Source organism: Bradyrhizobium sp. OK095 (genome assembly GCF_900109945.1).
GTDB lineage: Bacteria > Pseudomonadota > Alphaproteobacteria > Rhizobiales > Xanthobacteraceae > Bradyrhizobium.
The window spans coordinates 1-56,464 of the sequence record NZ_FOBX01000018.1 but is presented as its reverse complement, the minus strand read 5'-3'; the positions used below and the strand labels follow the sequence as shown (position 1 = coordinate 56,464).

Genomic DNA, 56,464 nt, shown 5'->3' with positions numbered 1-56,464 from the left:
TGGAAGCCGGTACCGGGCGACCTCAAGGCGTTTCCGAACCTGCGCGCCATCTTCAACCTCGGCGCCGGCGTCGACGCGCTGATGGCCGACAAGAGCCTGCCCGACGTGCCGCTGGTCCGCGTCGCCGTGCCTGACCTCACCAACCGCATGACCGAATATGTCGTGCTGCACGTGCTGATGCACCATCGTCAGGAGCTGTACTTGCGGGACTCGCAGCGCGTGAAGCGCTGGGAGCCGACATATCAGTGGCCGGCGAGCGCGGTGACGGTCGGCGTCATGGGGCTGGGCACGCTTGGCGCCGATGCAGCCGACGTGCTGCGGCGGCTCGGCTTCCGTGTCACCGGCTGGAGCCGCAGCCCGCGCACCATCGCGGGCGTCGAATGTTTCCACGGCACTGCCGGGATGGATGCCTTCCTGCGCACGACCGATATCCTGGTCAGCCTGTTGCCGCTGACGCCCGACACACATGGCATCCTCAACCGCGACGTCTTCACGAAGCTCAACCGCAAGAGCCCGCTCGGCGCGCCGGTCGTGATCAATGCCGGCCGCGGCGGCTTGCAGAACGAAGCCGATATTCTCGCCTGTCTCGACGACGGCACGCTGGGCGCCGTCTCGCTCGACGTCTTCGTGCAGGAGCCGCAGCCGAAAGACAGCCGCTTCTGGACCCATCCCAAGGTGCTGCTGACGCCTCACAACGCCGCCGACACCGACGCGGACGCGATCTCGGCCTATGTCGCCGAGCAGATCGCGAGGTTTGAGGCGGGCGGCGCGCTGGAGAATGTGGTGGATCGGGGCAGGGGGTATTAGGGCTCGGCTGCCTGAGAGAGGCGCGACCGCCCTACAAACTCCGTGTCATCCCGGCCTAGCGCGCAATTACGCGCGGGGGGCCGGGACGACACCTGTGGTTTGGCCAATAGCCCACACCACAACCCCCGCTTCCCCCGTCCCCGTTCACCCTCTCTTAGCGAGAATTTGATAGTCGTTCTTAACCAACGGTAAAGAACGAGAGACACATGCGCTCGCCCCTCGGCCTCAGGATGCGGATCACGGTTGCACTGGCGGTGACGGCGGCGGCAACCGCGCTGATCGCGGTGCTGGGGGCGATGTGGATCATTGCCGGGATCATCGACCGCGCCGACCAGCGCGAGCTGCGCAGCCATTATGACGCGCTGTTGTCGCGGATCGCGGAAGAGTCCCGCCGCGCCGCCGCCATGAGCGCCGTCGTGGCCGCGATTCCGGCGACGCAGGAGGCGATGGCGAAGCAGGATCGCGAGGCGCTGATGCGCCTGTTCGGGCCGGTTTTTGCCGCGACCAAGTCGGAGTACGGGGTCGAGCAGTTCCAGTTCCACGTGCCGCCGGCAACGTCGTTCCTGCGCGTGCACCAGGCGGCGAAATTCGGCGACGACCTCTCGGGCTTCCGCAAGACCGTCATCGACGCCAACCAGGAGCACAAGGTCGTGGTCGGCCTCGAAGGCGGCATCGCCGGGCTCGGCATCCGCGGTGTGGTACCGATCGCGCAAGGGGCCAAGCATCTCGGCTCGGTGGAATTCGGCCTGACCTTCGGCCAATCCTTCCTCGACGACTTCAAGACCAACCGCCATGTCGACGTCGCCTTCCATCTCGCCGACGGCTCGGGCTTCAAGCTGTTCGGCGGCACGCTGAAGGGCAAGAGCTTCTTCGATGCGGCCGATTACGGCCGCGCCACCGGCGGCGACTTCACGGTGCGGCAGGCCAAGCTCGACACCACGCCCGTCGCGGCGCTGCTCGGACCAATCAAGGACTTTTCCGGAAAGCCGCTCGGCGCCGTCGAGCTGGTGATGGATAACGCCGATTACGTGGCTTCCTCCGACCGCGCCTGGATGCTGGCGATCGGCATTGCCGCGCTCGGGCTCGTGCTGGCGGGGATCGTCGGCTATCTCATCGCCCGCAGCATTTCGCGGCCGATCATCTCCATCACGAGCGTGATGCGTGAGCTGGCTGACGGCCGGCTCGATGTGACCGTTCCGGTCAGCAAGGCCAACGACGAAGTCGGCGCGATGGTGAAGGCCGTCGCGGTGTTCCGCGACAACGCCGTCAACTTCAGCAAGCTTCAGGTCGATCAGCTCGAGGCCAAGGCACAGTCCGAAGCGGAGAAGCGGCGCGCTTTCGCAGCCCTCGCCGACAATTTCGAGGCCAGCATCCGCGACGTCGTCACCACGGTGTCCGCCGCCGCCGTCGAGATGGAGCATACCGCGCGCTCGATGTCAGACATCGTCGAGCAATCGCGCAACCAGACTCGCGCCGTGTCCTCGGCCTCGGCGCTGGCCTCGGAGAACGTGCAGACGGTCGCGGCCGCCGCGGAGGAATTGTCCTCGTCGATGACCGAGATCAGCCGGCGTCTTGCGCACGCGACCGAAGTGGTCGGCAAGGCCGCGAGCGACGGACGGGAATCGAATGCGCGGGTGCAGAGCCTTGCCGACGCCGCGCAAAAAATCGGCGACGTCGTCTCCTTCATCAGCGGCATCGCGGGACAGACCAACCTTCTCGCGCTGAATGCGACGATCGAAGCCGCGCGCGCGGGCGAAGCTGGCCGCGGCTTTGCGGTGGTGGCTTCCGAGGTCAAGGCGCTGGCAACGCAGACCGCGAAAGCGACGGAAGAAATCGGCGCGCAGGTGACCGCCGTTCAAGGCGAGACCACCGGAGCCGTCGAAGGCATCCAGTCGATCTGCGCGACGATCCAGCAGGTCGACGAGATCTCGGCCGCGATTGCCGCTGCCGTCGGCCAGCAGGGCACGGCGACGCAGGAGATCGCGCAGAACGTCCAGCAGGCCGCGGCCCGCACCGGCGAGGTCTCGCAAAACATCTCCGGCGTCACCGCCGGCATCGCCGCGACGGGCACGGCGGCTGAGGAAGTGCTGGGCTCCGCGATCGAGCTGTCGAAACAGTCGCAGCGGCTGCGGGACGAGGTGGATCGCTTCCTGGCGCAGATTCGGGCGGCGTAGGGCGGGCACCGAACTAGGGCGGAGACGGCGTGACTGGAGGCGGCGCTTTCAGAACCTCGCGGAGACGAAGCGCAAGATCTGCCTTGCGATAGGGCTTGGTGAGAACGACCGCTCCTTCGCGATGCCGACCGTGCTTGATGAGGGTTTCCAGCGCATAGCCCGACGTCAGAAGCACCGGCAGTCCCGGTCGCATCTGCTGCGCGAGTTCGGCAAGGTTCCAGCCATTGATTCCGCCCGGCATCACGATATCGGTGAACAGGACGTCAACGCGAATATCGGTTCTGAGCTTGTCGAGGGCATCCTTGCCATCGACGGCGGCCACGACCGAATATCCGAGGCTCTGCAATCTCATGACTGCGTAGGATCGAACAAACGGATCGTCCTCGACGACCAGCACGGTTTCAGTCCCCTTCGGAAGCAAGGCCTCATCCATCTGGGTCGGCCCGGATGACGTCGGCAATTTCGCAGATACCTGCGGCAAGTATATTCGAACGGTGGTGCCAAGCCCGGGCTCGCTATAGATGGACACGTGTCCGCTGGACTGCTTGACGAAACCGTAGACCATGCTGAGACCCAATCCGCTGCCCTTGCCCACCTCCTTGGTCGTAAAGAACGGCTCGAACACCCGCTCGAGCACATTCTTCGGCATTCCCTCGCCGTCATCGGTGACGGCAACCATGATGTACTCGCCCGGCATCACTTCGGGATGAAGGGACTTATAATGATCGTCCAACGACGCGTTAGCCGTCGTGATCGTAAGACGTCCGCCGGACGCCATGGCATCCTGTGCGTTAACCGCAAGATTCAAGACTGCTGATTCGAGCTGGGCAGGGTCTGCGTAGGCAAGCGCGAGACCAGGATCGAAACTGGTATTGATCTCGATGTCTTCACGTAACGCCCGCCGCAGCATCTTTTGCATGCCATCGAGCAGCTGGTTGCTGTCGATCTCGATCGGGCGGAGGATTTGCCGGCGGCTGAATGCGAGCAGCCGCTGCGTCAGTTCTGCGCCGCGGTCGCCGGCTCGGCCGATGTCGTTGGCGAGCTGCCGTAGATCCTGCCGTGGCTTGAGCTGTTCACTGAGAAATTCGGCATTGCCGACGATGACGGTCAAGAGATTGTTGAAGTCGTGGGCGATCCCGCCCGAGAGCTGTCCAACCATTTCCATCTTCTGCGCCTGCACCAACTGTTCTTCGGTGCGCTTGCGCTCGGTCAGATCGTGGATGATGCCGACGAAGATCGATTTGCCATCCTGCTTGGCTTCGCCGACCGACAGGTCCATCGGAAATGTCGATCCATCCTTGCGCCGACCGACCACTTCGCGGCCGCTTCCGATGATCTTCTTGAGGCCGGTGCGGTGAAAATTGTCCAGATAGCGATCATGTTCGTCACGATAGGGAGCGGGCATCAATATCTTGACGTTCTGCCCGAACACCTCTTCAGCCAGATAACCGAAGAGCTTCTCGCATGCCGGATTGAACATTTGTATGAGCCCAGCCGCGTCGATCCAGATCACGCCGTCCACGGCGGTTTGGACCACCGTACTGATGCGCATTCCCGCGTCGTGGATAGCCTGCTCGGCACGGCGTCGCTCGCTGATGTCGCGGGTGATCTTGGCGTATCCGAGCAGTTGGCCCTGCTCGTTCGTGATCGCATCGACGACAACGCTCGCCCAGAACTTGCTGCCGTCCTTGCGCACGCGCCAAGCCTCGACCTCATACCTGCCCTCTCGCCGCACCGTTTCCAGGTTGCGTTCGGGCTCGCCGCTCAGACGTTCGTCTTCGGTGTAAAATTCGCGAACATGCCGGCCGAGAATTTCCGCCGCAGTGAATTGCTTGATCCGCTCGGCGCCGCTGTTCCAGCTCGTCACCCTCCCCTCGAGATCGAGCGTGTAGATTGCGTAGTCTGCGACGCCCTCAACCAATAACCGGAAGCTCCGCTCGCTGTCATGAACGGACTGCTCGGCCCGCTTACGCTCCGTCAGATCGTGAATGATGCCGACGAAGATGGACTCGCCGTCCTGCTTTGCTTCACCGACCGAGAGATTCATCGGAAACGTCGATCCGTCCTTGCGCTGGCCTACCACCTCACGGCCAATCCCGATAATTTTTCGCTCGCCGCTGTCCAGAAAATTCCTGATGTAGCCGTCGTGTTCAATTCGGTACGAGGATGGCATCAACAGCTTGACGTTTTCATGCATGACTTCGTCAACGCTGTATTGGAACAACCTTTCGCAGGCGGGATTGAACATGATGATGCGTCCCCGGGCATCGATCAGAATGACCCCGTCCACAGCGGTATCCACGACCGCCTTGAGCCGCGCAGCGCTTTCGCGCAGCGCCTGCTCGGCCCTTTCACGTTCGGTAAGATCGTGGATGATGCCGACGAAAATTGATCCGTCGTCCTGCTTTGCTTCGCCGACCGACAGGTCCATCGGAAACGTCGATCCATCCTTGCGCTGGCCGAGCACCTCACGGCCGCTGCCGATGATCTTGCGCTTGCCGGTTTTCGCAAAATTGTCGAGGTAACGGTCATGTTCCTGACGATAATGCCCAGGCATGAGCATCTTGACGTTCTGCCCGACGACCTCATCAGACCGGTATTTGAAGAGCTTCTCGCACGCCGGGTTGAACATCAGGACCCTGCCGCTCGCGTCAATCAGGATCACGCCGTCGACGGCCGTCTCGACGACGGCACGCAGCCACCGCGCGTTCGTACCCTCGGGAAGCGAAACATCGGTTTGAAAGTCGTCAGCCAACGGCTTCCGTCCTCCGGCCACCCTGCTCCAGAAAACACGCGGCGATGACGGCGAGCAGTTCTGTCGGCTTGAAGGGTTTGCGCAAACAGCGCGTGGCCCCAAGTTCAAGCGCCATGCTCAGGAAGTCCGGAGCCGGCGCTCGTCGTTCAGCGAAGACATATCCGGAGATAGCGATCAGCGGTACCGTTGGCGCGCGCTGCCGGAATAACCGGATCGATTCAAAGCCGCGCATCTGTGGCATGAAAATATCAATGACCATCAAATCAATCGGCGCCTTGTCGAGAGCATCAAGACCAGATTCGGCGCCGTAAGCGACGATAACCTCGAAGTCCCGGCTCTCCAGCCAAGCGCGAACGCTCGTACAAATCAAAGGATCATCATCGACAACAAGAATGCGTGGCATGACGGCAGCCCCAGCCCCGGGCAGGTCTTCGACCCGCACCATCGTCATTCTATCGACGAGATTGTCGCCCCGACCGAAGGTGATTCGATTCAGGAATCGTACACCCGAATGAAGGTAGACCAATAAAAATAAAGCTTCTGGTTGATTCGCTGTCGGCCCGTTAGCGTGCTTAGCTCGAAGAATTTCCCGGATATGGTGCCACGCGCTCGCCTCGGCACGAGATTACCCCGCCCCCACCATCACATCGATCGCGCCTTTCACGATCGCCTCCAGATCTTTGCGCGACACGCGGGCGCGCGAGCGGATGGCGATTGAGTGCACCGTTGCTGATGCAAGCTGCGCCAGCACGGCCGGATCGGCACTCTCCGGCAGCTCGCCCTTCTCCTTCGCCTTGCGGAAGCAATTTGCAAACGCCTTGTCGAGCTCCGACAGACCATCGAGCACCATGGCGCGAATCTCCGGGTCGCTCACCGCCTCGGACGCCGCGGTGACCACCGTGAAGCAGCCGCGCGGACCGGTTTCGCCGGAGAGATAAATGTTCAGCGCGGAGGCGAAGATGCGCTCCAGCCGCTGGCGCAGCGGCATCTCCTCGCGGAAGATCGTGAGCATCGATGCGCGGGCTTCCTCGCGGTAGCGCTGATAGCTCTTGATGTAGAGCTCGCGCTTGTCGCCGAAAGCGCCATAGAGGCTCGGCCGGTTCATGCCGGTGGCTTCGCTGAGATCGTCGAGCGAAGTTGCGGCAAAGCCCTGCCGGCGGAACAGGTCCAGCGCCTTGCCGAGGGCGATTTCGGGCTCGTAGGCGCGCGGACGACCGCGGCGCTTGGGTTCGCCGCGGCGCTCGGGTTCGCCGCGGCGCTCGGGTTCGCCGCGACGCTCGGGTTCGCCGCGACGCTTGGGTTCGTTGGCAGCAGCTGGCGGTTTCGATTTTTGTACCATTTCGCAAACAATCCTTGACCGGCATTATATTATGCAAGATAGTACAAAAATCAATCTGGCCAGGTTGAGCGAGACTCAAAGAGACACCCAGGAATTCGCCAAGGAGGCACCAGATGGATCTTTATTTTCAGCCGCTCGCCTGTTCGATGGCGACCCGCGTCGCGTTGTACGAGGCTGGCGCAGATGCAAACTTCTTCGAAGTCGATTCTCCGACCAAGACCGTGTTGAAGAACGGCTCCGACTTCCGCGCCATCAATCCGATCGGCCTGGTGCCGGCGCTCCGCACCGATGAAGGTGTGGTGCTGACGGAGAATGCCGCGATCCTGCAATATGTCGCCGATCGGTTTCCGCAATCCGGTCTCGGCACCGGACCCGGCATCGACCGCACGCGGCTGCATCAATGGCTCTGCTTCATCGGCACCGAGCTGCACAAGGGCCTGTTCATCCCCGTGCTCGACCGCAAGGCGCCGCAGGAAACCAAGGCCTATGCACTGGAGAAGAACCTGTCGCGGCTCGACTATGTCGAAAACCACCTGAAAGGCCGCGAGTTCCTGCTCGACCACTTCACCGTCGCGGACGCCTATCTCGTCACGGTCATCAACTGGACCATGGCAACGCCGCCGATCGAGCTCGCGAAATGGCCGAACGTGAAGGCCTATTACGAGCGCCTGCGCCAGCGGCCCTCGGTCGCAAGAGCGATCGCCGAGGAGTTCGAGCTCTACAAGGCCGAGCAGGCGCGGAAGAAGGCCGCATAAGCTCGAACAATCAAGCCATCGTCCCGGCCGACAAGGCCGGGACGATCTTTTTCGTCACCGCGCGTAGCTGTAAACCCCGGCCGCGTTGTCCGACGAGACGAGCCCGCTCTCGACGTCGTCCTTGACCGCCGCGCGATCACGCTCGCCCGGCGCGCCGATGCCGGCGCCGCCCGGTGTCATCACCACCAGCCGGTCATCGGCCGGAATGGTCTGAAAACCCTTGCCGCGCATCTTCTGTCCCGACTTGAGGCCGACATAGCCGGCCTCGCCGTTCCGGCCGCCATCGCGGCCGCGCGGCGGATGCTCGATACGATCGAACGCCGCCAGGATGTCGAACGGCGCATCGATGCCCGTGCCGACCTCGATGATCTGGCCGAGGCCACCGCGGGTGCGCCCTGCTCCGCCGGAATCCGGACGCAGCTCCTTGCGCCAGAAGATCAGCGGCGTCTGCGTCTCCGCGATCTCGACCGGTGTACCGCGCACACCGCTGGGATAGGCCGTCGCGGACAAGCCGTCCTTGCTGAAGCGCGCGCCGGTGCCGCCATTGCTGGTGACTGTCATCGAGAAGCCGTAATTGCCGCCGACGCCGCTGCGGGTCTGTCCGCGCACGTTGAGATTCCACAGGCACGAGGTGCCTTCCGCGGGCACGCGCTCGGGAATGATCTGACGCAAACAGCCGAACACGACGTCGGGCAGCATCTGGCCGACGATGTGGCGCGAGGCGACCGGCGCGGGCTTCGGCGCATTGAGGATTGCGCCCGCAGGCGCCGACACCGTCAGCGGCGAGAGCGAGCCGGCATTGTTCGGGATCTGCGAGGCGACGACGCAGCCGAGGCCGAACACGGTATAGGCCGTGGTGTAGGACAGCGGCACGTTGATGCCGAATTTCGATGCGGCCGAGGTGCCGTCGAAATCGACGTGGATGCCGGTATCCGAGATCGTCAGCGTCGCCGCCAGCGTCACCGGCGCGTCGTAGCCGTCGACGACCATGCTGTTACACCATGTTCCTTTGGGCAGCTTTGCGATTTCGGCGAGCACCGCCTCGCGCGAGCGGTCGCAGATGTAGTCGCCGAGCCCATCAAGCGTGTCGATGCCGAACTCGGTCATCATCTCGACCAGCCGCTCGCAGCCGACGTCGTTGCAGCCGGCGAGTGAATAGGTGTCGCCCTCGGTATCGATCGGCAGCCGCGTATTGGTGCGGATCATCGCCATCAACGTCTCGTTGACGACGCCCTGGTCGATCAGCTTCAGCATGGGGATGTAGAGCCCCTCCATGAACACGTCGGTGGCATCAGGGCCGAAGCCGATACCGCCGATGTCCATGAGATGGCTGGTGCAGGAGAACAGCGCGACGACCTTGCCGTCCTTGAAGCAAGGCGTGGTGACGACGAAATCGTTGAGATGGCCGGTGCCCATCCAGGGATCGTTGGTGATGTAGGCGTCGCCCTCCTTCATCGTCTCCAGCGGGAAGCGATGAATGAAGTGCTTGACCGATTCCGCCATCGAGTTGACGTGACCGGGCGTGCCGGTCACCGCCTGCGCCAGCATCCGCCCCCTGAGGTCGAACACGCCGGCCGAGAGGTCGCCGCATTCGCGCACGATCGGGCTGAAGGCGGTGCGCAGCAGCACCTGCGCCTGCTCCTCGACCACGGCGATCAGCCGGTGCCACATGATCTGAAGGTCGATCAGGCTCGCGCCATTTGCGTTGCTCATGATCAGGCCGCCTTCCGTTCCATGACGATGCTGCCGGCACCGTCGATATGCGCATCGAAACTGTTGGAGACGAAGGTCGAGGTCTCGTCCTCGGCGATCACCGCCGGACCCGCAATGGTCGCGCCCGGCGCCATGTCCTCGCGGCGATAGAGCGGAATCTCGATTACTTCGCCCGCCCGGCCGTCGAAGAATTTTCGGCTGCCCGAGGCTTTTGCCGCAGGCTTGCGCGTCACCGCGGCGACAACAGATGGATTACGCGCGTCCGTCGTAGCAAGCACCGACCAGCTCAACACCTCGATCGCCGCGCCCGGGATCGCGCGCTCGAACAGCGCGGAATAATCCGCCTCGAATTTTTGGCGCAGGCCGGCGAGATCGGCCGATGTCAGCGGCCGGTTTGGCAGCTCGACCGTGATTTCGTGGCCCTGGCCGACATAACGCATGAAGGCGGCGCGGCGCTCGCGTACCGGCGCGCCGGCAGCGCCAGGCTCGACCAGTGCGCGCGCTTCGGTCGCCATCTCCTGCAAGAGGCCGGACACCGCTTCGGTGTCGAAATCGTCGAGCCGGACGTGACGGCTGCGCACCAGCTCATAGGCGATGGGCGCGGCCAGAAATCCGACCGCCGAGCCGACGCCGGCATTCGACGGCACGATCACCCGGGAGACACCGATCTTCTCGGCAACGCGCGCTGCATGCAGCGGCGCTGCGCCACCGAAGGCGATCAGCGTGTGCTGGCCGACGATCTCGCCGCGCTCGACCGCATGCACGCGCGCCGCGCTCGCCATGTTCTCGCAGACGACCTCGTGCACGGCATAGGCCGCGGTTTCCGCCGACAGACCGAGCGGTTCGCCTACGGCTCGCAGCAGCGCTTGTTTCGAGAGCTCGGGGTCGAGCTTGATCGTGCCACCGGCAAAGGCGTCGGGATCGATCATGCCGAGGGCAACGTCCGCATCCGTCACGGCCGGACGCTGGCCGCCGCGACCATAGCAGGCAGGTCCCGGCTCCGACGACGCGCTCTCGGGACCGACGGTGACGCGCTTCATCGCATCGACATGCGCGATCGAGCCGCCACCGGCGCCGATCTCGACCATCTCGATCACGGGAATACGTACCGGCAGGCCGGAGCCCTTGAGGAAGCGTGCGGCACGATCGACCTCGAACACGCGCGAAGTCTCGGGCTGATAGTTTTCGATCAGGCAGATTTTTGCAGTGGTGCCGCCCATGTCGAAGGACAGCACCTTGCGCTCACCGAGCCGCGCTGCGATCTGCGCCGCGAAAATGGCGCCGCCGGCAGGCCCGGACTCGACGAGCCGCACCGGAAAGCGGCGCGCCGTCTCGATCGAGGTGACGCCGCCGCCCGAGGTGACCAGATAGATAGCGCCACGGTATTGTTCGACCTGCAACGCATCCGCCATGCGGGCGAGATAACCGTCGATCAGAGGCTGCACATAGGCGTTGGCAACCGCTGTGGAGGTGCGCTCATATTCGCGGATCTCCGGACAGACGGCCGATGACACCGTCAGCGAGATGCCGGGTATCTCCTCGGCGAGGATCGCAGCCGCACGGCGCTCATGGTCGGGATTGGCGTAGGAGTGCAGGAAGGCGATCGCGACGCTCTCGACGCCGAGCTCACGCAATTTCGGCGCGAGTGCGCGCACTGACGCTTCGTCCAGCGGGAGGCGGACAGCGCCATGCGCATCGATGCGCTCGGGCACGGTGAAGCGCAGGCTGCGCGGCGCCAGGGGTTTCGGCTTGTCGATGGTGAGATCATACTGGTCGTAACGGCTCTCGGTGCCGATATCGAGCACGTCGCGAAAGCCCTCGGTCGCAATCAGCGCCGTCTTGGCGCCGCGCCGCTCGATGATGGCGTTGGTCGCGAGCGTCGTGCCGTGAATGAAGACGTCGATATCGCTGATATGCGCATGCGCGTCGGTGAGAATGAGACGCATTCCATCCAGCACCGCCTGCTCGGGGCGCTGCGGCGTCGTCAACACCTTGCGGGTTTTGCGCACTTCGCCCACGTCCAGCACGATGTCGGTGAACGTGCCGCCGATATCAACGGCAAGCCGCACCTCGGCTCCCTCAAGCATTCCAGAATTCTCCGTGCTGATCGTCAGACTGGGGTCGAAATTGCAGCAATTTTCATACCAGCGACGGCGCAAATGGTGAAGCCGTCCGCCCCCTTTGCGTGGCACCTATGCGATAGGGGAGTGCTCGATAAGCCCGCCTGTCAGAGCAGGAATGCAAGCGCCGCTTCGCAGCGCTCCTCGACCTTGAGCGTCAGCAGATCGTCGGCGCGGGTGCGCCCGAGATTGACCGCGGCGATCGGGATTTTTCGATTCGCGGCGGCCTGGACGAAGCGGAATCCGGAATAGACCATCAGCGAGGAGCCGACGATCAGCATGGCATCGGCCTGCGACAGATGGTCCTGCGCGGTGGCGACGATTTCACGCGGCACGTTCTCGCCGAAGAACACCACGTCGGGCTTGAGGATGCCGCCACAGGCCTCGCAAGGAGGCACCTTGAACGACGAAAAATCCGCATGCTCGAGATCGGCGTCGCCATCAGGCGCATCCGCGGCATCGAGCGTCAGCCATTCCGCATTGGCGCGGCCGAGACGATCCTGGAATTCGCTCCGCGGCGTCTTCGCCCCGCAGCCCATGCAGCGGACGAGATCCAGCCGGCCATGCAAATCGATCACCTGCCGGTGGCCGGCGGATTGATGCAGCCGGTCGACATTCTGCGTCAGCAACATCTCGCAGCGCCCGCCCGCCTCGAGCCGGGCAAGCGCATGATGCGCATCGTTCGGGCGCGCCTGGCCGAACCGCCGCCAGCCGATCAGGCTGCGCGCCCAATAGCGCTGGCGCGTATGCTCCTCCGACATGAAGGCCTGGAAATTGACCGGCTGGGTCCGTTTCCAATTGCCGTCGCTGTCGCGGTAATCGGGAATGCCCGAATTGGTGCTGCAGCCGGCGCCGGTCAACACGAACAGACGCTCGTGCCGGCCGACGAAATCCTCAAGCGATCGATTTACCAACGGAGTATTTGTCATGCCGCAGATGTAGTTCGCGCCGGCCCGTTTTGCCAGATCACTCCCGCGCCGGCAGCTCGAAGCCGGCGATCAGCTTCACGAGCTCGCTCTGCCGTGCGGTGCCGGTCTTGCGGAAGACGTTGTGAAGATGGGTCTTGACGGTGGCCTGCGTCAGCCCGAGCAGGTCGGCCAGGGCCTTCACGCCGCTCACCTTCATGACGGCATCGATCACGCGGATCTCGCTGGCCGTGAGCTTGTAGAGCTTTGCCAGCGCCTCCAGCGGCGGCGGGCTTGCCGGAGAAGTCTTGCCGACGAAAACCGCGGCCATGGCGGAATGCAGTGTGCCGGTGCGCTGCCGGTCGCCGGAGGTCAGCGGCAGCACATTGGCAAACCAGCGGCCGGGCAGCGCCGCCGAGAGCGGAATCGGGCCGCCACCGCCAACCGTCGCGCTGCTGTTCTCAGCGGCCGCGAGCGCTTCGCGCAAGGCCCGCTGCGCTTCGGGGGCGGCCGCCGCCAACGCGCCGTTCCTCTCGGTCAGCAGCGAGGCCTCGTCCAGCAAAGCGCGCCCCGGCGCATTGGTAAAGACCAGGCGCCCGCTCGGGCCGACCAGGAAGACGGCGGCCGTGACGTTGTCGAGGGTCTGGGTCAGAACCGCCTGCGCCACCTTGCTCTGATCGAACAGCCGCCCGATCGAGACGGCGCGCTGGAAATGCGGAACGATCAGTGCAAACCGGCGGCGGGAGTCGACGTCGACCAGGCCGTCCTTCTCATGCATCCGGACGCTGACAATCGATGAATTGGTTGCCCCCTTCTCCAGATTCGACCCGAGCGCATCGATCATGCCCTGCGGCTTCATCCACTCTTCATAGAAGCGCGTCTGTGCCATCTCCTCGAAGGGGACGAAGTCGGTGGATGCATAGACGAGACCGGCCTCGCAGAAAGTCGCCGCGGGAAAGCACGGATTTAAGGAGAGATATTTCTCGAGATAGAGCTTGGTGTAGTTCGGCTCTTCATTGAAGAGGTGCAGCACCGCGGTTTGCTCGGTGGCCGCGTCGTGCCAGAACAGGACTCCAGAGGAGCCGCCGACGAATACGCAGGCCTGCTCCAGGGCGCGTGGCCACAGGGTGGGATCGAGTGCCGCGTCGTAAACGAGACCGATCAGCTCTGACAGCAGAGCAGCTTCAGATGTCACGGCCAACTTCCATCATTCCAAAAACATGCAAGGCATAGGCACCTTCAGTAACGACCAACCACAGGGTTCACGACGACTGCAAATTTCACGTGCACGAATGTCGAGACGCACGTTACGCGACGAAACGGCAGACGATCGCTGCGTTGAGGATGACCGGCTATTTCGCAGGCACGCCGGGCTTCGCCGGCGCCGGCTGTTTCTGCGAGACGACGGCCTTGCTCGGCACAGCTTCAGGCGCGGTCGGCGCTACCGGAGCGGACTGACCGACCGACAACGACACGCCGAACACACGCCATTGTCCTTCGACCGGCGCAAACATCAGCTCGAAATTCACCTGCGAGGGCACCGACGGGAAAAATCCTGCCATGTGCAGCAATCCGTTCGGCTCGATCTGCGGCAACAGCGACAGTTGCGGATCGATGACGGCAACGCCGGAAAGATCGAGCTTGTCGCCGCGCTGCTTGGCAAAAATCTCCGCGAGCTTTGCAGCGGTGTTGACCTGGAAGCCGGGCGCGCCGAGGTCGCGCAGCACGGTGTAATTCCCGGTCCTGTTGGCATGGTCGAGCGCGAGCAGCGTGGAGCGTATCAGCATCAGCACGCCATTGCGGTCGATGTTCGCGGGCTTGGGTGCGGCCTGCTGTTGCGGCGGCGCCTGATGGGGCTGCGGCGGCGTCTGCTGCGCTGACGTCGTGACGGCCCCCAAAATCAGGAGTCCCAGCGCCGCACCCAACCAACGCAATGGCTTCGCGAACGGGTTCTGTCTCTCACCAGATCGATATGCTTCCGCGGGTGCCATATCCAAAGACGGTGGAGCGAGATTGAGCGACGCACATCAACCATTCGGTTGAGGCCACTGCGTTCCCCGCTTCCGTCGGCTGCTTTTCGTCGGGCTGTTGCCGAGATGCATCCTGGAACGCCGGTGCCGGTTCCCCGGCTCGACAAAGTTGGCGGCAAATCTGCAACACACCGCAATAAACCAATTGTGGCCCGGCGGCATTGATCCGCCTTCAACCCAACGGTTGATGCGCCCCGATCGCGCTTTCCGCACCGTGCGCGGAATAACAAATGGGGCGTTCGAACGATGTCATTCAGGGTGCTGCGCGGACCAAACGATCCACATCATCGCAATCCCGGGAAGACGCGCCGCGCGAGTTTCATCCACCGCCTGATATCGGCGAGTTTCGTCCTCGCCGCCGCCGCGACCCCGTTGCTAGTGCCTAAAGAGGCTGCGGCGGCCGACTACGCCGCAGGTGGCGGCGTGAACAACGGTCCCCCGGGTGACGCGACAGCAGTGGGAAGCCAAGCCAACACGAACGGCAATGCTGCGTCAGCCTTCGGCGAACAAGCCACTGCGAACGGCAACGCCGCGACGGCGGTCGGTCAGGCCGCCACTGCAACCGGCATCATTGCCACGGCGATCGGCGGCAACGCGTTTGCCACCGGAAACGGTGCCAGCGCGCTCGGAAGTGGGGCCAACGCGACCGGCGACATCGCGACCGCGGTCGGCTCTGCCAGCGCTGCAAACGGCCTGCAGGCAACCGCAACGGGGTTCTTCGCGAGAGCGACCGGCGATTTCGCAACCGCGACGGGCTCTGCCAGCCAGGCGATCGGAATCAACGCGACGGCGACAGGCGCAAACAGCGTTGCCAACGGCGCGACTGCGAGTGCTTTTGGCGCCGGGGCGCAGGCGCTGGGGGCAAACTCGGTCGCGATCGGCGCAAATTCGGTGGCGAGCGCCGCCAATACAGTGTCGTTCGGCACCGCCGGCAATGAGCGCCGGCTGACCAACGTCGCCGCGGGCATCAACCCGACGGACGCCGTCAACATGAGCCAGCTGAGCGGAATGTCTTCGGGCTTCCAGTCGCAGCTCTCCGGGCTGCAGTCGCAGATCTGGGACAATCGCACCGAGGCGCGACGTGGCATCGCGGCGGCGGTCGCCACCGCAAGCGCACCAATGCCGTCGGCCCCCGGCAAGACCACCTGGCAGATGCGCGGTTCCGTCTATCACGGCGAAGGCGGCTTTGGTTTCGGCTTCGCGCATCGCCTCAACACCGCCATGCCGCTGAGCGTGGTCGGCGGCTACGGCAATGGTGGGGGCACCGAGCACACCGCCTATGTCGGCCTCGGCGGCGAGTTCTAGCTCGCCCAGTTGTCGCGAAACTCGGGGAATAGCGTCAAGCCTCCGCAGGCGTAGATGGTCTGCCCGGTGATGTAGCTCGCATCGTCGGAGGCGAGGAAGGCAAACACGGCGGCGATCTCTTCCGGCGTGCCGACGCGGCCCAATGGAATGTGGCTGGTGACGACGCCGCGCTTTTCGGGGGCGCCGGTCCAAGCCGCGTTGATCGGCGTGTCGATCGCACCGGGGCCGACCGCATTGACGCGAATGCCACGGCCGGCGAATTCGAGCGCCAGCGTGCGCGTCAGATTGGCCATGCCGCCTTTGCTGACCGAATAAGCGAGATAGCCCGGCTTCGGAATGATCTGGTGGACGCTGGAGCAGTTGATGATGCTGCCGCCTGCCCCGCGCGCGACGAAATGCGCGAGCGCCTTTTGCGCGCAGAGCACCGCGCCGTTGAGATTGACGTCGATGATGCGGCGGTAGGTTTCGATATCGAGCTCCTCGCTCGGCGATTCCCGCTGGAAGCCGGCATTGTTGACCAGACAGTCGAGGCGCTTCCAGCGCGCCAAAATCGTCTCGAACATCGCGGCGATCTCCTGCTCGTTGCCGACATCGGCCTTGACGATGATATGGTCGAGCTTGCCGTGACCGCGATCGCCCGATGCGGTCCGTGCAAGCGCGAGTGTCTCCTCCGCTCCCTCAGGATGACCGAAATAGTTGATGGCGACGGTCGCGCCTTCCTGGGCCAGGCGGATGGCGACAGCGCGGCCGATGCCTTGTGAGGCACCGGTCACCAGCGCGTATTGGCCGACGAGGCGCGAGGGAAACGAGGTCGAGGTCTGTGGCATGAGCTTTCTCCGGAATACCTCATCATCGGTGGAACCGGCGTTTTGTTCCATCCATCAGTGCATCGCTGGGATTCATTCCGCGCGCTGCGCCAGAGGCGAGCTCAGGATCTGGTAGAGGATGATGGCGCCGAAGGTCGCCGTGCCGATCCCGCCGATCGTGAACGCGCCGAACTTGAGCGTGAGATCGCCCGCGCCCGCGGTCAGCGCCACGGCGACGGTGATCAGATTTGCAGGGTTGGCAAAGTCGACCTTGTTCTCGACCCAGATCCGACCCGCCATCGCGGCGATCAATCCGAACAGCACGATCGAGAGACCGCCGATGACGGGACCCGGGATCGACAGGATCAGCGCGCCGAATTTCGGCGAGAAGCCGAGCAGGACCGACACGGTGGCGGCGAAGGCAAACAGCAAGGTCGAATAGACCTTCGTCGCCGCCATCACGCCGATGTTTTCCGCGTAAGTCGTGACGCCGGTGCCGCCGCCGCAGGCCGCCACGATCGTCGCGAGGCTGTCGGCGAACAGGGCCCGGCCGAGATAGGCATCGAGGCTCCGGCCCGTCATGGCTCCGACGGCCTTGATGTGACCGAGGTTCTCGGCGACGAGAATGACCGCAACAGGCGCGATCAGAAAGATGGCATCGACCTGGAAGGTCGGCGTGGTGAAGCTCGGCATGCCCAACCACGGCGCGGACGAGAGTTGCGTGAAGTCGACCGGCTTGCCGAAGCCGAGGCCGTTGGCGAACAGCAAATACAAAAGATATCCGCCGATCGCGCCGAGAATGATCGGCAGGCGGCGCCACAGGCCCGGCGCTGCAACGGCAACCACGCCGATGATCAGGACGGTCGCGAGCCCGATCCAGGTGTCGAATGCGTTGGCACTTACCGCCTTGACCGCCACGGGCGCGAGGTTGAGGCCAATCGCGGCGACCACAGCGCCGGTGACCGCCGGCGGCATCAGGCGCTCGACCCAACCGACGCCCGACCACATCACGATCAGCGCGATCACGCCGTACAACACCCCGGCGCCGACGATGCCGCCGAGCGCGACGGAGAGATTCGGGTTCGGCCCATGCCCGGCATAGCCGGTGGCAGCGAGGACGACGGCGATGAAGGCGAAGCTCGAACCGAGATAGCTCGGCACGCGCCCCGCGACGATGACGAAGAAGATCAGCGTACCGATGCCGGAGAACAGGACCGCGACATTGGGATCGAACCCCATCAGCAGCGGCGCGATGATCGTCGAGCCCGACATGGCGACGCAATGCTGGAGACCGGAGACGATAGTCTGACCCCATGACATCCGCTCCTCCGGCATGATCACGCCTGAGGTCTTGAGCTTCCAGCGCGGAAAATAGCTTTGTGCTTGCTCGTCCGAGCCTGTTGCGGCCGTCATGTTCCCCCCGCTGCAATGCAGCGATTGATCTTCGTGCGATCCGACAAAATTGTGATTGTCGCTTCTGCGGCGGTCATCACATGATGCAAATCATCAAATCTTGCAAAATCAATGCGTTCCGGGGCACACACTATGACACAGATTGCGATCCAGCCAGCTATCCATCGCCGGCACCAGCCCTGGTACAAGATCCTCTACGTCCAGGTGCTGATCGCGATCGCGCTCGGGGTGCTGATCGGATATTTCTATCCCGATCTCGGCAAGACCCTGAAGCCGCTCGGCGACGGCTTCATCGCGCTGATCAAGATGATGATCGCACCGGTGATCTTCTGTACCGTGGTGCACGGCATCTCCTCGATGGGCGACCTCAAGCGGGTCGGCCGGGTCGGGCTGAAATCGCTGATCTATTTCGAGACGGTCTCGACCGTCGCGCTCGCCATCGGCCTTTTGGTCGGCGAGGTGCTCCAGCCCGGGCGCGGCTTCAACATCGATCCCGCCACCATCGATCCGAAATCAGTGGCGACCTACGTCACCAAGGCGCATGAAGACGGCATCGTCGCCCATTTGATGGCGATCATCCCCGACAGCTATGTGGGCGCGATCGCGCGCGGCGACCTGTTGCAGGTGCTGCTGGTCTCGATCCTGTCCGGCTTCGCCATCGCCTTCCTCGGCAAGGCCGGTGAGCCCATTGCGGAGGCGATCGACAAGGCCGCGAAGATGTTCTTCGGCATCATCCGCATCATCGTGCGCGTGGCACCGATCGGCGCCTTCGGCGCGATGGCGTTCACCGTCGGTGCCTATGGCCTCGGTTCGCTGATCAACCTCGCCGCGCTGATCGGCACGTTCTACCTCACCAGCATCCTGTTCGTGCTGATCGTGCTGGGCTCGATCGCGCGGCTCGCCGGCTTCTCGATCCTGCGCTTCATCGCCTACATCAAGGACGAGCTCCTTATCGTGCTCGGCACCTCGTCGTCGGAGACGGTGCTGCCGCAGATGATCCAGAAGATGGAGCATCTCGGAGCCTCACGCTCGGTGGTCGGCCTCGTCATCCCGACCGGCTACAGCTTCAATCTCGACGGCACCAACATCTATATGACACTGGCCACGCTGTTTCTGGCGCAGGCGACCAACACAAATCTGACGATCTGGCAGGAGCTCGGCATTTTGGGCATCGCCATGATCACCTCGAAGGGCGCCTCGGGCGTGACCGGCGCCGGCTTCATCACGCTCGCCGCGACGCTCTCGATCGTGCCTGACATCCCGATCCAGTCGATCGCGATCCTGGTCGGCATCGACAAGTTCATGAGCGAATGCCGCGCGCTGACCAATCTGATCGGCAATGGCGTCGCCTGCGTCGTCATCAGCATCTCCGAAGGCGAGCTCGACCGCGACGCGCTGCACGAGACCATGGCGCATCCGCTGGAGATGGGCGAGGCGCTGGAGCCGGGCGGCGGCGCCGGCTGAGGCCGCACAGATCGACGGCAGGCGCAGTCCGGTTCCGACGCGGTAGTTTCCCGGAGTGGATAATTGGTGAGGCACGCGTCACAAGGATGGTGTTGGGCTCACCGATTGATACTCAATCTTTCCACCCGACGCGCTGGGGGCAGGGCGTCGGGTTTTTGAAGAATTGCAGCCAAGACCGGCTTGCCATGTCCGGACCGTCAGGCGGGTTCAGATGATCCCGCCATTGGCACGCAATATCTGCCCGTTGATCCAGCCACCGTCGGGGCCGGCGAGGAACGAGACCGCGGCAGCGACATCCGTGGGCTGGCCGAGCCGCTCCAGCGGCGCGAGCTTGGCGAGATGATCGATCAACTGCTCCGTCTTGCCGTCCAGAAAGAGCTTCGTTGCGGTCGGTCCGGGCGCCACGGCGTTGACGGTGATGTTGCGGCCGCGCAGCTCCTTGGCCATCACGTGCGTCAGGGCTTCGACCGCCGCTTTGGTCGCGGCATAGATGCCGTAGGTCGGAGACAGAAGGCCGGCCTGGCTCGAGGACAGATTGACGATGCGGCCGCCATTGCGCAGCCGGCGCGCAGCTTCCCGCAGCGTGTTGAAGGTGCCCTTCAAATTGATCGCGATCTGGCTGTCGAACAGCGCGTCATCCGCATCGGCGATCGCGGCGAGCCGCATGATGCCGGCATTGTTGACGAGAACGTCGACACCACCGAATGCGGCGTCCGCCATCTCGAACATGCGCGCGACCGCGACCGGGTCGCTGACGTCGGCCTGCGCGGTGATGGCCTGGCCGCCGGCCTTCTCGATTTTGCCGGCCAGCGCCTCCGCGTCGGCGGCGCTCCCTGCGTAGTTGATGACGACCGCAAAGCCGTCGCCCGCGAGCCGTTCGGCGATCGCGGCGCCGATGCCGCGCGAGCCGCCGGTGACAACAGCGACTTTTCCGCTTGCGTTGGACATTTGCCGTCTCCGTGGTTCCGAGCCGCTCCTTGCGGCTGACACGGGAGGATTTGCCCCTTTTCCGGCGAAAGATAATCAGCCGCGGGCTGGTATCATTGTTCTATTTTCACGAACAATCTCCATGACCCGATGCTGGCTGTGGACCCCCTGATAGGTTTTGCTGCCTTCGGCCGTTTCCCGCCGCGCCGGTGCTGGTGCGGCGGGGGAAAGGCCTCATCAGCCCTTGAGCGCGGTGACCACCACCTCGATCAGCGCACCGCCGCCGAGATCGGCGACGCCGACGGTGGCGCGGGTCGGCAGATTGTCGCCGAAGAATTCGGTCCAGGCCGCGTCCATCTCCTTTTTCTTGGAGAGGTCGGTGACGAAGATCGAGGTGCTGACGACACGCGACTTGTCGGTGCCGGCTTCCTTCAGATAGCCGGCAATCTTGCCGAGGATGTTGCGGGTCTGGTCGCCCATCGAGACCGTGGTGTCGTCGGCGATGGTGCCGCCGACGAAGACGAAGCCGTTGGCTTCGACGGCGCGATGCATGATGGGCGTGCGGATGCTGCGGGTGATGCTCATGATGTCCTCTTGTTGCTAGAGCGTAGTGGGATGGAAGCGGTCGATGCCGAGATCGCCGATGCGGGTCTGGGTGCCGCCGTTGACGATCAGCTCCGCCATCACGGCGCCGGCGCCGGGGCCGAGCTGAAAGCCGTGCAGCGAGAAGCCGAACTGGTGATAGAGGCCCTTGTGGCGGCTGCTCGGGCCGAACACGGGAATGTCGTCCTTCATCTTGGCTTCGATGCCAGCCCAGGCGCGCATGATTGTCGCGTCGCGCATGATCGGGAACAGCTCGAAGACGGTGCGGGCGCTGACGGCGAGGCTCTTCCAGTCCAGCACGGTCTCGTTGCGGTCCTGGTAGGGCGTTGCCAGATGGCCGCCACCGATCAGCACGGTGCCGTTGGAGAACTGCTTGAACGAGAGCTTGCGCCCACGCAGGATCACGACCGGGTCGATGAAGTGCGGCACGCGCGAGGTGATCATCAGCATCGGCGCGACGGTCTCGACCGGGACGGGTTCGCCGAGCGCGGCGGCGATCTTGCCGGCCCAGGCGCCGGCCGCGTTCACCAGCACCGGCGCGGCAAAGGTTTCCGTGCCGACATCGACGTACCAGAGACCGTCGCTGTAACGGATGTTGGTGGCGGCTACGCCTTCGCGGACGGTGGCGCCAAGCTGCTGGGCTTTGCGCCGGAACGCCGTCGTCGTCTGCGCCGGATTGGCCGCGCCGTCGCGGCGCGAGACGACACCGCCGGGGCAAGTGTCAGCGACCGCAGGCACCAGCCGCCGCAGCTCAGCCCCGTCGATCAACTCTTCATGGGTGAAGCCAAGTGCGTTGAGTTCAGCCACGCGCGCGCGGCAGACCGCGAGCTCCTCCTCGTTCTCGGCGACCAGCACCTGACCGTAACTCTCAAAGCTGCAATCGTCGTCGAGGAGGTCTTTGATCTTCTCCCAGATCCCCATCGAGCGGATCGACAGCGGAATTTCAGGGATGTGCCGCGCGAGCTGGCGCACGCCGCCGGCGTTGACGCCGGACGCGTGGCGGCCGGCATAGTCCTTTTCGATCAGCACCGGCTTCAGGCCGGCAAGGCACAGATGCAGCGTCGTCGAGCATCCGTGGATGCCGCCGCCGACGACGATCGCATCCACGTTTTGGGTCATCCGCGCACCACCGCCTTGATATCAGCCTCGGACTTCGGAACAGCGGCGAGCTCGGCCAGCGTGATCGGCTTGACCGGCGCACGCAGCCGGTAATAACCGATCTCCTGCGGAGTCTTGCCGCGCGCCTGAGCCATCAGCTCGGTGACTGTGAGACCGCAGAGCCGACCCTGGCACGGGCCCATGCCGGTGCGGCGATAGGCCTTGAGCTGGTTGGGGCCGGTCGCGCCGATCGCGACGGAATCGAGGACATCCTTCGCCGTCACCTCTTCGCAACGGCAAACAATCGTATCGCCCGAGGGAATGCGGAACTGCGGTGCCGGGCGGAACAGCGTATCGAGGAAGACGCGGCCGCGCTCGGCCTTGGCAAGCTCGGCGCGGAGCGTCGCCATCGGCTTGAGCTTCGCAGCAGCCGGGGGCGCCAGCGCCTCCACTGCCGCACGCGCCGCGATGCGACCGCGAACCACGGCTGCATTGGCACCGCCGATACCGGCGCCGTCGCCGGCGATCGCGATGCCCGTGACCGACGAATTGCCGCTAGCATCGAGCACCGGCGACCAGCACAATTGCAGCTCGTCCCAACGATGCTCGACACCTGCCGACATCGCCAGATTGACGTTGGGGACGACGCCCTGATGCAACAGCAAAAGATCGGCAGCAATGGTCTCGCGCTTGCCGCCGGCGACATAGCTCACGCTCGCAAGCTGGCCGTCGCCGGACGCCGCAAGCTCAGTGACGCCGGAGACGACCTGCACCTTCGCCTTCACCTCACGCATCATCGACAGGCCCTTGGCGAAATAGGGCGAGGTCAGGAACGCAAAGGCGTGCGGCAGCGCGGCGAAATAATTGCCGCGCTCGGTGGTGTCGAGGATGCGGTCGATACGGCCGCCGAGGCGCAAAATCTGTGCGGCGAGCAGCCAGAGCAGGGGCCCCTGCCCTGCGATCACCGTGCGGCCATCCGGCACCAGCGCCGACGATTTCAGCATCGTCTGCGCGGCGCCCGCGGTCATCACGCCCGGCAGAGTCCAGCCGGGAATCGGGAACGGCCGCTCCAGCGCACCGGTCGCGAGGATCACCCGCTTCGCCTTGACGAAGGCGGACGCGCCGCCGATGGAGACAGCGATGTCGAGGTTTCGGTCGAGGCTCCAGACGGTCGCACGATGAATGACCTCTGCATTGCTCGCACGGAGCGACTCCACGAGATCGGCACCGACCCAGTAGTCTTCGCCAAGCTGATTGCGCTCGGTCACCGGCGTGGACGCGATGGCTCGAAACACCTGGCCGCCCGGGCCGATGTTCTCGTCGAGCAGCAGCGTCGAAAGACCTGCTTCGGCGGATGTCGCGGCGGCGGCAAGGCCCGCGGGCCCGGCGCCGATCACCACGACGTCGTAATCTTCGCGCTTGGGAGCCACAGTCATTTTCCGATCTCCCGCTTGCCCTTCTGAATCTCGATCTGCATGCCTTCGGCGACGGGCACGAGGCAGCCTTGGCGATTACCGACGCCATCGATCGTGACGAGGCAATCGAAGCACACACCCATCATGCAGTAAGGCAGACGCGGCGCGCCGCTCACTGCGGTCGAACGGCGTGCGTCGCAGCTCGATGCCAGCAGCGCGGCGGAGACGGTGTCGCCCTCGCGCGCCGCGACGGCGACGCCGTCGACGAAGATTTGCACTGGCGGCCGTTTGTCCTGTTCGGATCGTTTGAACATTTTGGCTCCTTCAATATCTCTAGTAGCCGCTGGTGTTCGCAGCACCGGCGGTGCCAAAACGACTGGCCGAGAACGCACCGACCAACTCCGGCTCGAGCGCGCCCTGCGCCACCATGCGGGCGATCTCGAAGGCGTGGTTGGAGGCGAGCGTCACGCCGGAATGGCAGCAAGCGACGAATGCGCCGGGATGGGTCTCCGACTGGTCGTAGATCGGAAAGCCGTCCCGCGGCATGACACGGATGCCGGCCCAGCTCCTGACGACGTTGAGCCGCGCGAGATGCGGAAACATCCGCTGCGCGCGATCGGTCATCACGGCGCTGATCGAATGCTTCAGCGTGCGATCGTCGAGTTCGTCTTCCTTGCTGTCACCGATCATCACCGTGCCCTCGTCGGTCTGGCGGATCGTGGTCAGCGGATGCGGCAGGAACGGCATGGTGCGCTCGGTCACCACGATCTGGCCGCGGGTCGGGCCCATCGGCGCTGAGAGGCCGACCATTGGCGCCAGCGTCTGATTGGCATTGCCGGCGGCAAGCACGATTTTGGCGGCGCGCAGCTCGCCCTTCGGCGAGGTCAGGCGGAATTCGCCGCCGCTCTTGCTGATTGCGGAGACCGGCTGCTCCGGAAAATAGTCGATGCCGAACGCCTTGAAGCCGGTGTGGAACGCGCGAAACGTGCGCAGCGAATTGACGTGGCCATCGAGCGGACAATAGCTGCCGCCGGAGACCTCCGGGCCGATCAGCGGCAGCGACTTCTTCACGTCGGACGCCGAGAGCATCTCCATCTTGTAGTCGGCAGCACCGGTCTGGTTGTGCATGCGCTTGACGAGCTCGGTGCGCTGGCCGAATTCATCGTCGCCTAGCGTCAGATGAAAGCCGCCGTTCTGCTGAAGCGAGACATCGAGGCCGGTCTGTTGCTTCAGCTCCGAAGCGAGCCGGCCCCACGCATGCGACGCCTGCACGGTCCACACCGTGTAGGCCGGCATACCCAACCCCTTGCTCTGCACCCAGACCAGCGCAAAATTCGCACGCGAGGCACGCTTGGTAATGTCACCTTCGTCGAGCACGGCCACCTTCTTGCCGAGCCGGCCGAGGCCCCAGGCAATGGCGGAGCCGAGCAGTCCGCCGCCGACGACGGCGACGTCGTATTCTCCTGACATGAATTCTCCTATCGTCCCGTATCGCCCTTGCCGGCGAGCACACGGTCGAGCCCGTAAAAGCGGTCGAGCAGAATGAGGGCGGTCATGGTAACAGCGATCACGCAGGCCGAGACCGACGTCACCAGCGGATCGATGTTGTCCTGGATGTAAAGGAACATGCGCACCGGCAGCGTCTCGGTGCCGGGTGCCGCAAGGAAGACGGTCATGGTCAGATCATCAAACGACTGGATGAAGGCCAGCGCCCAGCCGCTGATAACGCCGGGCATGATCAGCGGCAGCGTGACGCGGCGAAACAGCGTCCAGCCGCCAGCGCCGAGCGAGACCGCCGCCATCTCGACCGAAAGATCCATGCCGGTCGCAGCCGCCAGCGTCAGCCGCAGCGCGAACGGAAACACGATGATGACATGCGCGATGATCAACGCTGCAAAGCTGCCGCCAAGGCCCGCCGACGTGAAGAAGCGCAGGAAGGCGATGCCGAGCACGACATGCGGGATCATCAGCGGCGACAAAAACAGTGCCGCCAGTGCATCACGGCCGCGGAAGCGATAACGCGCGAGCGCGAGTGCCGCTGGCACTGCGAACAACAATGCTACGAACGAGGACAGCGCACCCAGCCCCAAGCTGACCCAGAAGGCGTGGATGAATTCGGGGTAGTTCGCGATCGCCCTGAACCAGCGCAGCGAAAAGCCGTTGGTCGGCAGCGACAAAAACCCTTCGGGCGTGAAGGCGACCAGACAAACCACCAGGATCGGCGCCACCATCACGATGACGAAGATGGTGTGGAAGATCAGTGCGAGCGGCCCGTTCCGTCTCATCGGAACACCTCCGCATAGCGGCGTTCGATCAGCGCGTTGCTGCCGACGACGATCAGCACCAGCGCGACCAGCAGCAGCGTCGCGACCGCCGCACCCAACGGCCAGTTCAGTGTGTTGAGGAATTCGTCATAGGCCAGCGTCGCCGCGACCTTGAGCCGGCGTCCCCCGATGATCGCCGGCGTCGCGAAGGCGCTGGCCGAGAGCGAGAACACGATGATTGCGCCCGACAGCACGCCCGGCATGATCTGCGGCATGATGATGCGGCGGATGATGGTAATGGGACCGGCGCCGAGCGACATCGCGGCATTCTCGATCTGGGGATCGAGCCGCTGCAGCGCCGCCCACACCGACAGCACCATGAACGGCATCATCACATGCGCGAGCGCGACGACCATGCCGGTTTCGGTAAACATGAAGGGAATGGGCGAGCGGATCACACCGGCCGACATCAAGAGCTTGTTGACGAGACCGTTACTGCCGCCGAACAGCAACGCCCAGCCGAGCGTACGCGCGACCACGGAGATCAACAGCGGCCCGAGGATGACCAGCAGGAAAATGCTCTTCCAGCGGCCGCTCATGCGATTGAGGATGTAGGCCTCGGGCGCGCCGAGCAATGCGGTGAGCAGCGTGGTTAGGATCGCAATGCGAAAGGTCCGCCAGAACATTTCGGCGTAATAGGGATCGGTCGCGATCTCGTGCCAGTTCTTGAGGATGAAGACCGGCTCGATGCCCTTGTACTGTCCCCAATCGTGGAACGACAGCATCACGGTCATCGCCAGCGGAATCAGCAGCACGCCGACGAACAGCATCAAGGCAGGCGCCGTCAGCGCCCATGGCGCGCGCGCGTTGCGTTCATCAGCCGCCGTGCTCATGCGGAAACTCCTCCGCGCACGCTCATGTCCTCCGGACGCCAGGCGAGACGGACCGTCTCACCTTCGACCGGCTGCGTCTTGCCGTCATTCTGGCGGATCACGATCGCCGGACCGCATTCACTGTCGCACTGGAACAGCCAGTGATTGCCCTGGAAGATGCGCGTGACGATCTTTGCGCTGAGGCCTACATCGCCAAAGCCGATCCGCTCAGGACGAATGCTGACGGTCACGGGGCCGCTGAGGCCAGCCGGCGCCGGCGCGTTCCATGAGCCCGCCACCAGCCGCGCCGGCGTCGCGGTCCGGTCAATCGTCCCGGCAAAATCATTAGTCTTGCCGAGGAACTGCGAGACGAAAGCCGAGGCCGGCTTCTCGTAGGTTTCCTGCGGCGTGCCGATCTGCTCGATCTTGCCCTGGCTCATCACCACGATGCGGTCGGACAGCGACATCGCCTCGTTCTGGTCGTGAGTGACCAGGATCGTGGTGGTGCCGATGGTGCGCTGGATCTGGCGCAGCTCGATCTGCATCTCCTCCCGCAACTTGGCATCGAGGTTGGACAGCGGCTCGTCGAGCAGCAGCACGCTCGGCTTGATCACCAGCGCGCGCGCCAGCGCCACGCGCTGCTGTTGCCCACCCGACATCCGGCGCGGATGGCGGTCCTCGTAACCGGCGAGGCCCACCATTGCGAGCGCGGCACGCACGCGTTCGGCCCTTTCAGCGCGCGAGACGTTGCGCATCTCGAGGCCAAAGGCGACGTTCTCCGCCGCGGTCATGTGCGGAAACAGCGCGTAGCTCTGGAACACGATGCCGAGCCCGCGCTTGGCTGGATGGATCGCAGCCAAATCCTTGTCCTCAAGGCGGATCGCTCCGCGCGTGGGATCAAGGAAGCCCGCGATCATCTGCAAGGTCGTGGTCTTGCCGCAGCCGGAGGGCCCGAGGAAGGAGATGAACTCCCCCTTGCCCACGGCGAGACTGAAGTCATCGACCACAGTCTGCGCGCCGAACTGCTTGGCGACCCGATCGAGTTCGAGAAAAGCCATACGCTGTCTCCGCTGCGACGATCAGATCAGCGCTCGACCTCGCGGTTCCAGCGCTTGGTCCACTCCTCGCGCTTCTCGTTGATGACGGTCCAGTCGGGGTTATAGAGCTTTGCCGCGCGCTCGCCGATCGGCGCCATCTTGCCGAACTCCGGCGGTACCACCAGCGATTTCAGCACCGGGCCGTAGCCGTATTCCTTCAGCATCACGAGCTGGATTTTCGGCTCGAGCAGCATCTTGACGAAGCTGGACGCCAGCGGCGAGGCGCTGGCCTTGGCGATCGGACAAGCGGTCGTCAGCAGCGTCGCCGCGCCTTCCTTCGGATAGACGAAGTCGACAGGGAACCCGGTATTGGCAAAGCTCTGCACGCGGCCGGTGCCCCACACGGCGATCACCGCCTGGCCGGACTGGAACAGCTCGGTCATCTTGCCGGGCGAGGGCTCATAGGCGAGCACGTTCGGATTGATCTGCTCCTTGAAGATCTTGAAGCCGGAATCGACGTTGGTCTCGCCGCCGCCGTTCATCTTCGACAGCATCACCAGCGCTTCGAGCCCATAGGTGTTGTTGATCGGCGGGATCACGAGCTGTTTTGCGTATTTCGTATCCTTCAGGTCGTTCCACGAGGTCGGCGGCGCCCAGCCTTTCTCAGCGAACACCTTGGTGTTGTACATCAGGCCGGTAGCGACGATGCCGATGGCGACCGCGCGATCGTCCTTGAAGCGGGCGGTGTCGTAGAGATCGGCGGCCGGCAGTCCCTCGAGCTTGCCGCAGAAGCCGAGCTGGATCGCCTGATACATCGGGCCGTCGTCGACGATGGCGACGTCGATCTGCTGATTGCCCTTCTGCGCCTGAAGCTTGGCCAGCGTGTCGGTGGAGTTGCCGGCGACGTACTCGACCTTGACGCCGTTCTCCTTCTCGAAGGCCGGGATCACCTCGTCGCGGATCGTCTTCTCGAACGAGCCGCCATAGCCGGCGACATAGAGCGTCTTTTGCTGGGCCGAGGCGGCCGACGGGATGGCAACGAGCGCTGCGATGCTGACCGCTGTCAGAAGGCGAAAAGTCTTCATGTGGACCGATCTCCAATACCGGAATGAGGTGACGTGCCGACAAATCTCCGGCCGAAGCGCCTGCCGCATTTCCTTCCGCGCAAATCCTCTCCGGACAGGGCTCCGGCCCCTGTTCGGCGGGTTTGGCGCGATTTGGAGGTTTGAACTCCTCCAATCTGCCGAAAAAGCGGGCTGTCTCCAGCTCTGATGAAAAAGATCGCAACCTATACTTCCATCGTCCAATGAATAATGGCACCGTCTGTATGCATAAATGTTATGAATAGGAAATTGGATGGCGCGGATCAATTCACGGCAGGTGGAAGCCTTCCGGGCGATGATGCTGACCGGCAGCGTCACCGAAGCGGCCAAGCTGATGGCTGTGACGCAGCCGGCGGTCAGCCGGTTGCTGCGAGACTTCCAGGCGTTGTTGAAGACCGAATTGTTCGAGCGGCGCGGCACGGGCTTGGTGCCGACCGCCGCGGCAACCGCGCTTTATACCGAGGTCGAGCGCTCCTTCGTCGGCCTCGAGCGCATCACGGCTGCGGCCGAAGAAATCCGCAGTCGCCGCACCGGCTCGCTGCGGATCGCAGCACTGCCAGCGCTGTCGAACGGCTATCTGCCGCGGCTCGCTGGACACTTCTTGAAAGAGCGGCCCAACCTCAACCTCGCTTTCTTCGGCGTGATCTCGCCGATCGTGGTCGACTGGGTGCTCAACAACCAATGCGATGTCGGCTTTGCCGAGGTGCCGATCGTCCATTCCGGCCTGCCCAGCTTGCGGCTGCCGGCGCTGGCGCGCGTCGCGGTGCTGCCGACTGGTCATCACCTCGCGGAGAAAGCAGTGCTGGAGCCCAATGATTTCGAAGGCGAGACTTTCATCTCGCTGTCGGCGGGATCGGCGAGCCGGCATCTCGTCGACCAGATCTTCCATCGCCACGACGTCCGCCGCGTGCTGCGGGTGGAGACCGCGCTGTCGGAGATCATGTGCGGCATGGTGTCGTCAGGGCTTGGGGTCGCGATCTGCGATCCCTTCACCGCGCAGGAATTTTCCACCCGCGGCATCGTCGTGCGCCGCTTCCTGCCGCGCATCGACTTCGAATTCTCGGCCGTTCTCCCGGCGCAGCGCAGCGCCTCGCCGGTGGCGCTGGATCTGGTCGAAGCCGTGCGCAAATCGCTCGCCGAATTCGACGACGAAGCGACGCTCAGCCGTTGAACGCAGCCTGTGCCTCCGGCAGGTCCCAGATCTTGCCGATCGCCGCGGTGCCTGCTGCGGTGATCGCCGTTTCATCGGCGCCCAGATAGCGGCCGGCATCGACCAGCATGCGGCCATCGACCATCACCTGATCGATATTGGCGCGGTTGGCGAGCGCGATCAGCGCGCGGCGCGGGTCGAACAACGGCTGAAGATGCGGATGGGTGAGATCGACGACGGTGAGGTCGGCAGTCGCGCCCGGCTCGATCCGGCCGAGATCCGGCCGCTTGATGACGTCGGCCGCAACGGCCGTATTCGCCTCGATCAGCTCCGGCGAATTGGCGACGTCGGCGCGCGCCGAGGTGACCTTGGAGATCAGCGAGGCCGCATTGAGCTCGCCAAGCAGATCCATGTTGTAGCCGTCGGTGCCGACCACCGTGCGCACGCCGTGTTCCGCAAACCGGCTGAAGGCCGCGGTGACGCCGGCACGCGCGAACACGCGCGGGCAATTCAGAACGGTCATGCCGCGCGCGGCCATCAGCTTGAGATCGTCATCGCTGCTGAACATGCAGTGCGCCGCCATGAGATCGGGCGCGAGCAGGCCGAGCCAGTCCAGATATTGCGCCGGCGTGCGGCCGCCATAGCGCCTGCCGATCGTTTCGACCTCGGCGCGGCTCTGCGCCATGTGGGTCGTGATGGGAACGCCAAGCTCGCGCGCCCGCGTGGCACAAGCCTTCAGCAGATCGGGACCGCAGGTGTCGGTGGCGTGCGGGCTCATCGCAAGGCTGATGCGGCCGTCGCCACGATTATTCCAGCGCTGGTAGAGCGCATCCCATGTCGCCATGTCGGCGGCGCCGTCATCGCCGGAGTAGCGGACCACGCCATCGGCGCCGGCCTTGGCGTCGGACGTCGAGAACAGATAGGGCGCTCCGTAAAAACGGATGCCCATCTCTTCCGCCGCGTCGAACATCTCCGGAATGGAATTGCGGAACGGCTCCATCACCGTGGTGGCGCCGCCCTTCAGAAGCTGGAGGATGCCCAGCCGCGCCACCGCCATGCGCTCTTCCGCCGACAACAGGTCGGCGCCGCGCTTGGTCAGCGGCAGCAACACCGTATAGACGATGCTCTGGTTGTTCTTGCGGCCATTGCCATCCTCGGTGTGGCTGCGCGCCACCGCTTCAGAGAAGCAGTGATTGTGCAAATTGAGCAGGCCCGGCAGCACGAAGCGGCCGGGACGATCGTAGACCTCGTCCGCGCGCGGCTTGTCGCGCGTGATCGCGGCGATCTTCTTGCCTTCGACCAAAACCCAATGATCGCGCAGCACATCCTGCGCACCGTCTTTGCGTGACAGCACATAGCTGCCGAAGATTGCTGTCGTGCTCATGCGGGGCGTACGTTCCAGAAGACGGCGGTGCCGTCGAGAATGCCGGTGATGGCTTTGCGATAGGCGGTCGGCTGCTTGTACAGGCCGATCGGAATATAGGGGATTTCCTCAAACGCGACCGTCTGAATTTCGCGACAGATGCGCTGCTGCTCGGCGAGCTCGGAGGCCGCCAGCCACTGGCTGCGCAAGGGCCCCATCTTCCCGCTCGCATACCAGCCCGCGACCTTGCCTTCGCCGCGGATGTTGGTGTTGCCGGCCGGGTTGAGCCAGTCGATGCCCTGCCAGTTGCCAACCGCCGCACTCCAGCCACCTTGCCCGATCGGGTCCTTCTTGAGCTGGCGTTGCAACACGACGGCGAAATCGAGCCCGGCATATTCGACGTTCATGCCGGCCTTGCGAAGTGAGTCGACCGCGATCTCGCCGAGCGGCTTCTGCGCCAGCGAATTGGTGGGGACGAGCACGACGATCTTCTCGCCATTGTAGCCAGCCGCCTTCAGGTCGGCCTTGACCTTGTCGTAGTCGCGCGGGCCGCGGAACACATCGAGGCCGACGTCGCTCGCCATCGGCGTACCAGGCGCGAAGTAGCCGATCGGCGACACCTGGAAAGCCGGATCGACGCCGGCCACCGCCGTCATGAATGCGGACTGGTCGATCGCACCCAGCAGCGCCCGACGAACGGCCGGATTGTCGAACGGCGGCTGGAGGTGATTGAGGCGCAGCATGCAGGCATAGCCACGGGGGTCGAGGATGCGCGTCTCGATATCGCCGGCGGCCTTGATGATCGGCAACAAATCGTGCGGGGTGGTCTCCTGCCAATCCTGCTCGCCGGTCTGGAGCGCGGCGACGCCGGTGCCGGCATCGGGCGTAGTGGTCCAGACCACGCGGTCGTAATGCACGATCTTCGGCCCGGCGGTCCAATCCGGCTTGCCGTCGGTGCGCGGCTGATAGCGCTCGAATTTGGCGTAGGCGTTGCGGGCGCCCTGCACGCGCTCGTCGGCGAGATAGCGGAACGGACCGCTGCCGATGACTTCTGTCAAAGGCTTGAACGGATCCTGGCTCGCCAGCCGCTCCGGCATCATGAAGCAGGCATTGATCGCGGCCTTGCCGAGCGCCTGCGGCAGCAGCGGGAACGGACGCTTGAGACGGAAACGGATGGTGCGGTCGTCGGCCGCCGAAAGCTCGGCGGTCGCCTCCATCAGCTCGCCGCCAAAGCCGTCACGCGCAGCCCATCGTCTGATGCTCGCGACGCAGTCGCGCGCCAGCACGCGCTCGCCATCGTGCCAGAACAGGCCATCGCGCAAGGTCAGGTCCCATTGCAGCCCGTCAGCGGAGATGGCGTGGCCCGACAGCATCTGCGGCGAGACCTGGAGCGAGGAGCTCATGCCGTAGAGCGTGTCGTAGACCATAAAACCGTGGTTTCGCGACACCTGCGCGGTCGAATAGATGGGGTCGACGAAGGCTAGATCGATCACTGGGATAAAGCGCAGCGTGGACTGAGATTCAGCGCGCACGATGCCCGGGAACGACAGCACCGGCATTGCTGCGGCGGCCTTGAGGAGCGAACGACGGGAGATAGGCATTACAAGAGGCTCCTGAAGGATCTTACGCGTTCAACAAGACAGCGCCGATCGCGGCCGCCACCGCCTGCTGCGCCGGCTCGATCACGGGCACGCCGATCGCATCCGCAATCGGGGCGCGGTGCGACGCCATGCCGGCGCAACCCATCACCACGACATCGGCGCGGCATTGCGTGACCAGCGCGCGGCCGGCTTCGATCAAGCGACCGCGGATGTCCGCGCCCGCCGTCTCCGCCGCGCTCGCGCCGACCGACCAGCTTCCGGCGTAGCGGTTGTCGACGCCCATCACCCGCGCCATGCGCTGCTGGCGGCGGATGCTCGACGGCGACAGCGCGATGATTCCAAAGCGTTCGCCGAGCATCAGCGCGCGAAAGATGCCGCATTCGGCGATGCCCATCACGGGGCGAGCGCCCGCGGCCTCACGCACCGCATGCAGGCCGGGATCACTGAAGCAGGCAAGCACGAAGGCATCCGCATTGTCGCGCGACACGCGGTTGACCAGCGGCATCACGACGCTGTCGGCATCGCGCTGCGAGCTGATCCCGGGCGGTCCCTCGGCAAGGCCGACCACTTCGATCTCAGGTCCGCCGGCGATGCGCAGCGGCGCGACCGCGTCGTCGATCGCCGCCGTCACCGACGCGGAGGAGTTGGGGTTGATGACGAGGATGCGACGACGGGTCATGGCTTTGCCTAGCGGTTACCGGCCTCGTGGCGCAGGAAGTTTTCCGCGATCTTCTCGCCGGTCGTGATCCAGACGTCGGGGCACGACTTTGCGTAGGTCAGGAACTCCCGCAGCAGACGCAGCCGCATCGGACGGCCGCTGCATTGCGGATGCAGCACAGTCGTCACCATCGCACCCCAGTCCCTGGTTTCGTCGAGCTCGTCCTTCCAGATCGAGAGCACGTGCTCCTTCGGGAAGATCGAGCGCGGGCTGAAGCGCGCGGACAGGCCGTGCATCCAGTCGTCATAGCTCGCGGTGACAGGCAGCTCGATCGTGCCGGGCTTGCCGTCGGCGAGACGATGGCGATAGGGCCTGACGTCGTCGCGGAACGAGGACGTATAGACGATGCCATGACGCACCAGCGCAACACGCAGCTCTTCGGTGAACTCGCCGTAAGGCGCACGGTAGCCGGTCGGCCTGACGCCGAGCCGGCGCTTCAGCGCCTCAAAACCGCGCTCCAGCTCCTCCTCGATCCAGGGATCGCCGGGATCAGGCAGGAGATGGTGATAGCCGTGATGACCGATCTCGTGGCCGGCCTTGAGGATCGACTCGGCCATCGCCGGATGCGCGTCGACCGACCACCCCGTGACGAAGAACGTCGCCTTGAGATCGAGCTGGTCGAGCAGCTCCAGCAGTTTTGGCGTGCCGACGCGCGCCTCATAGCCGCCATAGCTCATGGTGATGAGCCGCTGCGCGTGCACCGCGTCCTTGCTGGTCCACGCACTCTCCGCGTCGACATCGAAGGAGAGGAACATCGCCGAATTGTACGGCTTCGGCCACGGGTATTCCGGCGCGGGATCCGCGGTGTTGGCTGGGGTGAGCGGGATGCTCTTGAGTGCCTTACTGTCCAGCATTGAGGGTCGCCTTCTCTAATCCGTTGTCGTTCAGTTTCCACTTGGCAAGCAGGGTACGATAGGTGCCGTCCGCGATCAGCGCATCGAGTGCCTCGACCATCGCCTGCTGCAACGCCTTTTCCTTGACCGGCAACGCAATGCCCGTGAACTGCGTCGCGATGGGATCGCCGACCGGCGCATAGGTGCCCGGCTCGAGATCGATCAGATAGGGCAGCGTCTCGTTGCCCTGCACGGCGGCGTCGATACGGCCCTGCCTGAGCTGCGTGCGCGCATCTGCCGAGCCGTCGGTGCCGACGAACTGGATCGAATTGCTACCGCAATTCTTCTGGCTCCACTTGTCGATCTCTGCCGGAAACATGGTCCGGCGGCTGGCGCCGACCTTCTTGCCGCACAGCGCGGCCATGTCTTTGAACTCGGACGCACGGGACTGCTGCACGAAGAATTTTGGGCCGCTGCGCAAATAATCGACGAAGGAAGCGATCTCGTGCCGGCTCGCATAGTCGGTGAAGCCGGACAGGATGGCATCCACCCGCCCCGTCGAAATCGACGGCATGAACTCGGCAAAGCTGGTCTCGGTCCATTCGATCTTGACGCCGAGCTTGCGGCCGAGCGCCTCGCCGAGATCGATGTCGAAGCCCGACAGCGCGTTGGTGGCGGGATCGCGGAATTCCATCGGCGGATAGTTCGGCACCACCGCCACCTTGATGCTGCCGCGCTTGGCGATCTCTGCCGGCAGCTCGATGGCCATCACCGACGCGCTCATGGCGCCCATAAGCGCCGCCGCAACCAAAAGTCTCTTCATCAACACGCCCCCATTTCAGATCACTGCCGAAAGAAATGCTTTTGTGCGCTCCTCGCGCGGCGCGCCCAACACCTCCGAGGCACGGCCCTGCTCGACGATCGCGCCCTGGTCCATGTAGACGACGCGGTCGGCGACCTCGCGAGCGAAGCCGAGCTCGTGCGTTACCACCATCATGGTCATGCCGCTCTTTGCCAGCTCCTTCATGACGGCGAGCACCTCGCCGACAAGCTCGGGATCGAGCGCGCTGGTCGGCTCGTCGAACAGCATCAGCATCGGCTTCATCGCGAGCGCGCGCGCAATCGCGACGCGCTGCTGCTGGCCGCCGGAGAGCTGGGCGGGATAAGCATCGGCCTTGGCCGCAAGTCCGACACGACGGAGCAGTTCGAGCGCCTCGCCGCGCACCTCATCGTGCTTGCGCCCCTGAACCTGGGTCGGGCCTTCGGTAATGTTTTCCAGCGCGGTCTTGTGCGGAAACAAATTGAAGCGCTGGAACACCATGCCGGTCTTCAGTCGCTGCCGCCCGATCTCGCGCTCGTTGAGCCGATGGAGCCGCCCACACTGCTCACGCACCCCAAGCAGCTCACCGTCGAGCCAGATGCCGCCACTATCGATCATGGCGAGCTGGTTGATACAACGGAGCAGCGTGGTCTTGCCGGAGCCGGAAGCGCCGATCAGGCACATCACCTCGCCGGGCCAGACGTCGAGCGAGACGTTTTTGAGAGCCTGAAACTCTCCAAAATTCTTGGCTACGGAGCGGATCGCGACGAGGGGTTTCGTCATCGCGCAAGCCGCAATGTGCCGCGGGCAAAACGGCGTTCGAGCAGCATCTGGAGCGGTGTCAGGATCGAGACCACGAGCAGATACCAGAGACCGGCGACGATCAGCAGCTCGATCACGCGGGAATTGGCGTAATAGATGTTTTCGGCGTTGTGCAGCAGTTCCGGATACTGGATGACGCTGGCGAGCGAGGTCGCCTTCACCATGCCGATGAACTCGTTGCCGAGCGGCGGGATCACCACCCGCATCGCCTGCGGCAGGACGATCCGCCGCAGCGCGCGTAAGCGCCCCATGCCGATCGCCTGTGCCGCCTCATATTGCCCGATGTCGACCGACAGCATGCCTGCGCGCATCACCTCCGACGTATAGGCGCCCTGATTGATGCCGAGCCCGAGCAGCGCAGCAAGGAACGGCGTCATGACATCGACGGCGCGAGCGCTCCACAGGCCGGGAATGCCGATGGTCGGAAACACCAGCGCAAGGTTGAACCAAAGCAGGAGTTGAAGGATCAGCGGCGTGCCGCGAAACAGCCAAGTATAGCCGGCAGCCACCGTCTTCAGCACCGGATTGGGCGACAGCCGCATCACCGCGACAACGACGCCGAGGAAAATACCGAGCGCCATCGCGAGCACCGCCATCACCATGGTGTTGACGACGCCTTCGAGGATGACCTTGACGGTCAGGAAACGGCTGACATAGGACCATTCGATCTGACCGTTCGCAAACGCGCGCCCGATCGCCGCCAGCACAAGGACGATCAGGGCCGCGCTGAGCCAGCGAAACCAGTGCGGCTCGCGCGCGACCCGCATTCCCGAGAGATCGGGAAAACCCTCCGCGAGTGCCGGCACCGGCTTCATTGCGGCGCCGCGTTCAGCGTCGGCTGGGCGACCGCGTTTGCGCCGAGGCCCCATTTGTCGAGAACGGCCTTGTAGGAACCGTCGGCGATCATCGCGGTGAGTTTTTCCGTGACCACTTCGCGCATGGCCGCGTCATCCTTGCGGAACATGATGCCCTGATAGCCCGTGGACAATTGCGCACCAATGACGCGATATTTCCCCGGCTCCTGCGATTGCGCATAGGGCAAGGTCTCGCTGCCCTGGACCGCGGCGTCGATGCGGCCCTGCTTGAGCTGGTTGCGGACGTCGATCGAATTCTCGCCGGGCACGTACTGGATGGCGGGCTTGCCGGCCGTCTCGCAATTCTGCTTGCTCCACTTCTCGATCTCGACCGGGAAGCTGGTGCTGCGGGTGGTGCCGACCTTCTTGCCGCAAAGATCGGTCGCAGCCTTCGCCTCGCTCTCCGCCATCACGAAGAACTGCGGACCGGTCGCGAGATAGTCGACAAAATCGGCTGTCTCGCGCCGCGAGGCGCGGTCGGAGATACCGGAGATGATGAAATCGGCGCGCTTGGTCTGGAGCGACGGGATCAGCTCGGCGAATGGCGTCTCGCTCCAGACGATCTTTACGCCGAGCCGCTTCGCCAGCTCGTTCGCAAGGTCGATGTCGAGCCCGACCAGCTCGTTGGTCGCGGGATCGCGATACTCCATAGGTGCGTAGGTCGAGTTCACCGTGAGCTTCAGCGAGCCCGCCTGCTTGATCTCCGCCGGAAGTTCGGCCGCCTGCGTGGACGTGACGGCAGCCAAGGCTGCGAAAGCGAGGAAATGCGAGAGGCGTGTCATGTCAGCTCCTTTGCCGATCTCTTTGCTAACGCCGTGCCATTTAGCTAGTCAGCGTCGAGAACGGCCGGCTCGATGACGCCGGCGCGCTCGGTGATCACTCTGTATTGGTCGGGCCGCCGGTGTGCGGCGAAGTTGAACATCTTGTCCTTGCCCTGACGGCAGAGGTCGAGATCGACGTCGGCGACGATGACCTCGTCGGTGAGCGTCTGTGCCTGTGCGACAATTCGTCCATTGGGATCGACGATGCAGGAGCCGCCGATCAGCCCGGAGCCGTCCTCCTCGCCCGCCTTCGCCACCGAGATCGCCCAGGTCGCGTTCATATAGGCGTTGGCCTGCACCACCAGCGTCGAGTGGAAGGTGCGGAGCGCTCCGTCTTCCGTCGTGCCGCCATTGGGATCATAGGCTGCCGAATTGTAGCCGATGCAGACGAGCTCGACGCCTTGCAGGCCGAGCACGCGCCAGGATTCCGGCCAGCGACGATCGTTGCAGATCATCATGCCCATGATGGCGTGGGCCCAGGCCGAACCGGCGCGGAAGGCGGGAAAGCCGAGATCGCCATATTCGAAATAGCGCTTCTCGAGTTGCTGGTAGCGCGCGCCCTCCCGAGGCTCGACCGAGCCCGGCAGATGAACCTTGCGATAGCGGCCCAAAATCTCGCCGTCGCGGTCAACCAGGATGGCGCAATTGTAACGGCGGCCGTCCGGGGTCAGCTCGGCATAGCCGACATAGAAGCCAACGCGCAGCGCGCGCGCACGGTCGAACAGTTTTGCGATCGCGGGGTTCGGAATGCTGCGCTCGAAATAGCTGTCGAGCGCATCGCCCTCGAGCAGCCAGCGCGGAAAGAAGGTGGTGAAGGCCAGCTCCGGGAACACCACGAGGCTGGCGCCGCGGCCGGCGGCCTCCTCCAGCATGTCGAGCATCCGCTTCAGCGTGTGCTCGCGCGTATCGGCTTTTTGCGTCGGCCCCATCTGAGCTGCGGCGGCGCGAAGGATACGAACCAAGATTGCCTCCAATCTGTGCGCAGTGCTGCCTCAATGGGCGGATGAACCCTTTGATGCGACGTGCAAATCCGCCGCCATTACGCTGAAGCGGGGCTGTAAAATCAATTCATTCTGCTATGATGTTTTGGCCCAGAGTATAATCGGCAGTGATATGAACCTGCGTCAGCTCGAGATCCTCCGTGCCGTCATCCGCCATCGCACCACGGTGGCGGCGGCGGACGAACTGGCGCTGTCGCAGCCCGCGGTCAGCAACGCGCTGAAGACGATGGAGGCGCAGGCGGGCTTTGCGCTGTTCGAGCGCGTCAACAACCGACTGTTTCCGACCGCCGAAGCGATGGCGCTCTACAAGGAGAGCGAGGCGATCTTCGCGCTGCACGCAAAGCTCGAGAACCGCGTGCGCGATCTGCGCGAGAACCGCTCCGGACATCTTGCCATCGTGGCGACGCCGCCGCTGGCCTACAGCATCATCCCGTCTGCCCTATCAGGCTTCCTGCGCCGCCGCCCGGAGACGCGCGTGTTCTTCGACGTCCGGCGCTATGAGGGCATCATCGAGGGTGTGCTCAGCCGCGTCGCCGAGCTCGGTTTTGCGCTCGGGTTGACGCATCATCCCGGCATTGCGCATGAGGTGGTGCACTCCGGCGAGATGGTCTGCGTGCTGCCGCCGCAGCATCCACTTGCCGATAGGCCCGTGATCTCGGCCGCTGATCTCTCCGGCCTGCCCTTCATCGGGCTCGAGCGCGGTACACGTCTTGGCGAGGCCGTGCGCGACAGCTTTGCCCGGGCCGGCGCGCCGTTCCGGCCGACCGTCGAGGTGCGCTACTGCAACACGGCCTGCGTGCTCGCGAGCGCCGGCGTCGGCGCCGCCGTGGTCGATCCCTTCTCGCCGCGGCAGAATGGCGGCCACGGTCTCGTCGTCCGGCCGTTCACACCGACGACGCGCGCGATTGCCTATATGCTATGGTCGGAGGCCGAGCCGTTGTCGCGCCTGGCCAAGGCCTTTCTCAACGAGGTGCGCAAGGAAAGCGCGCTGCTGGAGCGCACAGCGCCACACCAGCAACATGGGGCAGAAAGCAACTAGGCTTCGCAACCTTTTGACCTTGGGGGGCACATGGCACGCATCACCATCATCGAGACCGGACAGGTCCCGCCAAAATACCGCGAGCAGCACGGCTCGTTTCCGGACATGTTCGAACGCATGGTCCGCGCCGAGGACCCGACGGCCACGGTCGACGTGGTCAGCATCCCCAATGGCGACGCACTCCCCGATCCGGGCAAGCTCGAGGCCGTGCTGATCACCGGCGCTGCCGCCGGCGTTTATGACGGGCTCGACTGGATCGCGCCGCTGGAAGATTTCGTGCGCACGGCTTACGCCAACAAGACGCCGATGGTCGGCATCTGCTTCGGCCATCAGCTGATCGCGCAGGCGCTCGGCGGCACCGTGCGCAAATCGGAGAAGGGCTGGGGCATCGGCCGGCACGTCTATCAGGTGCTGCCGGAGAACGGCGTCGTCGAGGGCGATGCGGTCGCCATCGCCTGCTCGCATCAGGACCAGGTGGTCGAGGCGCCGAACGATGCGCTCACGATCCTCTCGTCCGAATTCACCCCGCATGCCGGGCTGCTTTACGCCAATGGCGCGACGCTGACCGTGCAGCCGCATCCGGAGTTCGATCTGGAGTTCGCCGAGGTGTGCTGCGAGCTCCGCGACGGCAAGGCGCCGGAGGATGTTGTCGCGACGGCGCGGGTGTCGCTGGCGGAGCCGATGGATAACGCCAAGCTCGGCGGGGCGATCACGCGGTTTCTGGCAAGGCGCACGGCAACTTAGTCGCGCATTCCTTTGCCTTCTCCCCTTGAGTGTCATCAATGATGGGGCACAATTGTCCTCTGGACGCTTTCGGCAGGACGGGGAATGAGCCCAATTCGCCGCACGATAAGCCTGATGTTTGCACTCACCCTTATTGTCGTAGGGCTGGGGGCAGTAATCTATCTCCTGTTTTTCGCGCTTTGGTGGAAGGGCTGGATGCTGATGGCCGCCGGTTTCGTAACGGCGTTAGGCAGTATGTGGTTTTGGGAGGACCTCCCAAAAGCAAAAGGCAAGAGCAATGAGGGCGATTAGGTAATCAGAACGGATCCGTTCCCAACCCCGCTACATCGGCCGGCCGCGGCCCCGGCGCTGCCCAGTGAAACCGGCGGTCCTTCTCCGCAATCGCGATGTCGTTGATCGAGGCCTCACGCCGCCGCATCAAGCCATGCTCGTCGAACTCCCACTGCTCGTTGCCGTAGGAGCGATACCACTGGCCGCCGGCATCGTGCCATTCGTACTGGAAGCGCACCGCGATGCGGTTACCGTCGAAGCCCCAGAGATCCTTGATCAAGCGGTAGTCGTGCTCCTTCTCCCATTTGCGGGTGAGGAACGTGACGATGGCCTCGCGGCCCTGGAAGACTTCCGAGCGGTTGCGCCAGCGGCTGTCCTCGGTATAGGCAAGCGAGACGCGCACCGGATCGCGTGAATTCCAGGCGTCCTCGGCCATGCGCGCCTTTTGCGCGGCGGTCTCTCGGGTGAAAGGCGGAAGCGGCGGGCGCGACATGATGGCCTCATCGGTTGATCAGGGCCGCAATCTATCGCTGCGATTGGTGGAGTCGATAGGCCATGACCTATCGGCCGATCACTTATCGGGCGATCAGGAAATCAAATCGGCCTTCATCAGCGTGCGGATCGATTTCGGGATCGGCTGGGCGCGGCCGCCGCTGATGAAGGCGACGCGCACCTCAGCTTTCACCAGCACGTCCCCACCACGCCGCACCTCCTGCGCCAGCATGATCGAGGCGCCCTTCACCGCGGTCGGCCAGGTCACGACATCGAGCACGTCGTCCATTCGGGCAGGCTTCAAGAAGTCCAGATGCATCGAGCGCACCACGAAGGCGAAGCCGGAATCTTCCGTCGCGGCCTGCTCGAACAGCGCCTGCTGCTCGGCGCCCATCAGACGCAAATGATTGGTGCGCCCGCGCTCCATGTAGCGCAGATAATTGGCGTGATAGACGATGCCGGAAAAATCCGTGTCTTCGTAGTAGACACGAACCTGCATGTGGTGGCGGCCGTCGCGGATCTCGCCGTCGAGATGAGCAGTCACGTCGCGAGCCCCTTCGCTTTTCGGTAACCCACCCGTTTTGCGCAAAAACGGCCAGGCGCGCAAGCGTGTTAGGACACAACCGAGGAAGCTTGCCCCAACGTCACCTCGACAATCTCCGGCGGCACGCCGAAACGGACGGGCACGATGCTGCAACCGAGGCCGCCCGAAACGATGAGATCGCATTTCAGGCGGAAGTGACCATAGGCGAGCCGGAGGCCCTGCTGCCGCGAAACGGCCGGTGACCAGCCGAGCAGACGGATCTGGCCGCCATGGGTGTGGCCGGACAGTTGCAACGCGACGCGTGCGGGCACACGCGGCGCGATGTTGGGCTCATGCGCGAGCAGGATCACCGGAGCATCGTCGGTGACCTTGGCAAGCGTCGCGGTGAGATCGTCGGCGCCGAAGCGCCCCGTGCTCCGGAAGCGCCGCGCCGGCAGGAAGGCGAGCTGATCGCCGAGGCCGGCGAGCCAGAACGGGCGCCCGTCCTTGGTGAGACGGATGACATCGTTCTCGTAGACGGGAATGCCAGCCGCCTCCAGCGCGCGATGCGCCACCGTCGGCCCGTGCCCCGCCTGCTGCACAGCCCTGTCCACCCAATAGTCGTGATTGCCCATGACGGCATGGACGCCAAGCGGCGCCTTGAGGCCCACGAGCACCTTGGCCCACTCGCTCGACGGAATGATGCGCGTGACTTGGTGAACCCCGGCGACATAGTCGCCCAACAGCACGATGATGTCGGCGTTCAGCGCATTGGTGCGCTCAACGATGCCCTCGATCCGCTCCAGCGACATCCAGGGATCGCAGGCATGGATGTCGGCGATCACGGCGATCTTGAGCGGAAAATCCGCCGGCCATTGCTGCGGGGTCGGATGATAGCGGGTGACCTGGAGCCGCAGCACCGGCTCGACGCCGACGCCATAGGCCGCGGTCGAGACGCCGAGAGCAGACAGGCCGCCGATGGAGCGGATGAGATGACGGCGCGTGATCATGAAAGCTCGCCTCCGATACGCTTCCGTGATGCGGTCTGATTGGAGCGGAATTGGGGTGCATTCGTGCAGGTCATCTGCACAGAGGTTACCGGAAATTCATGACAACGTAGCACTCCGCGTGCGCAGATCAGTCGTCGCTCTCGTCCGAGCCGAACAGCCCGAACTGTGACGCCGCATCGCGCGAGGGCTCGGTGATGCCGAGATGGCGAAAGGCGTGCGAGGTGAGCAGGCGGCCACGCGGCGTGCGCTGCAGATAACCGCACTGGATCAGATATGGCTCGATAATGTCCTCGATCGCATCGCGCGGCTCGGACAATGCAGCCGCCATCGTCTCGACGCCGACCGGGCCGCCGCCATAGTTCATCGCGATGGTCGTGAGGTAGCGACGATCCATGGCATCGAGGCCGGCGGCGTCGACCTCGAGCGCGCTCAGTGCGTGATCGGCAATCTTGCGGTCGATCGAGGTGGCATCGGCGGCGGAAGCGAAATCGCGCACGCGGCGGAGCAGACGGCCGGCGATACGCGGCGTGCCGCGCGCGCGGCGCGCGATCTCGTTGGCGCCGTCCGCGCTCATGCCGACATTGAGCACGCGTGCCCCCCGGGTGACGATGCTCTCCAACTCCTCGATCGTGTAGAAATTCAACCGGATCGGAATGCCGAAGCGGTCGCGCAAGGGATTGGTGAGGAGGCCGGCGCGCGTGGTGGCGCCGACCAGGGTGAATTTCGACAGCTCGATCTTCACGGAGCGCGCCGCCGGGCCTTCGCCGATGATGAGGTCGAGCTGAAAATCCTCCATCGCGGGATAGAGCACCTCTTCCACCGCCGGGCTGAGGCGATGGATCTCGTCGATGAAGAGCACGTCGCGCTCTTCGAGGTTGGTGAGGAGTGCTGCGAGATCACCCGCCTTGGCGATCACCGGACCCGATGTGGCGCGAAAGCCAACGCCGAGCTCCTTGGCCACAATCTGCGCCAGCGTGGTCTTGCCGAGGCCGGGGGGACCAACGAACAGCACGTGATCCAGCGCCTCGCCGCGCTTGCGTGCGGCCTCGATGAAGATCGAGAGATTCTTGCGCGCCTGCTGCTGGCCGACGAAGTCGGACAGCGATTGCGGGCGCAGCGCGGTGTCGCCGACATCGTCGCTGCGGCGCTCGGGCGTGACCATGCGGGGAGGCGTATTCATGCGGGCAGGATAACACGATGGAGCGGTTTCGCGAGCCACCAGCACAGGCTGGCTGGAATGACGGCGACGATGGCGAGCATCGCAGAAAGCTTCAGCGCCTCGGGCGCGGAACGGATACCCGGCAAGATCACCGCGGAGGTTTCGGAGGGCACGACGAACATGCCGAACGCGACGAAGCCGGCCGCGGCCACGGCTGCGGCGAGCCACGCCATCCAGATCATGTTGAGGTCGGCGTAGACCGCTGGGAGCGCGAATATCAGGCCGGCGGCGACCGCAGGAAGGAACGAGGCGAGAACCGTGGCGATGGCCAGCAGCACGATCGCGATTGACGCCAGCGCGCGCAGTGCCTCCAACTCGAGCAGCGCAAGAAACAGCTGCAGCACCGCGGCACCGAGCGCCGTCACCATCACCGAAACCAGTGCGGCGGTCGTCAGCGGCCCCACGACGGAGAAAATCACGACGATACCGGCCGCGCGCAAAAGGCGACGAAAGATAGCGGCGACGGGATTGGCGCGGGCCGTGCTCACTTCGACAGCTCCTTCAGGCCCAGCCGGATGAGCTGCGCGGTCTCGGCGCTCTCGCCGGCACTGCGCGATGCCGATGCAATGGCCGCGGCGGCCTGCGGCTGGCCGTAGCCGAGATTGACCAGCGCGGAGATTGCGTCCGCCACCGGGCGCGGCGCGCGCTGGTCGTCGACGGCACCGGCAAGATGCACGGCAGCGGGATCGACATTGGCGAAGGCCGGCGCCTTGTCCTTCAACTCGGTGACGATGCGCTCGGCGACCTTGGGGCCGACCCCGGGCGTGCGCGCCACCGCGGCCTTGTCGCGCAGCGCGATGGCATTGGCGAGATCGGAAGGCGCCAGCGTGCCGAGCACGGCGAGCGCGACCTTGGCGCCGACGCCCTGCACTGTCTGGAGCAGCCGAAACCATTCGCGTTCCTGATCGGTGCGGAAGCCGAACAGTTTGATCGCGTCCTCGCGAACGTAGGTCTCGATCGACAGCACGGCGGCCTCGCCGGGCGACGGCAGATGCTGCAGCGTGCGGGTCGAGCAATGCACCTGGTAACCGACACCACCGACGTCGAGAATCACATAATCCTCGCCGTAGGAATCGATCAGGCCCTTGAGCTTGCCGATCATAGTCCCACCACCCTCAACCGCAGCGCCGTGCTCTGGCGGTGATGGGCGTGGGTGATGGCGATGGCGAGGGCGTCGGCGGCGTCGGCCGACGGTGGGTCGGCTTTCGGCAGCAAGATCTTCAGCATCATCGCGATCTGGTGCTTGTCGGCATGGCCGGCGCCGACCACGGTCTTCTTCACCTGGTTCGGCGCGTATTCGGCGACAGAGATGCCGAATATTGCGGGCGCCAGCATGGCGACGCCGCGGGCCTGGCCAAGCTTCAGTGTCGCAGCGCCGTCCTTGTTGATGAAAGTCTGTTCGACGGCGGCTTCCATCGGCTTGTGATCGGACAGGACGGCGGCGAGCCCCTCGTGAATCCCGAGCAGCCGGCTCGCCAGCGGCAAATCGTCCGGCGGTTCCACCGAACCGCAGGCGACGTAGATCAGGCGATTGCCCTCGGCCTCGATCACGCCCCAGCCGGTGCGGCGCAGGCCGGGGTCGATGCCGATGATGCGAACGGGGCCACGAATCGGGAGCGCAGTCATGGGCCAGTGATAGCGGCTGGCCGCCGTGGGGGAAACAGAAACAGAACGGAAGTAACAGGGGAAAGGCGGTCTCGTGCCCCGGGCGCGGCCCCTACCCGCCCATCTTCGCGATCAGCGCGTCCGACACCTCGAAATTGGCGTAGACGTGCTGGACGTCGTCGTGCTCGTTGAGCAGATCCATCAGCTTGAGCAGCTTCTCGCCGGTCTCGTCGTCGACCGCGATCGTGTTCTGCGGCTTCCAGATCAGCGCGGCCTTGCGCGGCTCGCCGAACTTGGCTTCCAGCGCCTTGGCGACGTCGCGATAGCTCTCGGTCGAGGCGTAGATCTCGTGGCCGCCTTCGCCGGACAGCACGTCGTCGGCGCCGGCCTCGATCGCGGCGTCGAGCACCGCATCGTCGTCGGCGACGCTGCGGTCGTATTCGATGATGCCGGTGCGGTCGAACATGAAGGAGACCGAGCCGGTCTCGCCGAGATTGCCGCCCGATTTGGTGAAGAAGGAGCGGATGTCGGAAGCCGCGCGGTTGCGGTTGTCGGTCAGCGCCTCGACGATGACGGCGATGCCGCCGGGGCCATAGCCCTCGTAGCGGATCTCGTCATAGTTCTCGCTGTCATTGCCGAGCGCCTTCTTGACGGCCCGCTCGATATTATCCTTCGGCATGTTCTCCTGGCGCGCCGCGATGATGGCCGCGCGCAGGCGCGGGTTCATGTTGGGGTCGGGCGTGCCGAGCTTGGCCGCGACGGTGATTTCCCGCGCCAGCTTGCCGAACAGTTTTGACTTCTGCGCATCCTGCCGCCCCTTGCGGTGCATGATGTTCTTGAATTGGGAATGTCCGGCCATGCGTGATCTCGTAAAGGAATCGTGCGCCAAGGTGAGCGTGGGAAGCGCGGCGTTATAGGCCGCCAACCCACCGGAATGAAAGGGGCTCTGCGACTTTAAGGTAACACCGTAGCGCCCCGTGCCCAATAGTCAGGCACCGTTAACCCTGATTTCATTCCAGCCTGCGAAAATAGCGCCCGACCGTTCCCCGACAAGAGTGACCTGATGGCGTTCGCATTATTTCGGAAGCGTCAGCCGGTGACGGCCGCGCCTGCGTCCGCTCCGCAGGCGGCCCCGGTCGTGCCCGCGCCTGCTCCCGCCGAAGCCGATTCCGCCAAGGAAATCCTGGAACTGCTGGAACTCGAGCTTGGCGCCATGATCCGCCAGCTCGAGCGGGCCGCCAATTCGGTCGCCGGCGGCGCCGAGGCGACCGCCACCACGCTTGCCGCCATTCGCGACCGCACCGACGCCCTCACCGGCCGCACCAATGCGGCACAATCGAACGCCTCCACCTTCGCCCATGCCGCCGACAAGTTCACCCAGTCCGCGCAGGGCATCGGCGCGCAGGTCCGCGCGGCCGGCAAGCTCGCCGACGAGGCCAGCGCCGCGGCACAGGAAGCCCGTGCCAATGTCGACCGCCTGCGCGAATCCTCCGCCGCGATCGGCAATGTCGTCAATTTGATCGCGCAGATCGCGCGGCAGACGACGCTGCTCGCGCTCAACTCGACCATCGAGGCCGCGCGCGCGGGCGCGGCCGGCAAGGGCTTTGCGGTCGTCGCGACCGAAGTGAAAGCGCTCGCGGTGCAGACCCAGGGCGCGACGGAAGAAATCACGAAGAAGATCGACGCGCTGCAGCGCGACGCTGCCGGCTCGGCCGATGCCGTGCACCGGATCTCGCAGGCGATCGAGGCGATCCGCCCTGTCTTCGACACCGTCAACGGCGCGGTCGCCGAGCAGAACGCCACCACCAGCGAAGTCTCCGGCAATGCCGCCAGCGCCTCGGACTTCATCGTCTCGGTCGGCGAGAGCGCGGCCGAGATCGATGCCGCGACCAAGGCGGCCGAAACCCACGGCGAGAGCGTTGCCAGCGCCGGCAAGGCGGTCACGACCTTCGCACAGAAGCTGAAATCGCGCTGCGCGGTGCTGCTGCGTCAGAGCGAGCACGACGACCGCCGCAAGACCGAGCGGCTGCCCTGCCATCTCAAGTTCGAGACGGCGCGTAACGTGCTGCCGGTCTATGAGATCTCGATGGACGGTGTGCTGATCGGCGGTGCCGACGCGAGCCGGCTTGCGACGCAGGCCATCGTCGAAGGCACCCTCGAAAACGTCGGCGCCTGTCGCCTGCGCGTGACCGAGCAGTCCAAGGCCGGCGCCCGCGCGCAGTTCGTCAGCCCCAATGCCGATCTTCGCGAGAAGATCGAAGACAGGCTCTGGTCGATCCACGAGGAGAACACCGAGTTCGTCACCCGCGCCATGGAAGCGGGCCATGCGCTGACTGCGATTTTCGAGCAGGCGGTCGCGCGCGGCGACGTCAAGATCGACGATCTCTTCGACACCGACTATGCCGAGATCGCCGGGACCAATCCGCAGCAATACCGCACCAGATATCTGGACTGGGCCGACCGCGCGCTGCCGCCGTTCCAGGAATCTTTCCTGGCCAAGGACCCGCGCATGGCCTTTTGCGCCATGGTCGACCGCAACGGCTTTTTGCCGGTGCACAACAAGATCTATTCGCATCCGCAGCGGCCGGGCGATGCCGCCTGGAACACGGCCAACAGCCGTAACCGGCGCATCTTCAACGATCCGGCGGGGTTAGCGGCCGCACACAATTTGCGGTCGTATCTGGTCCAGAGCTATGCCCGTGACATGGGCAACGGAAATACGGTGATGATGCGCGAGATCGACGTCCCGATCCGCGTGCAGGGCCGGCACTGGGGTGGATTTCGCACGGCCTACAAACTGTAGTGCACGCTCAGGCAAGACGCCGGGCGCGAATCATCCTCTAAGCCTGCAATTGGAATTGGAATGGGAATGCCGCGGTGAGCCGATCAACGGCTCCGCTTGGAGGAAGCCCGTAACATGTCCCTCGCGCAGCTTGCAGTATTCGACACCGGATCGAACCGGACGCTGGCCGAACGGCTGATCGACCAGCTCGCCGACCGCATCGGCGGTCTTGGCGTGGAGCTCGCCGACATTGCCGGCAACGTCCAGGAAGTCGCAAGCCGCGTCGCCGGCCAGTCGGAGCGGTTCCATCATCTCCAGAAGACCGCCGAGACGATGGTCTCGGCCAACCACGACATCGCCAACGCATCGCAGGCCGTGCAAACGACCACGTCGGCCGCGGTCGGCGAGATCGCACAGTCGCGCAGCGCGGTCGATGCCGCCGTCAGCCACATCTCCGAACTCGTCGCAGCCGTTGAGCGGATCGAGGCGCGCCTCAGCGCGGTCGGCTCGGCGCTGGCGCAGGTGGCAAAGGTCTCCGGCTCGATCGAGGCGATCGCGAAGCAGACCAATCTGCTGGCGCTGAACGCAACCATCGAAGCCGCGCGCGCCGGCAATGCCGGCCGCGGTTTCGCGGTGGTCGCAAGCGAGGTCAAAAACCTCGCGGAGGCCACCCGCCAGGCCACGCATCAGATCTCCGACACCGTGCGCGATCTCGACGGCCAGATCGAAGGCCTGATCGGCGAGAGCAGCGACGCCTCGCAACGCGCCAAGACCGCGGGCGAAGGCGCCCAGCAGATCTCCGGCATCATTTCACGCGTCCAGCAGGGTTTTGCCTCGGTGGAGGCGGAGATCGACAGCGTCACGCGCGCGGCGACCTCCAATCTCGGCCATTGCGACACCGTCATCAGCGAGCTCAGCGAGCTCGCCAAGGGCGTCGACCTGTCCTCGCGCGATCTCAAGAACGCCGATCAGCGCGTGACAAAGCTGCTCGACACCTCCGAAGGCCTGATCGCACTCATCGCCGACAGCGGCGTGGAGACCTCGGATGCGCCGCTGATCCGCGTCGTCGTCGAGACTGCCAGGCGGATCTCGGACGAATTCGAGGCCGCGATCGGCCGCGGCGAGATCACGCTCGACCAGCTCATGGACGAGACCTTTCGGGAGATCCCGGGCACCGATCCCAAGCAGTACAACACTGACTATGTCGACTTCACCGACCGCGTGCTGCCCGCGATCCAGGACCCGATCCAGAAATCCGATCCCCGCATCGTGTTCTGCGTCGCCTGGGCCAAGGGTGGCTATCTGCCGACCCACAATCCGAACTACCGCCTGCCGCAGGGCAAGGACCCGGTCTGGAACAACGCCAATTGCCGCAACCGCCGCCTGTTCACCGACCGCACGGTGAAGAAGGTCGGGGCCAACACAAAACCGTTCCTGCTGCAGACCTATCGCCGCGACATGGGCGGCGGGCAGTTCGTGCTGATGAAGGACCTGTCTTCGCCGATCATGATTCGCGGCAAGCACTGGGGCGCCTTCCGGATGGGTTTCCGGCAGGGCTGACGACCGTCGCGACGGTCCTCACATCAAAAATTCAAAACAACCCCATGCACAGTAGGCGGTGCGTGGGAAATCAACGGCTTGGGCCTCATCGCACGCAAGGCGCCTGATGAACCCTTGACCCGTCGGGCAAAACAGGGATAGAATACCAATATTCCGAAATCGCACTTACAGGAGAGAGGCTGCTCACCGCGCGAGGCCTGCGTCCGCCCCGGAGCACATCAGCGACGGGTCCTGGCCCGAGCCCTTCTCGCGTTGCTCGTCGGCCTTGCAGCACCATTCAAGGCAAATGATTGACGATCCCGCGCCTGCTGAGCGTCGAAGCCGCCAGCACTGGTGCGGCGGCCGCTATTGCCATAACAATGGCCGCCGCACATTCGGGGCGCGAGCCCGAACACAATCAGTTGGTTTTCGATGTCCCTTCCACCCACCCAAATCGGCGCGCCGCTTTCCGAGATCGATACACCGGCGCTGATCATCGACCTCGACGCCTTCGAGCGCAATCTCGACACGATGGCGGCAGCGGTCCGCAAGCTCGGCGTTCGGTTGCGTCCGCATGCGAAGACCCATAAGTCGCCGATCATCGCGGCCAAGCAGATCGCGCGCGGCGCGGTTGGCATGTGTTGCCAAAAGGTTGCCGAGGCCGAGAGCCTGGTGGCGGGCGGGGTGAGTGACGTCCTCGTCAGCAATGAGGTGGTGGGTCTACGGAAGCTGGAACGGCTCGCATCCCTCGCGCGCCACGCGCGCATCAGCGTTTGCGTCGACGATTCGATCGTGCTCGAGCAACTGGCGCTCGCCGCGGAACGGGCCGGCTCGCAGATCGAAGTCCTGGTCGAGGTCGACGTCGGCGCCGGTCGCTGCGGCGTCAGGCCGGGGCCAGCCGCAGCCGGCCTGGCGCGGCAGATGGCGGGTTCACGCTTCTTGTCGTTCGGCGGCTTACAGGCCTACCACGGCTCCGCCCAGCACTTGCGCACGCCGGAGGAGCGCCGCACTGCCATCGCCAGTGCCGCGAACGCGACCATGGAGACACTTCGCGTCCTCAAGGAAGCGGGCTTTCAATGCCGGACGATTGGAGGTGCGGGAACCGGGACGTTCGAGCTCGAAGGCACAAGCGGCGTCTGGAACGAATTGCAGGCCGGCTCCTATATTTTCATGGACGCCGACTACGCGAAAAACGTCGCCGACGGGACGCGCAATGCCAACCTGTTTGAACATGCGCTGTTCGTGATCGCGACCGTGATGAGCACCGCCTCCGGCGAACGCGCGGTCATCGATGCGGGCCACAAGGCCCTGTCAAACGACAGCGGATTTCCGGTTGTGCTGGGCCGGCCCGACCTGCGCTATCATCGGCCCTCTGACGAGCACGGCCTGCTCGACTTCGACAGCGCTTCGTCACGACTGGCGATTGGCGACAAGGTGACGCTCATCCCGGGTCATTGCGACCCGACCGTCAATCTCTACGACTGGTATATCGGCGTGCGCGGCTTCAATACGCCGGATGCCCGCGTGGAGGCGCTTTGGCCGATCGCGGCGCGGGGCGCGGTCACCTGACATACTCATGGCGCAGTGCCGTAGGGTGGACAAAGCGAAGCGTGCCCAATTGTCTATTGCTGTCTTGCAAAATTCGTGGACACGGTGCAAGCGCGCCTTTACCCACCCTACAATTCTGAACAAGCGCCTCGTCCTTCGAGACGACCGCTTCGCGGTCTCCTCAGGATGAGGCTAAGCGGCATCGGTGCTCGTCAAAACGACGGCCGCCCACTCGGTCCTCATCCTGAGGGCCCGCCGCAGGCGGGCGTCTCGAAGGATGGCCGCAGGCGAGGACGTGCCGTCGCCCGACTTTCCCAAACGCACGACTTTCGTCATCGCATGAATTTGCGCATTCGCACGAGCAATCGCGGCGATCAATGAACCATGCCGCGAAAATGCGTCAAAACATGACGCTTATCATATCAACTAGCCCAAATCCGTTGCAGCGATCGCCGCACAAATTCGTGAACGTCATGGCCTGACGCGTTAGCAGCGCAAATATGCATTGCCGGAAATATCGGCGCTTCATCATTTCGCATCGGTATGATTATGGTCGCGCAAATTCGCCGAACCGATCGCCGTCAGCGATCCATCGAGCAAGAGGATGCATATGGCAACGACTCTCACCATCAACGGCGAAACGAAATCGTTCGACGCGCCACCGGACATGCCGCTGCTGTGGGTGTTGCGCGACATCCTCGGGATGACCGGCACCAAGTTCGGCTGCGGCATTGCGCAATGCGGCGCCTGCACGGTGCATGTCGACGGCAAGGCGGTGCGCTCCTGCGTGCTGTCGGTCAGCGCGGTGGCGAACCGCGCCATCACCACCATCGAGCATGTCGGCAGCACGCCCGCGGGCGCGAAGGTGCAGAAGGCCTGGCTCGACGCCGAAGTCGTCCAGTGCGGCTATTGCCAGTCCGGCCAGATCATGTCGGCGGCAGCACTTCTGGCGGCAACGCCCAACCCTGATGATTCCGACATCGACGCTGCGATGGCCGGCAACATCTGCCGCTGTGGCACCTATGTCCGCATCCGCGAGGCCATCAAGCACGCCGCCAACGGCCAGTCCTGAGGTCCACCATGAATGCACATCATAATTTTTCCCGCCGCACGCTTTTGACCGGCGGCCTTGCGACCGGTTTCCTGCTCGCCTTCCATCTGCCGCTGCGCGCCGCCCCCAACGAGCCGGTGCAGCCGCCTGACGTGACCGACGGCAAGTTCGCGCCGAACGCCTTCATCCGCATCGACGTGTCAGGCGCGACTACGCTGGTGATGCCGCAAGTCGAGATGGGACAGGGAATCTACACCGCGGTTTCGATGATTCTGGCGGAAGAACTCGACGCGGACTGGTCGAAGGTCCAGCTGTTGCACGCCCCCGCCAACGAGAAGCTCTACGGCAATCCGATTTTCATCATTCAGGCGACCGGGGGCTCCACATCGGTCCGGGCGTTCTGGAAGCCGCTGCGCGTCGCCGGCGCCAGCGCACGCGCCATGCTGGTGCAGGCCGCGGCCGCGCAATGGCAGGTCGATCCCGCCAGTTGCACGACATCGAAGGGCCAGGTAACGCACAAGGCGAGCGGCCGGACGCTCTCCTACGGTGCGCTGGCGGCCGCCGCGAGCGGCCAGACGCCGCCCAAGGACGTCCCGCTCAAGGACCCCAAGGATTTCGTCTATATCGGCCAGCCGCTCAAGCGGCTCGATACGCCCGACAAGGTCAACGGCAAGGCCGTCTACGGCATCGACGCCATCGTGCCGGGCATGAAGTTCGCGACGCTGGCGCAGTGCCCGGTGTTCGGCGGCAAGGTCGGCAAGGTCGATGACCGCGCCGCGAAGAAGATTCCCGGCGTGCGACAGATCGTGGTGCTCGACGATCTCGTCGCCGTCGTCGGCGATCACATGTGGGCGGCAAAGAAAGGCCTCGATGCGCTCGATATCGAATGGAACGAGGGGCCGAACGCAAAGATCAATTCGAAAGCGGTCTGGGACGATCTGCGCGCCGCCAGCGCAAAGGACGGCGTGGTCGCCAAATCAACCGGCGACATCGGCAAGGGCCTCGCGGCCGGTGAAAAATTCGAGGCTTCGTTCGAGCTCCCGTTTCTCGCCCATGCCACGATGGAGCCGCTGAACGCCACGGTTCATTGCAAGCCGGATTCCTGCGAAATCTGGACCGGAACGCAGATCATGGCGCGCGTGCAGTCGGAAGCGGCGAAGGCCGCCGGACTCCCGGTTGAGAAAGTGACCGTCAACCAGCATCTGCTGGGCGGCGGCTTCGGCCGCAAGCTCGAGCCCGACATGGTGGTCGCGGCCGTTCGCATCGCCAAGCAGGTCGACGGTCCGGTCAAGGTGGTGTGGACCCGCGAGGAGGACATCCAGCACGATGTCTATCGACCGGTCTATCGCGACACGATCGCGGCGAGCCTGTCGGGCGGCAAGATCGTCGGCTGGAAATACAAGATCGCCGGTGCGGCGATCATCGCGCGCTGGCTGCCGCCGGCGTTCCAGAAGGGCATCGACATCGACGCGATCGATAGCGCCACCGACGTGCCCTACGAGATCCCGAATTTCCACGTCGAATATGTCAGGGCCGAACCGCCGGCGATCCCGACCGGGTTCTGGCGCGGGGTCGGCCCCAACAACAACGTGTTTGCCGCCGAATGCTTCATGGACGAGCTGGCGCGCAAGGCGGGCAAGGACCCGGTCGAGTTTCGCCGTGGTATGCTGGCCAATCAGCCGCGCTTCCTGTCCGTCCTCAACCTCGCGGCAGAAAAAGCCAATTGGGGTCAGCCATTGCCCGCGCGCGTCGGGCGCGGCGTGTGCCTGCAGCCGTCCTTCGGGAGCTGCATGGCCACGGTGGTGGAAGCTGAGGTCGACGAGCAGGGCGAGATCCATCTGCGCCGTGTGACCTCGGTGATGGATACCGGCATCGCCGTCAATCCCGATATCATCGTGGCCCAGATCGAGGGCGGTCTGGTCTTCGGCCTCACCGCCGCGCTCTACGGCGAGATCACCATCGACAAGGGACGCGTCCAGCAATCCAACTTCAACGACTACCGGATGCTGCGGATCAACCAGATGCCCAAGATCGAGGTTCACGTCGTCAAGAGCGGCGAGGCGCCCGGCGGCATCGGCGAGACCGGCACGACCGCCGGACCGCCAGCGCTGCGCAACGCGATTTACGCCGCAACCGGCGTGGCGCTGCGGCGCCTGCCGATCGATCGGAAACTGCTGGCTGCGGGGAAAAAGGCATGAGCGGCAAGATGCGTATCCTCACAAGCCTGATCGTGATCGCCATTGTGGTGGCGGTATCAGGCGTCTGGATCATCCGCGGGCCCGGTCCGCTCGACTTCGCCGGCGGCACGAAGGTGGCGCTGGCGGATTACCGCGCCGGCAAGCCGACCGGCGTGCCCGCGAAACTCGAGAAGGCGAGCCTGGTCGAACGCGGCGAATACCTCGCCAAGGCGGCCGATTGCATGGTCTGCCACACCACGCCCGGCGGGAAGGACTATTCCGGCGGGCTTGGCTTCAAGCTGCCGTTCGGCACGCTCTATTCGACCAACATCACGCCGGACAAGGACACCGGCATCGGCAATTACAGCGACCAGGAATTTTTGGGCGCGGTCCAGCACGGCAAGCGCCGTGACGGGGCGCGGCTCTATCCGGCGATGCCGTACACGTCCTACACCTTCATGACCGACGAGGACGTGCTGGCGGTGAAGGCCTATCTGTTCAGCCTGCCGGCGGTGCGCGCGAAGGCGCCTGACAACACGCTGTCGTTCCCGTTCAACCAGCGCTGGGCGATGATTGTCTGGTCGGCCGTGTTCAATCCGGACACGCGCTTTGCGCCGGATGCCTCGAAGAGCCCGGAGTGGAACAGAGGTGCGTATCTTGCGGAAGCGCTGGCGCATTGCGGCGAGTGCCACACGCCACGCAATCTCGGTTTTGCGCTGGACAACCGCAAGAAGTTTGGCGGCGCGATCACCGCTGGCTGGCGCGCCTTCAACATTTCTTCCGACAAGGCTACGGGCCTCGGCAACTGGAGCGACCAGGATCTGATCTCGTATCTCTCGCTCGGTCACGCACCGGGCCACGGCTCGGCCTCGGGTCCGATGGGTGAAGCCGTCGATCACAGCTTCAGCCAGTTCGCCCCCGAAGACATCAGCAGCATCGTTGCTTACTTGCGCAGCGTGCCGCCGCAGCCCTCGCCCGACCTGCCCGCCACCACGGCGCCGGTCGCGCCCGCCGCTCACAAGGACGGCGTGACGGCGGATGCACGCGGCAAGATGCTGTTCGCCGGCGCCTGCGCCAGCTGCCACGGCTGGAGCGGCGAGAGCCCGGTCTCGCCGATGGCGACGTTGACCGGAACCTGGGCCGTCAACGACCCCGCCGCCACCAACGTCGCGCAGATCGTGCTCTCAGGCACCAAGCGGCATACGCCGGATGGCGCACTCTCGATGCCGGCGTTTGGCAATGCGTATACGGACGACGAGATCGCGGCGGTGGCGAACTACGTGACGGCGCGGTTCGGGACCAAGGGCTCGAAGCTGACGGCGAAGGATGTCGCGGAGTTGCGGGAGCAGACGGCGGAGTAAATCTCGCCGCAATCACCGCTGCCCCTTCTCCCCTTGCGGGAGAAGGTGGCGCGATGTCCAGACCGGATAGATAGGTAACACAGTAGACCGGATGGATAGGTGACAGTTCTCTGTCGGCTGGGAGGAACAGCCGATGCCTTGGCGAGAGAGCTGCGCAATGGACCAACGGGTTAGCTTCATCGCGGATCAGCGAAGCGGATTGTGGACGATGACGGA

At 64.5% G+C, this 56,464-nt stretch carries 52 protein-coding genes (1 of these 52 cut by a window edge); 15 read left to right on the top strand and 37 right to left on the bottom strand.

The annotated features are described in order from the left end of the window. Positions 1-807, top strand: the 3' portion of a protein-coding gene (locus tag BMW89_RS33320; RefSeq protein WP_092034572.1) for a 2-hydroxyacid dehydrogenase. Its footprint begins 159 nt before the window's first position; the window shows 807 of its 966 coding nt (coding positions 160-966); its start codon lies beyond the left edge, outside the window; its stop codon occupies positions 805-807. Positions 808-1,013: 206 nt separating this feature from the next. Beyond that, on the top strand, positions 1,014-2,981 hold the full coding sequence (locus BMW89_RS33315) for a methyl-accepting chemotaxis protein (protein ID WP_092034571.1): 1,968 nt from the start codon (positions 1,014-1,016) through the stop codon (positions 2,979-2,981). Between the two features lie 13 nt (positions 2,982-2,994). Here BMW89_RS33315 and BMW89_RS33310 read toward each other — a convergent pair whose 3' ends face one another. The 3 genes from BMW89_RS33310 to BMW89_RS33300 form a co-directional block, all read right to left on the bottom strand. After that, positions 2,995-5,736: a hybrid sensor histidine kinase/response regulator gene (locus BMW89_RS33310; RefSeq protein ID WP_283805341.1), complete on the bottom strand. Its 2,742-nt coding sequence runs from the start codon at positions 5,734-5,736 to the stop codon at positions 2,995-2,997. Next, positions 5,729-6,139 carry a response regulator transcription factor gene (locus BMW89_RS33305; protein ID WP_092034663.1) on the bottom strand — a complete coding sequence of 137 codons (411 nt, stop codon included), beginning with the start codon at positions 6,137-6,139 and terminating at the stop codon, positions 5,729-5,731. The genes BMW89_RS33310 and BMW89_RS33305 overlap by 8 nt, the downstream gene beginning before the upstream one ends. Positions 6,140-6,361: 222 nt before the next feature. Next, positions 6,362-7,075 carry a TetR/AcrR family transcriptional regulator gene (locus BMW89_RS33300; protein WP_092034570.1) on the bottom strand — a complete coding sequence of 238 codons (714 nt, stop codon included), beginning with the start codon at positions 7,073-7,075 and terminating at the stop codon, positions 6,362-6,364. A gap of 113 nt (positions 7,076-7,188) precedes the next feature. Here BMW89_RS33300 and BMW89_RS33295 point away from each other — a divergent pair, with 113 nt between their 5' ends. After that, positions 7,189-7,830 (top strand): glutathione binding-like protein, encoded by a 642-nt coding sequence (locus BMW89_RS33295; protein WP_092034569.1) that lies wholly within the window; start codon positions 7,189-7,191, stop codon positions 7,828-7,830. Between the two features lie 54 nt (positions 7,831-7,884). Here the strand turns inward: BMW89_RS33295 and BMW89_RS33290 are convergent, their stop codons facing one another. The 5 genes from BMW89_RS33290 to BMW89_RS33270 form a co-directional block, all read right to left on the bottom strand. After that, positions 7,885-9,543, bottom strand: a complete 1,659-nt coding sequence (locus BMW89_RS33290) for a hydantoinase B/oxoprolinase family protein (protein WP_092034568.1) — start codon at positions 9,541-9,543, stop codon at positions 7,885-7,887. A 2-nt stretch (positions 9,544-9,545) separates the two neighbouring features. Further along, entirely contained in the window at positions 9,546-11,630 is a 2,085-nt protein-coding gene (locus BMW89_RS33285) for a hydantoinase/oxoprolinase family protein (RefSeq protein ID WP_092034567.1), read from the bottom strand. Between the two features lie 140 nt (positions 11,631-11,770). Beyond that, positions 11,771-12,592: an NAD-dependent protein deacetylase gene (locus BMW89_RS33280; protein ID WP_092034566.1), complete on the bottom strand. Its 822-nt coding sequence runs from the start codon at positions 12,590-12,592 to the stop codon at positions 11,771-11,773. 37 nt (positions 12,593-12,629) lie between these two features. After that, positions 12,630-13,763, bottom strand: coding sequence for a helix-turn-helix transcriptional regulator (locus tag BMW89_RS33275; RefSeq protein WP_092034662.1), 1,134 nt, complete (start codon positions 13,761-13,763; stop codon positions 12,630-12,632). A gap of 157 nt (positions 13,764-13,920) precedes the next feature. Next, a complete protein-coding gene (locus BMW89_RS33270) occupies positions 13,921-14,559 on the bottom strand; it encodes a hypothetical protein (RefSeq protein WP_502686411.1) in 639 nt (212 codons plus the stop codon). A 285-nt stretch (positions 14,560-14,844) separates the two neighbouring features. Here BMW89_RS33270 and BMW89_RS33265 point away from each other — a divergent pair, with 285 nt between their 5' ends. Next, positions 14,845-15,903: an adhesin gene (locus BMW89_RS33265; protein WP_092034564.1), complete on the top strand. Its 1,059-nt coding sequence runs from the start codon at positions 14,845-14,847 to the stop codon at positions 15,901-15,903. Here the strand turns inward: BMW89_RS33265 and BMW89_RS33260 are convergent. Both BMW89_RS33260 and BMW89_RS33255 read right to left on the bottom strand, forming a co-directional pair. Next, a complete protein-coding gene (locus tag BMW89_RS33260) occupies positions 15,900-16,730 on the bottom strand; it encodes an SDR family oxidoreductase (protein ID WP_092034661.1) in 831 nt (276 codons plus the stop codon). The genes BMW89_RS33265 and BMW89_RS33260 overlap by 4 nt on opposite strands. 72 nt (positions 16,731-16,802) lie before the next feature. Continuing rightward, positions 16,803-18,122, bottom strand: coding sequence for a solute carrier family 23 protein (locus tag BMW89_RS33255; protein ID WP_092034563.1), 1,320 nt, complete (start codon positions 18,120-18,122; stop codon positions 16,803-16,805). 132 nt (positions 18,123-18,254) lie between these two features. On the opposite strand from BMW89_RS33255, the gene BMW89_RS33250 reads away from it, so the two are divergent. Further along, on the top strand, positions 18,255-19,586 hold the full coding sequence (locus BMW89_RS33250) for a dicarboxylate/amino acid:cation symporter (protein WP_092034562.1): 1,332 nt from the start codon (positions 18,255-18,257) through the stop codon (positions 19,584-19,586). A gap of 207 nt (positions 19,587-19,793) precedes the next feature. Here BMW89_RS33250 and BMW89_RS33245 read toward each other — a convergent pair whose 3' ends face one another. From BMW89_RS33245 to BMW89_RS33200, 10 genes are all read right to left on the bottom strand, one after another. Continuing rightward, entirely contained in the window at positions 19,794-20,534 is a 741-nt protein-coding gene (locus BMW89_RS33245) for an SDR family oxidoreductase (RefSeq protein WP_092034561.1), read from the bottom strand. Between the two features lie 216 nt (positions 20,535-20,750). Beyond that, positions 20,751-21,098, bottom strand: coding sequence for a RidA family protein (locus tag BMW89_RS33240; RefSeq protein ID WP_092034560.1), 348 nt, complete (start codon positions 21,096-21,098; stop codon positions 20,751-20,753). A gap of 15 nt (positions 21,099-21,113) precedes the next feature. Further along, positions 21,114-22,235, bottom strand: coding sequence for an NAD(P)/FAD-dependent oxidoreductase (locus BMW89_RS33235; protein WP_092034559.1), 1,122 nt, complete (start codon positions 22,233-22,235; stop codon positions 21,114-21,116). After that, entirely contained in the window at positions 22,232-23,650 is a 1,419-nt protein-coding gene (locus BMW89_RS33230) for an FAD/NAD(P)-dependent oxidoreductase (protein ID WP_092034558.1), read from the bottom strand. Before BMW89_RS33230 ends, BMW89_RS33235 begins: the two co-directional genes overlap by 4 nt. Then, positions 23,647-23,943 (bottom strand): (2Fe-2S)-binding protein, encoded by a 297-nt coding sequence (locus tag BMW89_RS33225; protein ID WP_092034557.1) that lies wholly within the window; start codon positions 23,941-23,943, stop codon positions 23,647-23,649. The genes BMW89_RS33230 and BMW89_RS33225 overlap by 4 nt, the downstream gene beginning before the upstream one ends. Before the next feature lie 19 nt (positions 23,944-23,962). After that, positions 23,963-25,099, bottom strand: coding sequence for an NAD(P)/FAD-dependent oxidoreductase (locus BMW89_RS33220; protein WP_092034556.1), 1,137 nt, complete (start codon positions 25,097-25,099; stop codon positions 23,963-23,965). 8 nt (positions 25,100-25,107) lie between these two features. Continuing rightward, positions 25,108-25,914 carry an ABC transporter permease gene (locus BMW89_RS33215; RefSeq protein ID WP_092034555.1) on the bottom strand — a complete coding sequence of 269 codons (807 nt, stop codon included), beginning with the start codon at positions 25,912-25,914 and terminating at the stop codon, positions 25,108-25,110. Continuing rightward, a complete protein-coding gene (locus BMW89_RS33210; protein ID WP_092034554.1) occupies positions 25,911-26,786 on the bottom strand; it encodes an ABC transporter permease in 876 nt (291 codons plus the stop codon). Before BMW89_RS33210 ends, BMW89_RS33215 begins: the two co-directional genes overlap by 4 nt. After that, the gene (locus BMW89_RS33205; RefSeq protein WP_092034553.1) at positions 26,783-27,823 is read right to left on the bottom strand and encodes an ABC transporter ATP-binding protein; all 1,041 of its coding nucleotides are present in this window, start codon (positions 27,821-27,823) and stop codon (positions 26,783-26,785) included. Before BMW89_RS33205 ends, BMW89_RS33210 begins: the two co-directional genes overlap by 4 nt. A 26-nt stretch (positions 27,824-27,849) precedes the next feature. Further along, positions 27,850-28,887 carry an ABC transporter substrate-binding protein gene (locus tag BMW89_RS33200; RefSeq protein ID WP_092034552.1) on the bottom strand — a complete coding sequence of 346 codons (1,038 nt, stop codon included), beginning with the start codon at positions 28,885-28,887 and terminating at the stop codon, positions 27,850-27,852. A gap of 271 nt (positions 28,888-29,158) precedes the next feature. Between BMW89_RS33200 and BMW89_RS33195 the strand changes: the two genes are divergently transcribed. Further along, positions 29,159-30,076 (top strand): LysR substrate-binding domain-containing protein, encoded by a 918-nt coding sequence (locus BMW89_RS33195; protein ID WP_092034551.1) that lies wholly within the window; start codon positions 29,159-29,161, stop codon positions 30,074-30,076. Here BMW89_RS33195 and BMW89_RS33190 read toward each other — a convergent pair. From BMW89_RS33190 to BMW89_RS33150, 9 genes are read right to left on the bottom strand one after another with little or no spacing between them, the layout of a single operon-like run. Next, entirely contained in the window at positions 30,066-31,439 is a 1,374-nt protein-coding gene (locus BMW89_RS33190) for an amidohydrolase family protein (RefSeq protein ID WP_092034550.1), read from the bottom strand. The genes BMW89_RS33195 and BMW89_RS33190 overlap by 11 nt on opposite strands. Beyond that, positions 31,436-33,019 carry an ABC transporter substrate-binding protein gene (locus BMW89_RS33185; RefSeq protein WP_092034549.1) on the bottom strand — a complete coding sequence of 528 codons (1,584 nt, stop codon included), beginning with the start codon at positions 33,017-33,019 and terminating at the stop codon, positions 31,436-31,438. The genes BMW89_RS33190 and BMW89_RS33185 overlap by 4 nt, the downstream gene beginning before the upstream one ends. 22 nt (positions 33,020-33,041) lie before the next feature. Further along, positions 33,042-33,698, bottom strand: coding sequence for an aspartate/glutamate racemase family protein (locus BMW89_RS33180; protein WP_092034548.1), 657 nt, complete (start codon positions 33,696-33,698; stop codon positions 33,042-33,044). Between the two features lie 8 nt (positions 33,699-33,706). Then, positions 33,707-34,591, bottom strand: coding sequence for a polysaccharide deacetylase family protein (locus BMW89_RS33175; protein WP_092034547.1), 885 nt, complete (start codon positions 34,589-34,591; stop codon positions 33,707-33,709). Further along, positions 34,578-35,393: an ABC transporter substrate-binding protein gene (locus tag BMW89_RS33170; RefSeq protein WP_177196503.1), complete on the bottom strand. Its 816-nt coding sequence runs from the start codon at positions 35,391-35,393 to the stop codon at positions 34,578-34,580. The genes BMW89_RS33175 and BMW89_RS33170 overlap by 14 nt, the downstream gene beginning before the upstream one ends. Positions 35,394-35,408: 15 nt before the next feature. Further along, on the bottom strand, positions 35,409-36,173 hold the full coding sequence (locus BMW89_RS33165) for an amino acid ABC transporter ATP-binding protein (protein ID WP_092034545.1): 765 nt from the start codon (positions 36,171-36,173) through the stop codon (positions 35,409-35,411). Further along, positions 36,170-37,027: an amino acid ABC transporter permease gene (locus BMW89_RS33160; RefSeq protein WP_177196502.1), complete on the bottom strand. Its 858-nt coding sequence runs from the start codon at positions 37,025-37,027 to the stop codon at positions 36,170-36,172. Before BMW89_RS33160 ends, BMW89_RS33165 begins: the two co-directional genes overlap by 4 nt. Next, positions 37,024-37,848 (bottom strand): ABC transporter substrate-binding protein, encoded by an 825-nt coding sequence (locus BMW89_RS33155; RefSeq protein ID WP_092034543.1) that lies wholly within the window; start codon positions 37,846-37,848, stop codon positions 37,024-37,026. The genes BMW89_RS33160 and BMW89_RS33155 overlap by 4 nt, the downstream gene beginning before the upstream one ends. A 44-nt stretch (positions 37,849-37,892) precedes the next feature. Then, complete coding sequence (locus BMW89_RS33150; RefSeq protein ID WP_092034660.1) at positions 37,893-38,849, bottom strand: N-carbamoyl-D-amino-acid hydrolase; 957 nt, start codon at positions 38,847-38,849, stop codon at positions 37,893-37,895. Positions 38,850-39,000: 151 nt separating this feature from the next. On the opposite strand from BMW89_RS33150, the gene BMW89_RS33145 reads away from it, so the two are divergent. The 3 genes from BMW89_RS33145 (at position 39,001) to BMW89_RS38225 (ending at position 40,962) form a co-directional block, all read left to right on the top strand. After that, on the top strand, positions 39,001-39,927 hold the full coding sequence (locus tag BMW89_RS33145) for a LysR family transcriptional regulator (protein ID WP_092034542.1): 927 nt from the start codon (positions 39,001-39,003) through the stop codon (positions 39,925-39,927). A gap of 30 nt (positions 39,928-39,957) precedes the next feature. Continuing rightward, positions 39,958-40,671: a type 1 glutamine amidotransferase gene (locus BMW89_RS33140; RefSeq protein WP_092034541.1), complete on the top strand. Its 714-nt coding sequence runs from the start codon at positions 39,958-39,960 to the stop codon at positions 40,669-40,671. Positions 40,672-40,785: 114 nt separating this feature from the next. Continuing rightward, positions 40,786-40,962 carry a hypothetical protein gene (locus BMW89_RS38225; protein WP_177196501.1) on the top strand — a complete coding sequence of 59 codons (177 nt, stop codon included), beginning with the start codon at positions 40,786-40,788 and terminating at the stop codon, positions 40,960-40,962. Positions 40,963-40,966: 4 nt separating this feature from the next. On the opposite strand, the gene BMW89_RS33130 is transcribed toward BMW89_RS38225, so the two are convergent. The 8 genes from BMW89_RS33130 to BMW89_RS33095 form a co-directional block, all read right to left on the bottom strand. After that, positions 40,967-41,434, bottom strand: a complete 468-nt coding sequence (locus BMW89_RS33130) for a nuclear transport factor 2 family protein (RefSeq protein WP_092034539.1) — start codon at positions 41,432-41,434, stop codon at positions 40,967-40,969. A 93-nt stretch (positions 41,435-41,527) separates the two neighbouring features. Continuing rightward, positions 41,528-41,932 carry a tol-pal system-associated acyl-CoA thioesterase gene (ybgC, locus tag BMW89_RS33125; protein ID WP_244547759.1) on the bottom strand — a complete coding sequence of 135 codons (405 nt, stop codon included), beginning with the start codon at positions 41,930-41,932 and terminating at the stop codon, positions 41,528-41,530. A gap of 113 nt (positions 41,933-42,045) precedes the next feature. Beyond that, positions 42,046-42,966: a metallophosphoesterase gene (locus BMW89_RS33120; protein ID WP_092034537.1), complete on the bottom strand. Its 921-nt coding sequence runs from the start codon at positions 42,964-42,966 to the stop codon at positions 42,046-42,048. A 127-nt stretch (positions 42,967-43,093) separates the two neighbouring features. Beyond that, the gene (gene ruvB / locus BMW89_RS33115) at positions 43,094-44,146 is read right to left on the bottom strand and encodes a Holliday junction branch migration DNA helicase RuvB (RefSeq protein ID WP_092034536.1); all 1,053 of its coding nucleotides are present in this window, start codon (positions 44,144-44,146) and stop codon (positions 43,094-43,096) included. After that, positions 44,143-44,673 carry a hypothetical protein gene (locus BMW89_RS33110; protein WP_092034535.1) on the bottom strand — a complete coding sequence of 177 codons (531 nt, stop codon included), beginning with the start codon at positions 44,671-44,673 and terminating at the stop codon, positions 44,143-44,145. The genes ruvB and BMW89_RS33110 overlap by 4 nt, the downstream gene beginning before the upstream one ends. Then, positions 44,670-45,287 (bottom strand): Holliday junction branch migration protein RuvA, encoded by a 618-nt coding sequence (ruvA, locus tag BMW89_RS33105; RefSeq protein ID WP_092034534.1) that lies wholly within the window; start codon positions 45,285-45,287, stop codon positions 44,670-44,672. The genes BMW89_RS33110 and ruvA overlap by 4 nt, the downstream gene beginning before the upstream one ends. Further along, the gene (gene ruvC / locus BMW89_RS33100) at positions 45,284-45,811 is read right to left on the bottom strand and encodes a crossover junction endodeoxyribonuclease RuvC (RefSeq protein ID WP_092034533.1); all 528 of its coding nucleotides are present in this window, start codon (positions 45,809-45,811) and stop codon (positions 45,284-45,286) included. The genes ruvA and ruvC overlap by 4 nt, the downstream gene beginning before the upstream one ends. Before the next feature lie 91 nt (positions 45,812-45,902). Beyond that, the gene (locus tag BMW89_RS33095) at positions 45,903-46,649 is read right to left on the bottom strand and encodes a YebC/PmpR family DNA-binding transcriptional regulator (protein WP_092034532.1); all 747 of its coding nucleotides are present in this window, start codon (positions 46,647-46,649) and stop codon (positions 45,903-45,905) included. A 204-nt stretch (positions 46,650-46,853) separates the two neighbouring features. Here BMW89_RS33095 and BMW89_RS33090 point away from each other — a divergent pair, with 204 nt between their 5' ends. From BMW89_RS33090 to BMW89_RS33065, 6 genes are all read left to right on the top strand, one after another. After that, a complete protein-coding gene (locus BMW89_RS33090; RefSeq protein WP_092034531.1) occupies positions 46,854-48,593 on the top strand; it encodes a methyl-accepting chemotaxis protein in 1,740 nt (579 codons plus the stop codon). Between the two features lie 114 nt (positions 48,594-48,707). Continuing rightward, positions 48,708-50,132, top strand: a complete 1,425-nt coding sequence (locus tag BMW89_RS33085; RefSeq protein ID WP_092034530.1) for a methyl-accepting chemotaxis protein — start codon at positions 48,708-48,710, stop codon at positions 50,130-50,132. 411 nt (positions 50,133-50,543) lie between these two features. Next, a complete protein-coding gene (locus BMW89_RS33080) occupies positions 50,544-51,680 on the top strand; it encodes a DSD1 family PLP-dependent enzyme (RefSeq protein WP_092034529.1) in 1,137 nt (378 codons plus the stop codon). Positions 51,681-52,269: 589 nt separating this feature from the next. Next, positions 52,270-52,731, top strand: coding sequence for a (2Fe-2S)-binding protein (locus BMW89_RS33075; protein ID WP_177196500.1), 462 nt, complete (start codon positions 52,270-52,272; stop codon positions 52,729-52,731). 8 nt (positions 52,732-52,739) lie between these two features. Further along, the gene (locus BMW89_RS33070; RefSeq protein WP_177196499.1) at positions 52,740-54,908 is read left to right on the top strand and encodes a xanthine dehydrogenase family protein molybdopterin-binding subunit; all 2,169 of its coding nucleotides are present in this window, start codon (positions 52,740-52,742) and stop codon (positions 54,906-54,908) included. After that, positions 54,905-56,248, top strand: a complete 1,344-nt coding sequence (locus tag BMW89_RS33065; protein ID WP_092034526.1) for a c-type cytochrome — start codon at positions 54,905-54,907, stop codon at positions 56,246-56,248. The genes BMW89_RS33070 and BMW89_RS33065 overlap by 4 nt, the downstream gene beginning before the upstream one ends. Positions 56,249-56,464: the final 216 nt, after the last annotated feature.

What these genes read in the sequence shown, in the direction of transcription:
- BMW89_RS33315 (WP_092034571.1), top strand. Translation starts at nt 1,014, where the DNA reads ATGCGCTCGCCCCTCGGCCTCAGGATGCGGATCACGGTTGCACTGGCG.
- BMW89_RS33305 (WP_092034663.1), bottom strand. Translation starts at nt 6,139, where the DNA reads ATGCCACGCATTCTTGTTGTCGATGATGATCCTTTGATTTGTACGAGC.
- BMW89_RS33300 (WP_092034570.1), bottom strand. Translation starts at nt 7,075, where the DNA reads ATGGTACAAAAATCGAAACCGCCAGCTGCTGCCAACGAACCCAAGCGT.
- BMW89_RS33295 (WP_092034569.1), top strand. Translation starts at nt 7,189, where the DNA reads ATGGATCTTTATTTTCAGCCGCTCGCCTGTTCGATGGCGACCCGCGTC.
- BMW89_RS33290 (WP_092034568.1), bottom strand. Translation starts at nt 9,543, where the DNA reads ATGAGCAACGCAAATGGCGCGAGCCTGATCGACCTTCAGATCATGTGG.
- BMW89_RS33285 (WP_092034567.1), bottom strand. Translation starts at nt 11,630, where the DNA reads ATGCTTGAGGGAGCCGAGGTGCGGCTTGCCGTTGATATCGGCGGCACG.
- BMW89_RS33280 (WP_092034566.1), bottom strand. Translation starts at nt 12,592, where the DNA reads ATGACAAATACTCCGTTGGTAAATCGATCGCTTGAGGATTTCGTCGGC.
- BMW89_RS33270 (WP_502686411.1), bottom strand. Translation starts at nt 14,559, where the DNA reads ATGGCACCCGCGGAAGCATATCGATCTGGTGAGAGACAGAACCCGTTC.
- BMW89_RS33265 (WP_092034564.1), top strand. Translation starts at nt 14,845, where the DNA reads ATGTCATTCAGGGTGCTGCGCGGACCAAACGATCCACATCATCGCAAT.
- BMW89_RS33260 (WP_092034661.1), bottom strand. Translation starts at nt 16,730, where the DNA reads ATGCCACAGACCTCGACCTCGTTTCCCTCGCGCCTCGTCGGCCAATAC.
- BMW89_RS33255 (WP_092034563.1), bottom strand. Translation starts at nt 18,122, where the DNA reads ATGACGGCCGCAACAGGCTCGGACGAGCAAGCACAAAGCTATTTTCCG.
- BMW89_RS33250 (WP_092034562.1), top strand. Translation starts at nt 18,255, where the DNA reads ATGACACAGATTGCGATCCAGCCAGCTATCCATCGCCGGCACCAGCCC.
- BMW89_RS33245 (WP_092034561.1), bottom strand. Translation starts at nt 20,534, where the DNA reads ATGTCCAACGCAAGCGGAAAAGTCGCTGTTGTCACCGGCGGCTCGCGC.
- BMW89_RS33240 (WP_092034560.1), bottom strand. Translation starts at nt 21,098, where the DNA reads ATGAGCATCACCCGCAGCATCCGCACGCCCATCATGCATCGCGCCGTC.
- BMW89_RS33235 (WP_092034559.1), bottom strand. Translation starts at nt 22,235, where the DNA reads ATGACCCAAAACGTGGATGCGATCGTCGTCGGCGGCGGCATCCACGGA.
- BMW89_RS33230 (WP_092034558.1), bottom strand. Translation starts at nt 23,650, where the DNA reads ATGACTGTGGCTCCCAAGCGCGAAGATTACGACGTCGTGGTGATCGGC.
- BMW89_RS33225 (WP_092034557.1), bottom strand. Translation starts at nt 23,943, where the DNA reads ATGTTCAAACGATCCGAACAGGACAAACGGCCGCCAGTGCAAATCTTC.
- BMW89_RS33220 (WP_092034556.1), bottom strand. Translation starts at nt 25,099, where the DNA reads ATGTCAGGAGAATACGACGTCGCCGTCGTCGGCGGCGGACTGCTCGGC.
- BMW89_RS33215 (WP_092034555.1), bottom strand. Translation starts at nt 25,914, where the DNA reads ATGAGACGGAACGGGCCGCTCGCACTGATCTTCCACACCATCTTCGTC.
- BMW89_RS33210 (WP_092034554.1), bottom strand. Translation starts at nt 26,786, where the DNA reads ATGAGCACGGCGGCTGATGAACGCAACGCGCGCGCGCCATGGGCGCTG.
- BMW89_RS33205 (WP_092034553.1), bottom strand. Translation starts at nt 27,823, where the DNA reads ATGGCTTTTCTCGAACTCGATCGGGTCGCCAAGCAGTTCGGCGCGCAG.
- BMW89_RS33200 (WP_092034552.1), bottom strand. Translation starts at nt 28,887, where the DNA reads ATGAAGACTTTTCGCCTTCTGACAGCGGTCAGCATCGCAGCGCTCGTT.
- BMW89_RS33195 (WP_092034551.1), top strand. Translation starts at nt 29,159, where the DNA reads ATGGCGCGGATCAATTCACGGCAGGTGGAAGCCTTCCGGGCGATGATG.
- BMW89_RS33190 (WP_092034550.1), bottom strand. Translation starts at nt 31,439, where the DNA reads ATGAGCACGACAGCAATCTTCGGCAGCTATGTGCTGTCACGCAAAGAC.
- BMW89_RS33185 (WP_092034549.1), bottom strand. Translation starts at nt 33,019, where the DNA reads ATGCCTATCTCCCGTCGTTCGCTCCTCAAGGCCGCCGCAGCAATGCCG.
- BMW89_RS33180 (WP_092034548.1), bottom strand. Translation starts at nt 33,698, where the DNA reads ATGACCCGTCGTCGCATCCTCGTCATCAACCCCAACTCCTCCGCGTCG.
- BMW89_RS33175 (WP_092034547.1), bottom strand. Translation starts at nt 34,591, where the DNA reads ATGCTGGACAGTAAGGCACTCAAGAGCATCCCGCTCACCCCAGCCAAC.
- BMW89_RS33170 (WP_177196503.1), bottom strand. Translation starts at nt 35,393, where the DNA reads ATGAAGAGACTTTTGGTTGCGGCGGCGCTTATGGGCGCCATGAGCGCG.
- BMW89_RS33165 (WP_092034545.1), bottom strand. Translation starts at nt 36,173, where the DNA reads ATGACGAAACCCCTCGTCGCGATCCGCTCCGTAGCCAAGAATTTTGGA.
- BMW89_RS33160 (WP_177196502.1), bottom strand. Translation starts at nt 37,027, where the DNA reads ATGAAGCCGGTGCCGGCACTCGCGGAGGGTTTTCCCGATCTCTCGGGA.
- BMW89_RS33155 (WP_092034543.1), bottom strand. Translation starts at nt 37,848, where the DNA reads ATGACACGCCTCTCGCATTTCCTCGCTTTCGCAGCCTTGGCTGCCGTC.
- BMW89_RS33145 (WP_092034542.1), top strand. Translation starts at nt 39,001, where the DNA reads ATGAACCTGCGTCAGCTCGAGATCCTCCGTGCCGTCATCCGCCATCGC.
- BMW89_RS33140 (WP_092034541.1), top strand. Translation starts at nt 39,958, where the DNA reads ATGGCACGCATCACCATCATCGAGACCGGACAGGTCCCGCCAAAATAC.
- BMW89_RS38225 (WP_177196501.1), top strand. Translation starts at nt 40,786, where the DNA reads ATGTTTGCACTCACCCTTATTGTCGTAGGGCTGGGGGCAGTAATCTAT.
- BMW89_RS33130 (WP_092034539.1), bottom strand. Translation starts at nt 41,434, where the DNA reads ATGTCGCGCCCGCCGCTTCCGCCTTTCACCCGAGAGACCGCCGCGCAA.
- ybgC (WP_244547759.1), bottom strand. Translation starts at nt 41,932, where the DNA reads ATGCAGGTTCGTGTCTACTACGAAGACACGGATTTTTCCGGCATCGTC.
- BMW89_RS33120 (WP_092034537.1), bottom strand. Translation starts at nt 42,966, where the DNA reads ATGATCACGCGCCGTCATCTCATCCGCTCCATCGGCGGCCTGTCTGCT.
- ruvB (WP_092034536.1), bottom strand. Translation starts at nt 44,146, where the DNA reads ATGAATACGCCTCCCCGCATGGTCACGCCCGAGCGCCGCAGCGACGAT.
- ruvA (WP_092034534.1), bottom strand. Translation starts at nt 45,287, where the DNA reads ATGATCGGCAAGCTCAAGGGCCTGATCGATTCCTACGGCGAGGATTAT.
- ruvC (WP_092034533.1), bottom strand. Translation starts at nt 45,811, where the DNA reads ATGACTGCGCTCCCGATTCGTGGCCCCGTTCGCATCATCGGCATCGAC.
- BMW89_RS33095 (WP_092034532.1), bottom strand. Translation starts at nt 46,649, where the DNA reads ATGGCCGGACATTCCCAATTCAAGAACATCATGCACCGCAAGGGGCGG.
- BMW89_RS33090 (WP_092034531.1), top strand. Translation starts at nt 46,854, where the DNA reads ATGGCGTTCGCATTATTTCGGAAGCGTCAGCCGGTGACGGCCGCGCCT.
- BMW89_RS33085 (WP_092034530.1), top strand. Translation starts at nt 48,708, where the DNA reads ATGTCCCTCGCGCAGCTTGCAGTATTCGACACCGGATCGAACCGGACG.
- BMW89_RS33080 (WP_092034529.1), top strand. Translation starts at nt 50,544, where the DNA reads ATGTCCCTTCCACCCACCCAAATCGGCGCGCCGCTTTCCGAGATCGAT.
- BMW89_RS33075 (WP_177196500.1), top strand. Translation starts at nt 52,270, where the DNA reads ATGGCAACGACTCTCACCATCAACGGCGAAACGAAATCGTTCGACGCG.
- BMW89_RS33070 (WP_177196499.1), top strand. Translation starts at nt 52,740, where the DNA reads ATGAATGCACATCATAATTTTTCCCGCCGCACGCTTTTGACCGGCGGC.
- BMW89_RS33065 (WP_092034526.1), top strand. Translation starts at nt 54,905, where the DNA reads ATGAGCGGCAAGATGCGTATCCTCACAAGCCTGATCGTGATCGCCATT.